Below are 57,294 nucleotides of genomic sequence, written 5' to 3' on the forward strand. Positions count from 1 at the left end.
CACCGCGGCGAGGACGGGGCGCTCGAGAGTGTCGGGGCGTGCGACGAGGGACGGTGTCGATCCGGTGACGACCGCGGCGGTGTCGACGCTGTAGCCGCCGAGCGAGGGGGAGAGCAGCAGGGCCGCCCCGTCGTCGGCGCCCGACCCGGCGTAGTGGAGGGTCATCGACATCCCCTGGGCGCTGAGCGCGTTCACGACGTCCTGCGCGTGCGTCTGCGAGACCTCGAGGAGGGCGATGCCGTCGACCGCGCTCTCCCGGGCGAGCGAGGCGATCGTGTCGACGGGCACGCCGTCGTGCAGCACGTTCCAGGTCGCGAGGCGCACGTCGGCGAGGCGGTGGGCGCGCGGAGCGGCGGAGTCGTAGCCCCGCGCTCCCTGCACTCCCGCGAGCACGAGCGCGAAGACGACGCCGAGCGCCGCGAGGGCCAGCGCGAGGCGCCTGACCGGAGCGACGAGGACCGCGATCACGACCAGGACAGCGGCGAGCCCGACGGCCGCCGCGCCCGTCGCGAGCCGGAACGGCACCAGCTGGGCGAAGGGGGCCTCCCGGGCGATCCCGAAGAAGCCGGGCGCCGCGACCACCAGCAGAGCGATCGCCACGATCACCGCCACCGCGGTCTTCACCAGTCTCGTCCCCATCGCCGCCCAGGCTACTAGGGCATCGGAGGGCTCGCAGGCGGCGCGTCTACGATGAGCGCATGCATGTCGACGGGGGCCGTTACGACCTCCACACCCACTCCGTCGTCTCCGACGGCACCGAGGCTCCGGCCGTCCTGGTGCGGGCCGCGGCCGCGGCCGGGCTCGCCGGAGTGGCGCTCACGGACCACGACACGACCGGCGGCTGGGCCGAGGCGCTCGCCGCGGCCGAGGAGGCGGGCATCGACCTGCTGCCCGGCATGGAGCTCTCCTCCCGCGTCGGCTGGGCCAGCGTCCACGTCCTCGCGTACCTCGTCGATCCGGCGGATCCGGGGCTCGTGGCCGAGACCGCGCGCATCCGCTCGGCCCGCACGCACCGCGCGGAGGCGATCGTCACCGCGATCGCGGCCGACTACGACCTCACCTGGGACGACGTCCTCGCCCAGACCAGCCCGGGCACGACCATCGGGCGTCCGCACATCGCCGACGCGCTCGTCGCCCGCGGCCTGGCCACCGACCGCTCCGCGGCCTTCGCGGGGATCCTCGACTGGCGCGGCGGCTACTACCGCCCGCACTACGCGCCCGACCCGGTCGACGCCGTGCGCCTGGTCCGCGCGGCGGGCGGGGTCCCGGTCATCGCGCACCCGGCCGCGAGCGCCCGCGGGATCGCGGTCGAGTCGATCCTCCCGCAGCTCGTCGACGCCGGCCTGTTCGGCCTCGAGGTCGAGCACCGCGAGAACACGGCCGACGGCAAGCGCCGCCTGCGCGAGCTCGCCGAGCAGTACTCGCTCGTCACCACGGGCTCGAGCGACTACCACGGCACGGGCAAGCCCAACCGCCTGGGCGAGAACACGACCGCGCGCGCGACCGTCGACGCGATCCGCTCCTCCGCCCGCTGAGTCGCGGAGAGCCGCTGACAGGCGGAGAGCCGCCGGATCACCGTGACCGCTGAGGGGCGAGAGCCGCTGAGTCGCGTGGGGACACCGCTGAGTCGCGGGAGAGCCGCTGAGACGCCGGGAGCCCGCCCTCCCGCGACGGATCGCGGGGGGACGGGCTCGGGGCGCGGAGGCTCAGGCCTGCGCGTCGGGGCGCGGCGAGCGGCGGCGCGACCGGGTGCGGCGGCGCGGCTCGCTGTTGCCGTCGTGGTGCTCCTTGCTCTCGCTCGAGGGAGCTGGGCCGGTCTGCTGCGGAGCGGTCGAGTCGGCGGAGTCGGAGCGGGTGCGGCGACGCGGCGGCCGGTCGCCCCGCTCGGAGCGCTCGCCGCGGTCGGAGCGCTCGCCCCGGTCCGGGCGCGCGTCGGCCTTCGCCTCGGCGGGGATCGGGGTCGGCTTCAGCCGTCCCTTGGTCCCCGCGGGGATGTCGAGGTCGGTGTAGAGGTGCGGCGACGACGAGTAGGTCTCGACCGGGTCGGGCTGGCCGAACTCCAGCGCCCGGTTGATGAGGGCCCACTTGTGCAGGTCCTCCCAGTCGACGAAGGTCACCGCGATGCCGGTCTTGCCCGCGCGCCCGGTGCGGCCGACGCGGTGCAGGTAGGTCTGGTCGTCGTCCGGGATCGTGTGGTTGATCACGTGGGTGACGTCGTTCACGTCGATGCCGCGCGCGGCGACGTCGGTGGCGATCAGGATGTCCTTCTTGCCGGCCTTGAACGCCGCCATCGCGCGCTCGCGCTGCTCCTGGTTGAGGTCTCCGTGCACGGCCGCCGCGTTGAAGCCGCGGTCGTTGAGCTCCTCGACGATGCGGGCCGCGGCGCGCTTCGTGCGGGTGAAGATGACGGTCTTGCCGCGGCCCTCGGACTGCAGGATGCGCGCGATGACCTCGTCCTTGTCGAGCGAGTGCGCCCGGTAGACGATGTGCTTGATGTTCGCCTGCGTGATGCCCTCGTCGGGGTCGGTCGCGCGGATGTGGATGGGCTTGTTCATGAAGCGGCGCGCGAGCGCGACGATCGCGCCCGGCATCGTCGCCGAGAAGAGCATGGTGTGGCGGGTGGGCGGCGTCTGCGCGAACAGCTTCTCGATGTCCGAGAGGAAGCCCAGGTCGAGCATCTTGTCGGCCTCGTCGAGGACCATCACCTGCACGTTGGCGAGCGAGAGCAGGCGCTGCCCGGCGAGGTCGAGGAGCCGGCCGGGGGTGCCGACGACGATCTGCGCGCCGGCCTTCAGCTGCTCGATCTGGCCCTCGTAGGCCTTGCCGCCGTAGATCGAGACGATCTTGGTCGGCCGGTTGGAGGCGGCCAGCTCGATGTCCTCGGTGACCTGCACGGCGAGCTCGCGGGTCGGGACGACGATGAGCGCCTTGACGCCCGGCTCCGGGTCGGTGCCGAGGGCCTGGATGAGGGGGAGGCCGAAGCCGAAGGTCTTGCCGGTGCCGGTCTTGGCCTGGCCGATGATGTCCTGCTTCTGCAGGGCCAGGGGGATCGTCTGCTCCTGGATGGGGAACGGCTCGAGGATGCCCTTGGCGGCGAGTGCGGCGACGATGTCGTCGTCGATGTTCAGATCGGAGAAAGTCACGGAGTGAAGCGCCTGTCGTGTCGAACGGTCTACGCCCCTGTACGACTCCGGGCGCAGGGTCACCGATCCAGCGCCGGTGACATCCCGGCGAGTCTACTGCTCCCGGCCCCGCCGGCCCCGGAACCCCGCTCCTCCGGCGCCCTATGCTGAGGAAATGGCTGCCTGGTTCCGACGTCGACGTCCCCTGCTCGAGGTGCCCCGCCTGACGCCCCGCGGGGAGTCGAGCCAGAAGCGCGACCGCGTCGACCTCGCCGACCTCACCCCCGAGGTGCTGCCCTACCTCGGCCAGGTCGCCTACCTCCAGCTCGCGGTGTTCGAGGTGCTGGCGCGCGCCGTCGCCGAGACCGACGACCTCGCGGACAAGGAGGCCATCTCCTCCGCCGCCGGCACGGCGCTCGCGAAGCACCACGCGGTCGTCGCCGAGCTGCGCCGCCGCGACGTGGAGCCCGGCGAGGCCATGACTCCGTTCCGTCCCGCGATCGACACCTTCGAGCGGCTCACCCGCGGTGCGGACCTCCACGAGACGCTGCTCTCGGCGTACATCACGGCGGGCCTGCTCGACGACTTCTTCATCCGCCTCACCGGCGGGCTGCCCACCGACGTGGGGCCGCGCATCGCGCAGACGCTCGGCGCGGACACGGGCGTCGACGGCGTGATCGCGATCCTCCGCCGCGAGATCGCCGCGGACGAGCGCCTGGGCTCGCGCCTGGCCGTCTGGGGCCGCCGCCTGGTGGGCGACACCCTCCTCGTGGCGCGCTCCGCGCTGATGGGGTCGGGCAACCACGACTCCGACGAGTCGCGGATCGAGCCGGTGTTCACCGAGCTCATCGCCTCGCACACGCGCCGGATGGACGCGCTGGGGCTCACGGCCTGACGGTTCCCGGCGTCGCACTGCCCCGGAATCCGGAACGACGGAGGCGCGGAAGTCCGAGGACTCCCGCGCCTCCGGCTCGGATCAGGGGGCGACGCGTCCCGAGAGCATCGCCTGCAGGGAGGCCTCGTCGCGGCGGGCGCGGCTGCGCCCGAGCGAGAGGCCGACCGGGACGACGACCACGGCGGTCGCGACGAGGGACAGGACCCAGATCAGGCCGCCGTCCCACGGCAGGCCCGCCCAGGTCAGCGCGACCCAGACGACTGCGGCGACGAGGCCGCCGATCGCCGGGACCAGCACGGAGCCGTGCAGGTGCCGGTGCGGCAGCCCGTAGCGCGCGGCGAGACCGATCAGGACCCCGAACAGGGTGATGAAGAGGAGCTCCACGACGTGTCCGCCCGGGACGCTCTAGGCGACGAAGCCGACGCGGCGCGACTCCTCGGAGCCGACCTCGACGAAGGCGATGGTGGCGGTAGGGACGATGTAGATCTTGCCCTTCTCGTCGCGGAGGCGGAGGACGGCGGTGCCGGCCTCGAGAGCGGTGGTCACCGTCTTCTCGACCTCGGTCACGGACATCGACGACTCGAAGTTGAGCTCGCGCGGGGTGTTGACCATTCCAATACGGATTTCCACCAGCAGTGCCTTTCGGGAGGGGACGAGGGTGTCAGGATACGGGACCGCGCTCGGACGACCGCGCCGGTTTCGCGGTGAGCGGAGCGGGCGGCCGGGGCTCCCGGCGGGGACGGGCGGGAGTGTCGGACCCGGTGGCTACCGTGGTCGTGTGACCGCTCCCGCGACCCCCGCTCCCTCCACCGCAGCCTCCGTCGGCGAGGCGCTCCCGGGCGAGCCCGCGGTCGTGCTGGACGACTCCCAGCGCGCGGTGCTCGCGCTGCCCGAGGGCCGCAGCGCCGCCGTGCTCGGGGCGCCGGGGACGGGCAAGACCGCGACGGTCGTCGAGCTGGTCGCCGAGCGCGTCCTCGAGCGGGGGTACCCGCCCGAGTCGGTCGTGGTGCTCGCGGCCAGCCGCACCGCCGCCACCGCCCTGCGCGACGTGCTCGCCCTGCGGCTGGGAGTGCCGACCCGGGGCCCGCTCGCCCGGACCGCGACCTCGCTCGCGTTCGAGGCGGTCACCTCCTCCGCCAAGGAGCGCGGCCTCGAGCGGCCGACCCTCCTGACCGGCGGCGAGCAGGACGCCCTCCTCTCGGAGCTCGTCGAGGGCCACCTCGAGGAGGGGACCGGCCCGCGGTGGCCGGAGGAGTTCAGCCCCGAGGTGCTGCGGCTGCGGACCTTCCGGACCGAGCTCCGCGAGTTCGGGATGCGGGCGACCGAGCACGGGCTCGACTCGGACGCGATCCGCGCCCTCGGGGTCGACGCCGAGCGAGGGGAGTGGAGCGCGGCGGCCGACGTGCTCGACGAGCTGCGCGAGGTGGTCGAGTGGATGGCGCCCCAGGCGGGCACCCGCCTGGACGCTGCGGAGTTCGCGGCCTATGCGGCCGAGGCGATCCGCGCGGGCGAGGGCGGCGAGCGGATCGACGCGCTGCGTCTCGTCGTCGTCGACGACCTCCAGGAGGCGAGCGAGTCGACGCTCGTGCTGCTGCGGGCGCTGACGGAGCGCGGGGTGACCGTGATCGCGCTGGGCGATCCGGACGTGGCGACCAGCGCCTACCGCGGCGCGGCCTCCGACACGCTCGGCCGGTTCGCCGCGAGCATCGGCGCGTCCGACGTCGAGACGCTGGTGCTCGCGCGCGTGCACCGCCACTCGGCCGCGCTGCGGGCGGTCGTGTCCGCGGCCACCGAGCGGATCGGCACCGCGGCGGCCGGCCGGCAGCGGGCGGCGGTCGCCGCTCCGGCCCCCGAGGCGGGCCCGGCGCCCGTCCTGGTGCTGCACGCCCCGACGGCGGCGCGGGAGGCGGCGACGGTGGCGCGGCTGCTGCGCGAGCGGCGGCTGCGCGACGGAGTGCCGTGGCGGCGGATGGCGGTCGTCGTCCGCTCCGGAGCCGCGGTCCAGCCGCTGGTGAAGGCGCTCGCGGTGGCGGAGGTGCCGACCCGCTCCGTGCTCGCCGGACGGGCGCTGCGCGACGATCACGCGGCCCGGGCGCTGCTCGTGCTGGTCGGCGTCGCGATCGGCGAGCGGCCCCTCGATGCGGAGCTCGCGGCGGAGCTGCTTCTCGGCCCTTTCGGCGGGGTCGACCGGCTGGGGCTGCGCAGGCTCCGGCTCGCGCTCCGGGCGGAGGAGCTGGCCGGCGGCGGCATCCGCGCGAGCGACCCGCTGCTGGTCGAGGCCCTCGCCGCGCCCGGCCGATTCGCGACCATCGACTCCGCTCCCGCCCGGCAGGCCGAGCGGCTGGCCGTGACGATCGACCGGGTCCGCCGCCTGCACGAGGAGGGGGGCTCGATCGAGGAGCTCCTGTGGTCGGCGTGGGAGTCCAGCCGCGTCGCGTCCTCCTGGCGCGAGCTCGCCCTCGGCACCGGCCTGACCGCCACCGAGGCCAACCGCAACCTCGACGGCGTGGTCGCCCTCTTCAGCGCCGCGCGCCGGTTCGTGGAGCGGGCGACCGGGCACTCCGCGATCGGCTTCGTCACCGAGATCCTCGAGGCGGAGGTCCCCGAGGACACTCTCGCTCCGCGCTCCGTCGAGGACGCGGTCCTCATCGGCACGCCCTCCTCCGTCGTCGGCCTCGAGTTCGACGTCGTGGTGGTGGCGCGGCTGCAGGACGGCGTCTGGCCCAACCTCCGCCAGCGCGGCTCGCTGCTCGATCCGGACGGCCTGCTGCGGCACGCCCGCGGCGAGGGCGGACTGCCGCTCGACGCCCGCAAGGCCACTCTCGACGACGAGCTCCGGATGTTCGTACTGGCCGCCTCGCGCGCTCGACGGCAGCTGGTGCTCAGCGCCGTCGCGGGCGAGGACGAGACGCCCTCCCTCTTCTTCAGGCTCACTCCGCCGGACGCGCCGCGGCTCGATCCGGCCTCCGCGGTGCCGCTCACGCTGCGCGGGGCGGTGGCGGCGCTGCGCCGGACCGCCACCACACCGGACTCGACCGAGGCTCCCGCCGCCATCCGAGGGCTCAGCGCCCTGGCGCTCGCGGAGGTCCCCGGCGCCGACCCCTCCTCCTGGTCGGGGGTGCTCGAGCCCTCGACCACGGAGCCGCTCTTCGACGTCGGCGACCCCGAGCGGCCCGTCTCCGTCTCGCCGAGCCGCCTCGAGGCCTTCGAGCGGTCCCCTCTGGACTGGTTCGTCGACGCCGTCTCCGGCTCCACGACGAGCACGGCGATGGGGGTCGGCACCCTCGTGCACTGGGTCCTCGAGAACGCCGAGCGGCCCGATCCGCAGGAGCTGTGGGCGGCTCTCGAGTCGCGGTGGCCCGAGCTGGTCTTCGAGTCGCCCTGGCTGGGGGAGCGGCAGAAGCGCGTCACACGGCGGCTGATCGACGGCCTCGCGGGCTATCTCGCCGACTTCGAGCGCGGGGGAGGCGTGGTGCTCGGCCGCGAGCAGCAGTTCGAGCTCGACGTCCCGCCCGCCCGGGTGCGGGGCTCGATCGACCGCGTCGAGCGCGCGGCCGACGGCTCCGTCACGATCGTCGATCTCAAGACGGGCCGCAGCACCCCCCGCAAGGACGACATCGCCGAGCACGCGCAGCTGGGCAGCTACCAGCTCGCCGTCGCCGAAGGGGCGATCGAGGCGGCCGACCCGGCCGACGGGGGAGGCGCGAAGCTGCTCTTCGTGGCGACGGGCGTGCGCGGGAAGCCGTACCGCGAGGTGGTCCAGGAGCGCTTCGGCGAGGAGGAGCTGGAGCGGCTGCGCGAGCGCGTCCGCGCCGCGGCCCTGGGCATGGCGGCGGCGGGCTTCTCGGGCCTGCTCGACGCGACCCCGTTCTCCCCCGGCGACGCCCTGCGGTACCGCATCCACGCGGTACCCGAGGTCCCGGGGGACGGCCTCCTGGCGATCGACGAGGTCGACGAGTCAGAGGACCTGGAGGACTCCGAGGAGCCGGGTCCCGATGCGCCGGCCGATCCATCCGGCCCCGCCGACCCCGACCCCTCCGCCGTCTCCGAGGAGGAGCTGCCGTGATCGACGCCCTGACCATCGCCGAGCGCCTCGACCTGCGCCCGCCCACCGCCGAGCAGCGCGCCGTCATCGAGGCGCCGCTCGAGCCTGCCCTGGTGGTCGCCGGTGCCGGCAGCGGCAAGACCGAGACGATGGCGAACCGCGTCCTCTGGCTCCTCGCGAACGGCCACGCGGCGCCGTCGGAGGTGCTCGGCCTCACCTTCACCCGCAAGGCGGCGGCCGAGCTCGGCGAGCGCATCGGGCGGAGGATCGACCAGCTCGGCGCGGCGGGCCTGCTCCCGCTCGCGCCCGGGCAGTCGGCGCCCGACCCGTTCGAGGCCGCCACCGTCTCGACCTACAACGCCTTCGCGAACACGATCTTCCGCGACAACGCGGCCCTGATCGGCCGCGAGGGGGACGCGACCGTGCTCTCCGAGGCCTCCGCCTGGCATCTCGCGCGGGGAGTCGTGGCCGACACGGCCGATCCGCGCATCCTCGAGGTGGAGGCGGGGATCGACCGGCTGACCGACCTCGTCGTCTCGCTCGCGCACGACCTCGCCGACAACCTCGCCGATCCGGCCGCGGTCGCCGCGTTCGCCGAGGACTTCCTCCGCCTGGGCGAGCTGCCGCGCGGAGGCAGCGGCTCGGGGCTCTACCGCGAGCTCGAGAAGGCGCTGCAGGCCGTGGGCGCGCTGCCGGTGCTGACGGCGCTCGCCGAGCGGTTCCAGGAGGCGAAGGCCGAGCGCGGCTTCGTCGAGTTCTCGGACCAGGTGGCCCTCGCGCTGCGGATCGTCGACAGGGTGCCGCGGATCGTGGACGAGCACCGCGCGAGGTACCGGGTGGTGCTCCTCGACGAGTACCAGGACACCTCCGTGCTGCAGACCCGCCTCCTCTCGCGGCTCTTCGCAGGGCAGGGAGTGATGGCGGTGGGCGACCCGCACCAGTCGATCTACGGCTGGCGCGGTGCGAGCGCCGAGGGGCTCGGCCGCTTCGGCACCGATTTCGGGGGAGCGGGCCGCTTCTCCCTCAGCACGAGCTGGCGCAACGGCCGCCGCGTGCTGACCGCCGCGAACGCGATCGTGGAGCCGCTGTCGGCGGGCAGCGCGGTCGCGGTCGACACGCTGAGCGCGGGTCCTCAGGCCTCCGAGCACCCGGTCGAGCTCACCTTCCCCGAGACGATCGAGGAGGAGGCGGACGACGTCGCCGCCTGGTTCGCCGGGCGCCTGCGCGAGAACGCCGAGCCGCCGTCGGCCGCGGTGCTCTTCCGGGTGCGCGCGCACATGGACCGCTTCGCCGCCGCGCTGGCGAAGCACGGCGTCCGGTACCACATCCTCGGCATCGGGGGCCTGCTGCGGCAGCCCGAGATCGCCGACCTCGTCGCCGCGCTCACCGTGGTCGAGGACCCGGCCGCCGGCAGCGAGCTCGTGCGCCTCCTGGCCGGCGCCCGCTGGCGTCTGGGCGTCCGCGACCTCAAGGCGCTGCGCGACCTCGCCTCGTGGCTCGCGGCGCGCGACCACGCGCACCGGCTGCTCCCGGAGGAGGTGCGCGAGCGGATGCGCGCGTCCGTCACCGAGGGCGAGGGCGGCTCGATCGTCGAGGCCCTCGACTTCATCGCGGCGCGCCGCCCCGGCGACGACGGGCGGATCGACCACTCCGCGCTCGGCGGGTTCAGCGCCGAGGGCCTGCGGCGCCTGCACGAGGCGGGCACCCTGTTCGCCCGGCTGCGCGCCCGGGCCGGGCTCGACCTCCTCGACTTCGTCACCCTGGTCGAGCAGGAGCTGGGCCTGGACATCGAGGTCGAGGCGAACGAGTCGCGCGGGGACGGCCGCGCCAACCTCGAGGCCTTCCGGGAGGCGGTGGCCGGGTACCTGCAGACGGACGACCGCGGCGCCGGCACCGGCTCCTCCCTCCGCGGATTCCTCCGCTGGCTCGTCCTCGCGGACAAGCGCGACGGCCTGGCCCCGCGACCGGAGGACCCGGAACCGGGGACGGTGCAGCTGCTGACGATCCACGGCTCCAAGGGTCTGGAGTGGGACCTCGTCGCCGTCCCGCGGATGGTCGACGGCGAGCTCCCCGGCACGCCGGTCGAGGGCTTCCGCGGGTGGGTCAGACTGGGTGCGATGCCCTACGCGTTCCGCGGCGACGCCGCCGAGCTCCCCGATCTCGCCTGGCGCGGCTGCAGCACGCAGAAGGAGGTCGTCGACGCGATCGGAGCGTTCGGCGACACCCTCCGCGAGCGCAACGAGGCGGAGGAGCGGCGTCTCGCCTACGTGGCCGTCACGCGGGCGCGTCACCACCTCCTGCTGAGCGGCTCGTGGTGGGCCGGCCAGGCCAAGCCGCGCGGACCGGGCGTCTTCCTCCGCGACCTCGAGGAGGCCGGCACGATCCCGCCGCTGCCGACCGAGCCCGCGAACGAGGAGAACCCGCTCGAGCGGGCCCCGCGCACGTTCCGCTGGCCCCACGATCCGCTCGGCTCCCGCGGCGACCGGGTCCGCGCCGCCGCCGCCCGGGTCCGCAGCGCCGAGCCCGCTCTGCTCGGAGCGCGCGGCGACGACATCCGCCTGCTGCTCGCCGAGCGGGCGGTGCGGCTGGCCGGGGGCGAGCGCACGCCGCTGCCCACCCGCATCCCCGCCTCCCGGTTCAAGGACATCGTCAGCACGCCGGACGAGGTCGCGGCGCAGCTGCGCCGGCCGATGCCGGAGCGCCCCTATCGGCAGACCCGGCTCGGCACGACCTTCCACTCCTGGGTCGAGAACCGCTTCGGCGTCCAGGGCGGGGCGGAGGCGGTCGACACCTTCCCCGACGAGCTCGACGACGCCGGCCCCGCGTCCGTCGAGCAGGAGCGGCTCGACGCCCTGATCGCCACGTTCGAGCGCTCGGAGTGGGCCGACCGGCGCCCGGAGGCGGTCGAGATCGAGATCCACCTCCAGCTCGCCGGCCACGTCGTCGTCTGCAAGCTCGACGCGGTGTACCCGACGGAGGACGGCGTGCAGATCGTCGACTGGAAGACCGGGCGAGCGCCGAAGGACGCTGCCGACCTCGAGCTCAAGCAGTTCCAGCTCGCGCTGTACCGGCTCGCCTACTCGCGCTGGCGGGGGGTGCCGCTCGAGAGCGTCGACGCCGTGTTCTACTTCGTCGCCGACGACCTCGTGCTGCGGCCCGAGCGGTTCTACTCCGAGCGCGAGCTCGCGGAGTCGCTCTCCTCGGCGACGGGAGCGAGCCCGCGGCCGTGAGCGGAGGAGCTCGTGCGGGCTCCCGGCGTGCGGTTGAGCAGCTCCTCGACCTCCGAGACCTCCAGCACCGGGCCGGTGTCGGTCGAGAGGGGCGCGGAGAGGTCGCCGAGCACGCTGTCGACCAGCGTGTCGAGCATGGCGACCGCGTCGTCCACGATGGCGGAGTCGTCGGTCTCGGTGCCGTGCAGCAGCCAGCGGGCGAGCTCGAGCTCGGCGTAGAGCTGGGCGCGCTGGCGGATCGTGCGGTCCACTGCTCCCGCGCGCATCCGGGAGTAGGCGGAGAGCGCCGTCTCCGAGCCCGGGGCGCTCAGCAGCCAGTGCAGGTCGCGCGCCGGGTCGCCGACCCGCAGCGCCGCCCAGCCGAGCACGGCCGCGACGACGTCGCCCGAGCGGAGGAAGGAGTCGGCGGTCATCGAGCCGTTCACCACGGTCGGGTCGAACTGCCAGAGCGCCTCGTCGGAGGAGGCCGACTCCCAGCGCGCGACGAGCGCCGCCGGGACGTGGCCGGTGTCGGCCGCGCGCTCGATCACCGCGACCGTCTCGTTCACGCTGTCGCGCGCGGTCGCGATCGGCAGGCCCGCCTCCTGGACGAACGACACCGGGAGCGAGTGGATCGCCCCGATGGCCCGGCCGATCGAGTCCGCGAGCCCGCTCTGCGCGGCCACGTCGTCGATGAGGACGCGATCTCCCTCGAGGTACTCGTAGACGACCGCGCGGGTGCCGTCGAACGGCGTCTGCCCGACGCTCTCCTGCAGATCGAAGGGCAGGCGGCTGCGGATGCCGGCGGTCAGCGCTCGGAGCGCGACGAGGTCGCCGAGCTGCTCCTGCTCCGCGAGCGCGGACGTGGGAACGCGCACGACGAGGCGGGCGCTCTCGCGCGTCGTCAGCAGGGCGGAGTCGAAGTCGCCGTGCGTCGAGGACGTGAAGGGGCGCGCGGAGCGGACGTCGAGGCCCTCGACGGCCGAGGTGGCCAGCGCGGCTAGAGTGAGATGGGATCTGGCCATGGTTTCCAGGGTAGGCGGCTCGTGCCCGGCCGGCCCGCCGCCACGCGCTGTCCCGCCGATGCCGTCGAAGGCCCGCGACAGCGGTCCTCGCGGCCCCCGTCACGAAATGAGCCCCGGATGTCACTGCCCTTCGCCGATCGCCTCCCGCTCTCGCGACAGGCGGCCGACCGCGACGGCGTCGGACGCTCACGGCCCGCGCTCTTCGACGAGCTGCTCGCCGATCCCGCCACCCGCGTGCTCGTCCTGCACCACGACCGGACTCTGGTCGAGGCCGACCGCCTCCTCCTGCGCCGCCCCGAGGACGTGACCGCCGGAACCCTCCGGATCTACCTCGGCCGCACGCTCGCCGAGGCCCCCGGCGAGCCGGTCGGAACCCCCGTCATCGCGACCGTCCTCACCGACGCGGCCGCCGCCGAGCTCGAGCCCGACGAGGAGCGGTGGAGCGGCCTGCGCCCGATCGCCGAGCGCCTGAGCGACCGCGACGCGGGCCTGTTCACCGAGGCTCTCGCCATCGCGAACTGGCACGCCTCGCACGGCTACTCGCCCCGCAACGGCGACCCGACCGTCGTCGAGCAGGGCGGCTGGGTCCGCCGCTCGCCCACCGACGGCAGCCAGGTCTTCCCGCGCACGGATCCGGCGATCATCGTCTGCGTCCTCGACGCGGACGACCGCCTCCTCCTCGGCTCGAACGCGATGTGGGGCACCGGCCGCTTCTCCCTGCTCGCCGGCTTCGTCGAGCCGGGCGAGTCGCTCGAGGCCGCCGTGATCCGCGAGATCGGCGAGGAGTCGGGCATGCGCGTCGTCGACCCGCAGTACCTCGGCTCGCAGCCCTGGCCCTTCCCCGCCTCCCTCATGGTCGGCTTCACCGCCCGCCTCGCCGAGGACCAGTCCCCGGAGGATCTGCTCCCGGACGGCGAGGAGATCGTCGAGCTGCGCTGGTTCACCCGGCAGCAGCTGCACGACTCGCTCGAGTCCGTGCTGCTGCCCGGCCGCTCGTCGATCGCCCGCGCGATGATCGAGGACTGGTACGGAGGCGAGCTGGAGAACGGCCCGATCGCGTGACCCTGCTCGACGGACTCGACGAGGGGCAGCGCGAGGCGGCGGAGGCGCTGCTGGGGCCGGTCTGCGTCCTCGCGGGAGCGGGCACGGGCAAGACCCGGACGATCACGCACCGCATCGCGCACGGAGTGGCGACCGGCGTCTACACGCCCGGTCGCGTCATGGCCCTGACCTTCACCAGCCGCGCCGCGGCCGAGCTGCGCTCGCGCCTGCGGGTGCTCGGCGCCGGGGGCGTCCAGGCCCGCACGTTCCACGCAGCGGCTCTCTCGCAGCTCGGCTACTTCTGGCCGCAGCTGGTGGGGGGCACGATGCCCCAGCTGCTCGACGGCAAGGCCCGCCTGCTCGGGCACGCGGCCGAGCGGCTCCGCCTGAAGCTCGACACGGCGACGCTCCGCGACCTCTCGGCCGAGATCGAGTGGCGGAAGGTGTCCGCCCTCTCCCTCGAGCAGTACGCCGTCGCCGCCCGCACGCGCCCCCTGCCCGGACGGCTCACCCTGGAGCAGACGGTCGCGCTCGTGGACGAGTACGAGGGGCTGAAGGACCAGCGCCGCCAGATCGACTTCGAGGACGTCCTGCTCGTGACCGCCGGGATGCTCGAGTCCGAGCCCGCGATGGCGATGCAGGTGCGCGAGCAGTACCGCTTCTTCGTCGTCGACGAGTACCAGGACGTCTCGCCGCTGCAGCAGCGGCTCCTGGAGCTCTGGCTCGGCGACCGGAGCGACCTCTGCGTCGTCGGCGACGCCAGCCAGACCATTTACTCCTTCGCGGGTGCGCGGGCCGACTACCTCCTCGACTTCCCGTCCCGCTGGCCGGCCGCCACCGTGGTGCGCCTGGAGGAGAACTACCGCTCGGCCGTGCCGATCGTGCAGACCGCGAACCGCCTCATGCGGGGCAGGCCCGGCGCCCTCTCGCTCCACGCCGTCGCCGCCGCCGAGGCGCCAGAGCCCGCGATCGACGCCTACCCGGACGACATCGCGGAGGCGCGCGGGATCGCGGCGCGGGTCGCGGCCGACATCGAGGCGGGGGTGCGCCCCTCCGACATCGCGGTCCTCTTCCGCACCAACAGCCAGTCGGCGGTCATCGAGCACGCCCTGCACGAGCGGGGAGTGAGCGCGCACATGCGCGGCGGCAAGCGCTTCTTCGACCTCCCCGAGGTCAAGCAGGCCGTGATGCAGCTGCGCGCGGCGTCCGTGTCGATCAGCGGCGAGCCGCTGTTCAAGTCGGTGAGCGACGTCCTCCGCTCGCTCGGCTGGAGCGCCGAGCCCCCGTCGGCGCCCGGTGCGGTGCGCGACCGGTGGGAGTCGCTGGACACGCTGGCCCGCCTCGTCGACGAGGCCCCTGCCGGATGGACCTTCCGCCAGTTCACCGACGACCTGATCGCACGCCAGCAGGTGCACCACGAGCCGGACCGCGGCGCGGTCACCCTCGCCACGCTGCACTCGGCGAAGGGCCTCGAGTGGGAGTCGGTGCACCTGATGGGGCTCGCCGAGGGCCTGCTGCCGATCTCGTACGCCGCCGGCCTCGAGGCGATCGACGAGGAGCGGCGCCTCCTCTACGTCGGCATCACCCGGGCCCGCCGGCGCCTGCGCCTCTCGTGGGCGCGCTCGACGGTCGGCCGCGTCACGCGGAGGGAGCCGTCGCGCTTCCTCGAAGAGCTCGGCACGCGCACTCGGGGTGCGGCTCCCGCTCCCGCACGGTGAACGCTCCGGAGGCGTCGCTGTAGACCCGCTCGGCCGCGCGGAGCCCTCGCCAGCCCGCGAGGAGCCGCCGCAGCACGGCGTCGGCGGCCGCCACGGCGATCGCCGCGCTCGCGAGCGGCGTGCGGGTGGGGGCTGAGCGGCCGAGCACCTGGATCACGAGGCGCGCGCGATCCGGGTCGAGGTCCATCCGGTCCCGCTCGGCGCAGTGCAGGCACGGTCCGGACCCCGGCTCCACCAGGGGTCCGAGGCGCACCGATTCGTCGCCGAACACCACCGCCAGGTGCGGCACATCGGCCGCGAGCCAGTGCGCGGCGCGGGCGGGGGCGACCGCGAAGTCGGCGATCAGCACGGCGAGGTCCGGCGTCCCGTCGTCGGCGAGCAGCGAGCAGCCCTCGCTCCGGAGCAGCGTGCGCAGTGCGTCCGGTGCCGCGCCCGTCCCCTCGACGACGACCCGCGGTGCGGGGGGAGGGCCGGGCTCGACGCTGCGCAGCAGGACCGGCCGGAGCGCCTCGAGCACCTCGTCGACCCGCGCCTCGCTCGCTCCGGCGCGCGCCGCGATCAGGCGGACGGTGCCGGCGCTGGTGCCCACGCGGAGGGCGTCGAGCAGCAGCTCCTCCGGGTAGCCGATGCCGTCCAGCACCGCGTGCGGCCGGTCGAGGCCGAGCTGCACCGCGGTCGCGGAGCGCCAGAGCAGGGGAAGTCGAGGATCGAGCCGGAGCACCATCCGGCGATCATGGCCGAGACCGGCCCGGCGCCGCGCGAGTTGTCCACAGGCGGGCGCCGGACGGGGGGGGGTCAGACGGGGCGGTCGCCCGTGGGGGAGGAGCCGCGGTCGTCGTCGTCCGGCGAGCCGGCGTCGTCGGTCGTGTCCGGAGCGTCTCCGGAGGCGCCGTCGCCCTCGCGCGGCATCGTGCCGTTCAGCAGGTCCTCCAGCGCGCGGTCCATCTCGTCGGGCTCCGGGGTCTCGCCGCGGGCCTCGGCCGTGAGCCGGGCGACGAGCGCGCTCGGGTCGTCCAGGTCCTCTGAGCCGGGGAGCAGGTCGGGGTGCGACCAGAGGGAGTCGCGGGCCTCGGGCCCGACGGCGTCGGTCACGGCCTGCCACATCGCGGCGGCCTCGCGGAGGCGGCGCGGGCGCAGCTCCAGGCCGACGAGGGTCGCGAAGGCGGATTCGGCCGGCCCGCCGGAGGCGCGGCGGCGGCGGACCGTCTCGGCGATCGCCCCGGCGCTGGGCAGGCGGGTGGTCGCCGCCGCGGTGACGACGTCGACCCACCCCTCGATGAGGGCGAGGACGGTCTCGAGGCGGCCGTGCGCGGCGAGCTGCTCCTCCGTCTTCGGCGGGATGAGCGCGCCGGAGGTCATCGCGTCGCGGAGCTCCTCGGGGTTCGACGGGTCGAAGCCCTCGGCCAGCTCCTCGAGGCGGGTGGTGTCGATGCTGATCCCGCGCGCGAAGTCGGTGATCTGCGAGATGAGGGCGAGACGGAGCCACTTGCCGTGCCGGAAGAGGCGGGCGTGCGCGAGCTCGCGGACCGCCAGGTACAGCTGCACCTGGTCTAGCGGGATGTCGAGGCCCTCGCCGAACGCGGCGACGTTCTGCGGCAGGATCGCCGCGTCGTTCTCCTCCAGCAGCGGGATGCCGATGTCGCCGCCCGAGACGACCTCGGCGGCGAGCTGCCCGACGACCTGGCCCAGCTGCAGGGCGAACAGGGTGCCGCCGATCCCGCGCATCATGCCCTCGGCACCGGCGATCATCGCCTGCATCTCCTCCGGGGCCTGCTCGCGGAGCACGCGGGTCAGCGCGTCCGAGATGCTCAGCGCCACCGGCTCGGCGAGCTGGGTCCAGACCGGCATCGTCAGGGAGATCCACTCGAGGCGGCTGATCGAGCGCGGCGTGCGGCTCAGCTCGGAGACGTACGCGACCTCGTCGAGCCAGAGCGCGGCGACGCCGAAGGCCGCGTCGATCGGAGCCCGCACGGCGTCGGACACCGGCGCGGACTCGGCGCGCGCGAGCTGCTTCGCCTGCTCGAGCGAGAGCGTCCAGTCGACGCCGCCGTCGCCGTTCTGCTGCATCGCGCTCTGCAGCTGCGAGAGCAGGTTCTGCAGGGCCACCGGGTCGTTCGGCAGTCCCGCCGCTCCGGCGAGCTGCGAGGGGTCGACCGGGCCGTTCCCCGAGAGGAACTGCCGCAGCATCTCCCGGAACTCGTCCTCGGAGCCGCCGCCCGCTCGGTCCGCACTGTCGCCATCGGCCATCGGGATCAGCCCTCCGTCGCTCACGTGAATCCGGTCGCCGCACCGCCTCCGCGGCCCTGCACAGGGCGCCGGTTCCGGCGCGACTCCCAGTCGTGCAAGCTACGTTAGCCCGAGCGCCCGGGGCCTCGGCGTGCAGAGCACCGCTCGGGCCCAGCCCGCTTCCGCCCGCCGCGAACATCCCGGCGGAGCCGCTCCACCCGTTGCCAGAAAGGCCCCCGTGTCGCTGTTCTCCGACGACCCGCGCCCCTCCTCCTCCCCGCGCCGCCCGTGGGTCGGACCGGTCGTCCTCCTCTCGGGTGTCGCCGTCGTGGTCGGTCTGGGCGTCGCGCCCGCCCCCTACGTGATCGAGCAGCCCGGCCCCGTGTTCGACACCCTGGGCAGCAGCAAGGACGTGCCCCTCATCTCGATCCCGGACCGCACCACCTATCCCACGGCCGGCACGCTCGACATGCTCACCGTGTCGGTCGTCGGCAACCCGCAGAGCCTGCCCACCTGGGTCGAGGTCGCGAGCGCCTGGTTCGACAGGACCAAGGCGGTCGTCCCGGTCGACGCGATCTTCCCTCCCTCCTCCACGGTCGAGGAGCGCGACGAGGCGAACCAGGCCGAGATGACCGACTCCCAGCAGGAGGCGATCGCCGCCGCGCTCACCGAGCTCGGCTACCCCGTCGAGCAGCGCGTCTCGGTCGTGCAGGTGCCCGAGGGCTCCCCGGCCGAGGGCGTCCTGGAGGCGGGGGACGAGATCCTCGCGGTCGCGGGCACCCCTGTCGCCGACGCGACCGCCCTGCGCGCGACCCTGCAGACCCTCGGCACCGGCTCCCCGGTGCAGGTCAGCATCGAGCGCGAGGGCGTCCGGCAGGAGGTGGAGGTCACGCCGCGCGACTCGAACGGCGCCGCCGTCATCGGCGTCCTCCCCGGAGCGGCCTTCGACTTCCCGTTCGAGGTCGACATCCAGCTGGACGACGTGGGCGGGCCGAGCGCGGGCATGATGTTCGCCCTCGGGATCATCGACAAGCTCACCGAGGGCGAGCTCAACGGCGGGCGGAGCGTCGCCGGGACCGGCACGATCGACGCGGCCGGCGAGGTCGGCGCCATCGGCGGGATCCGCCAGAAGCTCTACGGGGCGGACGGCGCCGGAGCCGAGTACTTCCTCGCCCCCGCGACCAACTGCAACGAGGTCGTCGGCCACGTCCCCGACGGGCTCGACGTGCTCGCGGTCTCGACCCTCGACGACGCCCTCGCCGCACTGAAGGGCATCGCCGCGGGCGACACCTCCGGGCTGCCGGACTGCAGCACCGCCGCTCCCCTCGACTGATCCCGCCCGCCGACCCCGGGTCGACGCCCAGGTGAGCCGGACAGCCGTCGCATAGCATGGGTGGCCTCCCCTCACATCTCGACAGCAAGAGGCCCTCACGTGAGTTCCACAGCAACCGAAACCCCGCCGCGGAAGAGACGGAGCGTCCTCGCCGTCACTGTCGTGGTGGTGGCCGTCCTGGTGGTGGCGTTCTTCGTCTTCGCCGGTCTGTACACCGACATCCTCTGGTACGACCAGCTCGGCTTCCTCTCCGTGCTCACGACGCAGTGGGCGGCGGCGGGCGGTCTCTTCGTCATCGGCTTCGTCGCCATGGCGGTGCCGGTGTTCATCAGCCTGATGCTGGCGTACCGCCTCCGGCCGGTCTACGCGAAGCTCAACTCGCAGATCGACCGCTACCAGCAGGTCGTGGAGCCGCTGCGGCGCCTGGCCACCTTCGGGATCCCCGCGGTGCTCGGCCTCTTCGCCGGCGTCTCCTCCGCCACCCGCTGGCAGACGAGCCTCACCTTCTGGAACCGCACGCCCTCGGGCACCACGGATCCGCAGTTCGGCCTCGACACGTCGTTCTACCTCTTCGAGCTGCCCTTCTACCAGAGCATCGTCGGCTTCGCGTCGGCGGTCCTGCTGATCTCGGCGTTCGCGACCCTCGCCACCGGCTACCTCTACGGAGCGATCCGGGTGAACGGCCGCGAGATCCGCATCTCGAAGGCCTCGCGCATCCAGCTGGCGGTCATCGCCGCCCTCTACCTCGCCGTGCAGGCGGTCAGCCTCTGGCTCGACCAGTACGCGACGCTCGCGCAGCAGGGGCCCCGCATCACCGGCGCCACCTACTCCACCGTCAACGCGACGATCCCGGGCCTGCAGATCCTGGCCGGCATCGCGGCGCTGGTCGCGATCCTCTTCGTCGTCACCGCCTTCATCGGCCGCTGGCGCTTCCCGGTCATCGGCACCGCGCTGCTGATCGTGTCGAGCCTGCTCGTCGGCTCCCTCTACCCGTGGATCGTGCAGAAGTTCCAGGTCGAGCCCAACGAGCGCACGCTCGAGCAGCCCTTCATCCAGAACAACATCGACATGACGCGCCAGGCCTACGGTGTCAGCGACGTCGACGTCATCCCCTACGACGCGACCACCGACGCGGAGCCGGGCGCCCTGCGCTCGGACGCCGAGACCACCGCGAACATCCGCATCCTCGACCCCGCCGTCGTCACCGACGCGTTCTCGCAGCTGCAGCAGTTCCGCCAGTACTACAAGTTCGGCGACACGCAGAACGCGCTCGACGTCGACCGCTACTCCATCGACGGATCGACGCAGGACGCCGTGGTCGGCGTCCGCGAGCTGAACCTCAACGGCCTCGGCACCAACCAGACCTGGTACAACCAGACGCTGGTCTACACCCACGGCTACGGCCTGGTCGCCGCGTACGGCAACCAGCGATCGGCCGACGGCGAGCCGGTGTTCATCGAGTCCGGCGTCCCGACGACGGGCGACCTCGGCGACTACGAGCCGCGGATCTACTTCGGCGAGAACTCCCCGCCGTACTCGATCGTGGGCGGCAACGACTCGCGCGACATCGAGCTCGACTACCCCTCGGGCACCGACGGCGCGCAGCAGACCTACACGACCTTCGACGGCGAGGGCGGCCCCGCTCTCGACAACGTCTTCAAGAAGCTCGTCTACGCGATCAAGTTCCAGTCCGAGCAGATCTTCCTCTCGGACGGCGTGAACGACGACTCGCAGATCCTCTACGACCGCGATCCCGTGCAGCGCGTCCAGAAGGTCGCGCCGTACCTCAAGCTCGACTCCGACGCCTACCCGACCGTCGTCGACGGCCGCGTGAAGTGGGTCGTCGACGGGTACACCACCTCGGCCGACTACCCGTACTCGGAGGTGCAGAGCCTCTCGCAGGCGATCGCCGACACGAACACGCAGCAGCAGTTCCCGACCGACGACGTCAACTACATCCGCAACTCGGTGAAGGCGACCGTCGACGCGTACGACGGCAGCGTCACGCTCTACGCGTGGGACACCGAGGACCCGATCCTGCAGACCTGGCAGAAGATCTTCCCGACCACGGTGAAGCCCGTGAGCGACATGTCGGGCGAGCTGCTCAGCCACGTCCGGTACCCGGAGGACCTCTTCAAGGTCCAGCGCGCGGTCCTCGGCACCTACCACGTCACCGACGCGGGCTCCTTCTACTCCCGCGAGGACGCCTGGGCGACGCCGAACGACCCGACGAGCGGAGCCGCGACCACGGCCGCCGCGACCGGCACCAGCCTGCAGCCTCCGTACTACCTGACGCTGCAGACGCCGGATCAGGACGTGCCGTCGTACTCGCTCTACTCGACGTACATCCCGGCGAGCGTCCAGGGCGCGCAGGCCAGCCGCAACGTGCTGACCGGCTACCTCGTGGCCGACTCCGACGCCGGCTCGACGGCGGGCTCCGTGGCCGACGGCTACGGCACGCTCCGCCTGCTCGAGCTGCCGAAGGACGACACGGTGCCCGGCCCCGGCCAGGTGCAGAACGCGTTCACCACCGACCCGACGGTCGCGAACGAGCTGAACATCCTCTCCCGCGGCGACACCACCGTCACGAGGGGCAACCTGCTCACGCTGCCGGTCGGCGGCGGCCTGCTCTACGTCCAGCCGATCTACGTGCGCTCCAACGGAGACACGAGCTTCCCGCTCCTGCAGAAGGTGCTGGTCGCGTTCGGTGACGACATCGCCTTCGAGGACACCCTCGACGCGGCCCTCGACAGCCTCTTCGGCGGCGACTCGGGAGCCGACGCGGGCGACACCGGCACGCCGACGACTCCGGACGCCGGCACCGGCACCTCGGGCGGCGACACCGGAGGCGACGCGGGCGGCACGACCGGCGGCACCGGCTCCACGCCGGCCACGGGCGACCAGACGGCGCTGCAGCAGGCGCTGAACGACGCGCGGGACGCACTCACGGCTCGCGAGAACGCCCTCAAGGCGGGCGACCTCACCGCCTTCGCGGCGGCGGACGAGCAGCTGACCGAGGCGCTCTCGCGGGCGCTGCAGGCCGAGGGCGGCCAGTAGCCCGCATGGTGCAGGTCGACCGCGGCGAGCACCTCCGCTCGGGGGAGTGGCTCGAGCTGAACCGCACGTACTGGGAGGAGCGCACCGGCGAGGGTGCGCTCCACCCGGAGCTCGTCACCGCGGCGCTCCTCGACCCCGGGCCGAGGATCCTCCAGCTCGGCTCGGGCGACGGGCTCGACGCGCTCGAGCTCGCCGAGCGCGGCGCCCGCGTGGTGGGCGTCGACTTCTCGATGCCCGCGGTGCGCCGAGCACGCGCCGCCGCCGCGGACAGGGACCTCGCCGGCTCCGCCCGCTTCGTCTGCGCGAACCTCTACGAGCTGCGGCACATGCTGCCGGAGCCCGACTCGTTCGACGTCGTGCTCTGCAGCGCCGGCGTCGTCTCGTGGCTCCCCGACCTGGAGGAGTGGGCGCGGCTGGTGGAGTGGTTCGTCGCCCCCGGCGGAGCGGTGCTCGTGGCCCCGTCGTCGTCCGCTCCCGTCGGCGCCGACGTCCGCACCTGGTCGCGCACCTCGTCCGAGCTCGCAGCCGCCCTGACGGCGGTCGGGCTGAGCGTGGACGGGAGCGCCGTGCTGCGCGCCGCCAAGCCCGCCTGAGACCGGAGCCCGCTCCCACCGCCGCGTCGATTTGCATCGGCGCCGGAACGCGTGTAACGTCTCTTCTTGTGCCGCGGGGTGGAGCAGTTCGGTAGCTCGCTGGGCTCATAACCCAGAGGTCGTAGGTTCAAATCCTGCCCCCGCAACAAGAAAGCGAAAGCCGGTCCTGAGAAGGGCCGGCTTTCGTCGTTAACACAGGTCGCGGACGTGCTGCCGGCGGCTGACGGTGTTCGGGCCGAGACCTAGTCGCCCTCGATCACGCTCAGCACGTTGCCCGCCGGATCGCGGAACCAGCAGATCGTCGGCCCGTGGCCGCGCATCACTCCGTCCGCATCGGTCGGCAGCGACGGGTCGTCGTAGATCGCCGTGGTGACGCCTGCCGCGTGCAGCTCGGCGACCGCCGCGTCGACGTCCTCCACCGAGAAGTTCAGGATCGTGAACGACGCCGGCTCGTGGTCCGGCTTCGGGTACGCGATCGCGCGGCCTCCGCCCGGCAGCCGGATGTCGAGGATCCCCGTCGCGTTCAGCTCGACCTCGAGCCCGAGCACTCCGCCGTAGAAGGCCCGCGCCGCTTCCACGTCGTCCACGCTGAAGCCGCTGAAGGCCCTCTCGCTCCGGATCATCGCCGTCCTCCGTCCCGCGGCCGCACCGTCGCGCCCGCTCCGCTCCGGACGCTACTCCGGTCGCCCGTCCGCGTCACCGTCGGATCCGCCCGCGGCGCCGCCGACCGCGAGGCGGTCTCGCGAGACCCGCATCCGCGGACCGGCCTCCCGACGCTCCGCGCCGACGCGTGTGCCGGACCGGCCCGCACGTTAGGCTCGACCCCGATGCGAGGGGTGCTGCTGTGAGGGACGAACGCGGGGACGACGGCTCGAACGAGGGGCTCGGCGACCGCCCGACCCGGCGGAGCCCGCGGCAGGCGCCGCACGCGCTGCCCGCAGCACGCGTCACCACTCCGGTCCTCACGCCCGTCCGCCCCGTGCGGCGCCGCCGGGGCCGTGTCTTCCGCGCGACCGTCAGCACGGTCGCCCTCGCCGCCATCGCGGGCCTCGTGGCGGTCTCCGCGCTCCCCGCCTACTCCTTCGACCCGGCACCCGATTCGCAGGCCGCCGTCGAGGCCGCCGCCCGCGTGCAGGCGCTCGGCAACCAGAAGCTCACCGTCGCGCCGACCGCGGTCCAGGAGCAGGTCATCCGCGACTCCTTCACCGCACCGACCCAGGCCCAGCTCGACGAGGCGGCCGCCCAGGCGCGCGCGCTCGCCGCCGCCGAGCAGGCCGCCCGCGACGCCGAGACCGCCCGCCTCGCCCAGGAGGCGCAGGCCGCGGCAGGCACGACCGGCGCGGACGGCGCCGCCGCGGGCAGCGGCGGCACCAGCACCTCGGTCACGCCCCGCGAGGAGGGCGACGACTACCCCTGGCGCGACCAGCTCACCGACGACCAGGGCGGCGGCCTCTCGCCGCTGCGGTACTACTACCGCGAGTGCGTCGACTTCGTCGCCTGGCGGATCAATCGCGACCAGGGCTCGACCAGCGCCCCCTTCAAGTGGACCTGGGGCAACATGACCCCGGGCGGTGGCAGCGCCTACGCGTGGGCCGGCCAGTGGGCGTCCCACGGCTGGGTGACCAGCAGCACGCCCGTGCCCGGCGCGGTCGCCTGGTTCACCGGCAACCACGTCGCCTACGTGCAGGCCGTCAACTCCGACGGCACGGTCTCGCTCGAGGAGTACAACTGGGGCAACGACCACGCGTACCACAAGCGCACCATCCCGGCCTCCCAGGTCGCCCTCTTCCTCTACCCGCCGAGCTGATGACCGGCGCCGTCGGCATGGCCGTGGCGCAGTTCGCCCCCTCGACGGACCGGGAGGCGAACATCGCGACGATCGGGCGCCTGGCCCGGATCGCCGCCGAGCGCGGCGCGAGCCTGGTGGTGCTGCCGGAGTACAGCTCCGCCTTCACCGATCCGCTCGGGCCCGAGCTGGTCGCGGCGGGCGAGGCGCTCGACGGCCCGTTCGTCACGGCTCTCGCGGCGCTCGCGCGCGAGCTCCGGATCCACCTCGTGGCGGGCATGGTCGAGGCGGTGGACGGGCGCCGCATCGCGAACACGCTCGTCGCGCTCGACCCCGAGGGCGCGCTCGTGGCCCGCTACCGCAAGCTGCACCTGTACGACGCCTTCGGCCAGACCGAGTCGGAGTGGGTCGCCGCGGGGGAGATCGCCGCACCCGAGACGTTCGAGGTCGGCGGCCTCGTCGTCGGGCTGCAGACCTGCTACGACCTGCGCTTCCCGGAGGTCAGCCGCTGGCTGGTCGACGCCGGGGTCGACGTCATCGCGGCACCGGCCGAGTGGGTGCGCGGCCCGCTCAAGGAGGCGCACTGGCGGACGCTGGTCACCGCCCGCGCGCTCGAGAACACGGTGTACCTCGTCGCAGCCGACCAGACCCCGCCGATCGGGGTCGGCACGAGCATGATCGTCGATCCGATGGGCGTCGAGACCGTCACCCTCGGCGAGGTCGAGGATGTCGCCGTCGCCTGGGTCTCGCGCGAGCGGATCGACGCGGCGCGCGCGAAGAACCCCGCTCTGGCGCTGCGGCGCTTCCGGGTGCTGCCGCTCTGACCGCCGCCCCCGGCCCGACGGCGCCGGGCATCCGACCGAATCCGCTGAGGCCGGCTCCTCAGCGCGCCATGCGGGCGAGGCCCGCGACCGCGGTCTCCAGCACCTCGAACCGCTTGCAGAAGGCGAAGCGGACGAGCGAGCGGTAGGGAGCGGCGTCCTCGGGGCGGCAGAACGCCGACACGGGCACCGCCACCACTCCCGCGAGATCCGGGAGCGCCCGGCAGAGCTCGACCCCGTCGTCGTAGCCGAGCGGTGCCGCGTCCGCGACGACGAAGTAGCCGCCCGAGGAGGGCGCGACGCCGAAGCCCGCAGCAGCCAGGCCCGCCGACAGCAGGTCCTTCTTGGCCGCAAGAGTCTGCGCCGCGCCGGTGAAGAAGGCGTCCGGGAGCCCGAGCCCGAGGGCGACGGCCCCCTGGAACGGCGAGCCGCTGACGTAGGTGAGGAACTGCTTCACGGCGAGGACGGCCGTGATCAGCTCGCGCGGGCCCGTCACCCAGCCGATCTTCCAGCCCGTGGTGCTGAAGGTCTTGCCCGCCGAGGAGACGGACAGCGTCCGCTCGAAGGCTCCGGGAAGGGATGCCAGCGGGACGTGCGGGGTGTCGAAGCGCAGGTGCTCGTAGACCTCGTCCGTCAGGATCACGGCGTCGTGCCGCTCGGCGAGCCGCACGATCAGCTCGCGGGTCTCGGCCGGGAGGACGGCACCGGTCGGGTTGTGCGGGTCGTTCACCAGGATGACGCGCGTGCGGTCGCTCACTGCGGCGGTCAGCTCGTCGTGGTCGACCGCGAAGGAGGGGCCGCGCAGGAGCACGGTGCGATGGACCCCTCCGGCGAGGGCGATCAGGGCTCCGTAGGCGTCGTAGTGGGGAGTGAAGGTGACGACCTCGTCGCCCGGCTCGAGCAGGCCCAGCAGAGCCGCGGCCAGGGCCTCGGTGGCGCCCGTGGTGACGAGGACCTCGCCGTCGGGGTCGAGGGAGATCCCGGAGAAGCGCAGCCGGTGCGCGGCGATCGCCTCGCGCAGGACGGGGAAGCCGGGACCCGGCGGGTACTGGTTGAGCCCGGACGCGATGGCGTCGCGCGCGGCGTCGAGGATCTCGCGCGGGCCGTCCTCGTCCGGGAAGCCCTGGCCGAGGTTCACCGCTCCGGTGCGCAGGGCGAGCGCGCTCATCTCGCTGAAGACGGTGGCGGCGACCTCGCCACCGGGGCCGAGGAGGCCGGCGCCCGCCGCGGCGCGGGACCAGGATCCGGGAATGCTCACGTGCCCAGTGTGCCCGCTCGAGCAGTCCGGCCGGTTTCATTTCCCGCTCGCAGGCCCGTCATAAGAAACCCCCAGGTACGATCGCCAAGCTATCCCCGCTTGGAAGGAGCAGCACCCATGACCGAGAGTCACGAGGGTCCTCGTCAGCCGGAGGAACCCACCACGCCGACGGAGTCCGGCGCCCGAGAGGCGACCGAGCGCACCCCCGGCGAGAGCTCCGGAGCGTCGTCCTCGACCACCGGGCCCACCGAGCCGATCCACCGGGGCGGAGCGCACCGCGAGAGCGAGAACCCGACCGTCCCCTACCCCTCCTCCTCGGCCCCCCAGCCGCCGTACACGCCGAACGCGACGGCCGGCAACGAGGCGCAGCCCGTCTCCCAGCCGGCCCGCTACGGGCAGTACGCGCCGCCCGCGGCGAACACCCTGCACGGCTCCGAGGAGCCGCCCTCCTCGAGCCCCTTCGGCCCGGGCGCCGAGTACACCCCCGCCCCCACCGCCACGAAGCGCCGAGCCGGAGTGGGCGTCGTCGCGGCGCTCGCCATCGGCGCGGTCGTGGGCGGAGTCGCGGGAGCCGGCGTGTTCGGCCTCTGGTCCGCCTCCAACGGCGGCGGGACCCGCGTGGTCTCCGCCGGCGGCTCGCAGACGATCACGGTCAACAACGCCGAGGACGCGACGACCGCCACCGCGGTCGCCGCCAAGGCCACTCCGAGCGTCGTCACCATCGCGGTGAGCGGCAGCTCGTCCGCCGGCACCGGCTCCGGCATCGTGCTCTCGAAGGACGGCTACGTCCTGACCAACACCCACGTGGTCACCCTCGACGGCGAGATCGCGAACGGCACCGTCTCGGTCACGACCAGCGACGGCCGGATCTTCGACGCGACCGTCGTCGGCACCGACCCGACCCTCGACCTCGCCGTCATCAAGCTGACCGGCGCGACCGACCTCAGCCCGATGACGTTCGCGGACTCCACCAAGATCAACGTCGGCGACACGGCGGTCGCCATCGGCGCCCCGCTCGGCCTCTCCGGAACCGTGACCGACGGCATCGTCAGCGCGCTCAACCGCAGCATCCAGGTCGCCTCCTCGGCGGCTCCGGACGACTCGGGCGACAGCTCGAGCGGCGGCACCGAGAGCCCGTTCAACTTCGACATCCCGGGCCAGCAGGCGCCGACCCAGGCGAAGAGCACCATCTCGCTGCCCGTCATCCAGACCGACGCGGCGATCAACCCGGGCAACTCCGGCGGCGCGCTGCTCGACAGCGACGGCGAGCTGATCGGCGTGAACGTCGCGATCGCGAGCGCCGGCCAGTCCTCCTCGAGCGGCCAGTCCGGCAACATCGGAGTCGGATTCGCGATCCCCAGCGCTATCGCCGAGCGCATCGCGAAGGAGATCATCGCGAACGGCTCCGCCTCGCACGGCCTGCTCGGCGCGAGCGTCTCCGACTCGACCGCGGACGTCCTCGGCGCCCGCATCGAGGAGGTCTCCGGAGGCGGTGCCGCGCAGGCGGCCGGTCTCGCCAAGGGCGACATCATCACCGCGATCGACAGCACTCCGATCACGAGCGCGTCCGACCTCACCGCGCAGGTCCGCGCGCAGGCCGCGAACGCCGCGGTCGAGCTGACCTACGTCCGCAACGGCCAGAGCTACCAGGCGAAGGCGACGCTCGGCCAGATGGCCGCAGGCTGACCCTCCGCCGCCGCGCACAGCCCCTCGAGGATCCGTCCCCGGGGGGCTGTGCTCCGCCGCCGCGCTCAGCCCCTCGAGGATCCGTCCCCGGGGGGCTTCTCCGCGTCCGGGCCCGGCCCGGGGCGCGGCGCTCCCCGCTGGTAGGGTGGTGGATCCCTGCGCCCGCGCTCCTCCCGCACGAACTGGACCCATGCAGCACGAGATCCCGGAAGACGACCTCTCCGACCTGCCCGGCGTCTCCTACGTCATGCCCGTCCTCAACGAGGTCGCCCACGTGCGCGCCGCGGTCGACTCGCTGCTGCATCAGGACTACACCGGCCCCTTCGACGTCGTCCTCGCCGTCGCCCCGAGCATCGACGGCACGGAGCAGCTCGTCGCCGAGCTGAGCGCGGCCGACCCGCGGATCCGCGTCGTGCCGAACGAGGTCGGCTCCACTCCTGCGGGCCTCAACGCCGCGATCCGCGCCTCGCGCCACCCGGTCGTCGTCCGGGTCGACGCGCACTCCGTCCTGCCGCCCGAGTACGCGCGCACGGCGGTCGAGGCGCTGCAGCGCTCCGGAGCGGCGAACGTCGGCGGAGTGATGGCGGCGGAGGGCCTCACCCCGTTCCAGCGCGCTGTCGCCCGGGCCTACGGCTCCCGCATCGGGCTGGGCGGCACGCCCCACCACGTGGGAGGCGAGGAGGGCCCGGCCGACACGGTGTACCTCGGCGTCTTCCGCCGCTCCGCCCTCGAGCGCGCCGGCCTGTTCGACGAGCGCTTCAAGCGCGGGCAGGACTGGGAGCTGAACCGGCGGCTGCGCGAGCGCGGCGAGGTCGTCTGGTTCACTCCGCGCCTCACCGTCACCTACCGGCCGCGGCCCTCGATGCGCGCGCTGCTCCGGCAGTTCCTCTCGACCGGGATGTGGCGCGGCGAGCTCACCCGGATGTTCCCGGCCTCGCGGTCGCTGCGCTACTTCGCTCCGCCCGTGCTCGTCGCGATGCTCGCGATCGGGCTGCTCGTCGGGCTGGCGGGAGTCGTCCAGGCGCTCGCCGGAGCCGCGCCCTGGCTCCTGCTCGGGTTCGCGGTGCCCGCCGGCTACCTCCTCCTGGTGGCGGCGGCCACTCTCGTGGTCGCGCGGCCGGACGGCGCGCGTGCGATGCTGTGGTTCGCCGTGGTCATCCCGGCGGTCCACGTGGCCTGGGGGACCGGCTTCGTGCTCGGCTTCGCCGGGCTGACCAGCAACATCTCCGCCCACCGCCACCAGCCGCGGTCCGACTCGCCGAGGGGCGCATGACCACGACGACGAGACCCCGCTCCATCGCCGAGCTGCGCGCCGTCGCGCAGCCCCCGGAGGTGCGCGGGCGCCGCAACGCCGAGCACTGGACGGCGTCGCTCTACCTGCGCCGCTTCTCGCCCTACCTGACCTGGCTGCTGCTGAAGACCTCGATCTCGGCGAACGGCGTCACCGGGCTGATGATCCTGGTCGGCTGGAGCGCGGCGGCAGCCCTCCTGATCCCGGGGATCGCCGGAGCGGCGCTGGCGCTGCTCCTCGGCCAGCTGCAGATGCTGGTGGACTGCTGCGATGGCGAGGTCGCGCGCTGGCGCCGCACGTCCTCGCCGGCGGGCGTGTTCCTCGACAAGGTCGGGCACTACACGACCGAGGCGCTGATCCCGATCGCGCTCGGACTGCGGGCGGCGGGCGTCCCGTTCGAGGCGCCGGCGGACTTCCTCTGGACGACGATCGGCTTCGCCCTGGCCCTGGTGATCGTCCTCAACAAGGCGCTCAACGACATGGTGCACGTGGCGCGCGCGAACGCCGGTCTCACGAAGCTGGCGGACACGAAGGGCGAGGCGGTGCCGTCCTCGTCCGGACTGGCGGGGCTCCGCCGCGCGGCCCGCTTCCTGCCCTTCCACCGCCTCTACCACTCCGTCGAGCTGACGATGCTGGCCTTCGCGACCGCCCTCGTGGGCCTCGTCGTCGGAGCGGGCACGGCCGACCGGGTCCTCGTCGGGGCGCTGCTGCCGCTCGCCCTCCTCGCCCTGGTCGGCCACTTCGTCGCGATCATGGCGTCCAAGCGTGTCCGCTCCTGAGCCGCGGGTCGGCGTCGTCGTCCTGACGCAGGGGACCCGGCCCGACGACCTCGCCGCGGGGCTGGCCGGCGTCCTCGCGCAGGAGGGCGTCGAGCTGGACGTCGTCTGCGTCGGCAACGGCTGGGAGCCCGACGGCCTGCCCGAGGGAGTGCGCGCCCTGGCGCTGCCCGAGAACCTCGGCATCCCCGCGGGCCGGAACGCCGGAGTCGACGCCGTCGCGGGGGAGTACCTCTTCTTCCTCGACGACGACGCCCGGATCCCGTCTCCCCGCTTCCTCGTCGACGCGATCGCGCTGCTCGCCTCGAACCGCCGCATCGGCCTGGTGCAGCCCCGCGTCGACAGCACGGACGGCACGCCGAGCCCGCGGCGCTGGATCCCGCGGATCCTCAAGGGCGACCCCCGCCGCTCCGGCCCCGTCTTATCGGTCTGGGAGGGAGCGGTCGTGCTGCGGCGCGACGTGTTCGCCCGGACGGGCGGCTGGGCGGGTCCGTTCTTCTACGCCCACGAGGGCATCGAGCTGGCCTGGCGGGTCTGGGACACGGGTCGCACCGCCTGGTACGCGGGAGAGCTCGTCGCCCAGCACCCGGTCATCCAGCCGACCCGTCACGCCGACTACTACCGGCTGAACGCGCGCAACCGCGTCTGGCTCGCCCGCCGCAACCTCGCCGCACCTCTGGCGCTCGTCTACGTGGCGTCCTGGACCGCGATCCAGTGCGTCCGCTGGCGTCGCGACCCGGCCGCCCTGCGCGCCTGGTTCGCCGGCTGGCGGGAGGGATGGCGCTCGGATCCGGGCGGCCGGCGCGTCCTCTCGGCCCGCACGGTGCTCCGGATGGCGTTCGCCGGGCGTCCGCCGATCGTCTAGCATCGGGGAATCCGCCCCCGCCGGGGCCCCCGAAAGGACGACGGTGTTCGATTCGACCCAGCTCTCCCCGCCCGAGCGCGCCGAGGCGGAGGCGACCCCTGCCGGACCGGACCTCCTGACGGCGGTCCGCGAGCGCCTCGGCGCCGTCGACGACGAGTTCTCCGGCCGCCTCGACGAGCACCTCCCGCGCCTGCTCGATCTGCTCGCCACGGTGTACGCCGGCCGCGACGACCTCGAGGACCAGTTGGTCGCGATCGTCGAGCTCGCCGCCGCCTCCTGGGAGGAGCGGCCCGAGGAGCTCCGCGCGCTCGACCGCGCCCGCGAGCAGCACCCGACCTGGTTCCTCTCGAACAAGGCTCTGGGCGGGGTCTGCTACGTCGACCGCTACGCGGGCGACCTCGAGGGGCTGCGCGCCGAGATCCCGTACCTCCGCGAGATCGGCCTGAACTACCTGCACCTGATGCCGCTCTTCGATGCGCCCGAGGGCGAGTCGGACGGGGGCTACGCGGTCTCGAGCTACCGGCGCGTGCGGCCGGACCTCGGCGACATGGAGCAGCTCCGCGGGCTGGCCTCCGAGCTGCGTGAGCAGGGCATCGCACTCGTGGTCGACTTCGTCTTCAACCACACCTCGAACGAGCACGAGTGGGCGCAGCGCGCGCTCGCCGGCGAGCAGCGCTTCGAGGACTACTACTGGATCTACCCGGACCGGGAGCAGCCCGACGCCTTCGAGCGCACGACGCGCGAGATCTTCCCGGACGACCATCCCGGCTCCTTCGTTCAGCTGGAGGACGGGCGCTGGGTCTGGGCCACGTTCCACCGCTACCAGTGGGACCTCAACTACTCCAACCCCGAGGTGTTCCGGGCGATGGCGGGAGAGATGCTCTTCCTCGCCAATCAGGGCGTCGACGCCCTGAGGATGGACGCGGTCGCGTTCATCTGGAAGGAGCTCGGCACCACCTGCGAGTCGCAGCCGCAGGCGCACCTGCTGCTGCGCGCGTTCAACGAGGTCTGCCGCCTGGCCGCTCCGGCGCTGCTGTTCAAGTCCGAGGCGATCGTGCACCCCGACGAGGTGATCGAGTACATCGACGTCGAGGAGTGCCAGCTCTCGTACAACCCGCTGCAGATGGCGCTCACCTGGGAGGCGCTCGCCACCCGCGACGTCCGTCTCCTCTCGCAGTCCCTCGAGCGCCGGCACGCCCTCCCCGAGGGCACGGCCTGGGTCAACTACGTGCGCGGGCACGACGACATCGGCTGGACCTTCGCCGACGAGGACGCCGCCGAGCTCGGGATCGACGCGGCCGGCCACCGCCGGTTCCTCAACGACTTCTACACCGACCGGTTCGACGGCACGTTCGCCCGCGGAGTGCCGTTCCAGGAGAATCCGCGCACCGGCGACCGCCGCGTCTCGGGCACCACCGCGTCCCTCGCCGGAGTGGAGGCGGGCGACGCCTACGGGATCGACCGCGTGCTGCTCGCGCACTCGATCGCCCTGAGCACCGGCGGGCTGCCGCTGCTCTACCTCGGCGACGAGGTCGGCCAGCTCAACGACCACGGCTACCTCGACGACCCGACGACGGCCGGCGACTCTCGCTGGGTGAACCGGCCGCGCCGCCCCGCGGAGCGCTACGACGAGCGCGAGGTCCCGGGGACGGCCGCGAGCGAGGTCTTCGGCGGGCTGCTGCACCTCATCGCCGTGCGCAAGGCCGTGCCGATGTTCGCGGGCACCGAGCTGAGCGTCTTCGACCCGGTCAACGACCACGTGCTCGGCTACCAGCGCCCCGGCGACGGGGAGTCGGTGCTCGTGCTCGCGAACGTGTCGGACGAGGTCCAGGAGGTCGCGGCCGAGCGGTTCGGCGGGTTCGCCGCGGAGGCGGTCGACCTGGTCACCGAGATCGCGGTCGACCTGCGCGAGGGCTTCCGTCTCGCTCCGCTGCAGTTCGTCTGGCTGAGGGTGACCCCGGCCTGATCGGACCGTGCGAGGCCCCCGGCGCGGGGGCCGTCGCCGGTACCCTGGGGCGGATGACTCCCGCTCCCCGTGCCTTGATCGCCCGCCTCCGCACCGACGCGCGACTCGCGCGCAAGGTGGGCGGCGAGCTGCTCGCGGCTCGCCGGGCCCGCCACGCGGTGACCCGGCTGCTCGCGGAGCGCGGGCCGCTGCCCGAGGGCCGGTTCGAGATCGGCGTCTACTTCGCCGACGGCGACATCAACCTGTACCAGCTGCGGCAGTGGTACCGGCCGCTGGCCGAGCTGGCGGAGACGCACCCGGTCGTGCTGCTCAGCCGCAACGCCGGCGCCGCGGAGGTGCTGCTGCGCGAGAGCCCGGTCCCCGTCGCCTACGTCCGCTCCGTCGCCGACCTCGAGAGCACCATCGCGAGCCAGCCGCTGCGGATCGTGCTCTACGTCAACCAGAACGCCCGCAACTTCCAGATGATGCGCTACGGACGCCGCTGGCACGTCTTCGTCAACCACGGCGAGAGCGACAAGATGTACATGACGACGAACCAGTTCAAGGCGTACGACTACAGCATGATCGCCGGGGACGCCGCACTCGCCCGGCTGCGCCGCGTGCTCTGGGACTACGACTTCGACAGGCGCGCCCTCGCCATCGGCCGTCCTCAGGCGGACCACTTCGCCGGCGCCGTGCCGTTCACGCCCGACGAGCGCCGCGTGGTGCTCTACGCGCCGACCTGGGAGGGCGACCGCCCCGCCGCGGGCTACGGCTCGATCCGGAGCCACGGCACGGCCCTCGTGCGCGGGCTCCTGGCCGACCCGCGATTCCGGCTCGTCTACCGCCCGCATCCCCGCAGCGGCGCGGTCGACTCCGACTACGCCGCGGCCGACCGGGCGATCGTCGCGATGATCGCCGCCGCCAACGCGGCCGATCCGCGCGCCGGTCACGTGCACGACACCGGTGCCGAGCTCGGCTGGCAGCTCGCCGCCGCCGACCTCGCGATCCTCGACGTGTCGGCGATGGTCTACGACCGGCTGGCCACGGGGCGCCCGCTGCTGGTCACCCGGCCCGTCAGCGCCGAGGCCGAGGTCGACGAGAGCGGCTACCTCGGCGACGCGGAGTGGCTGCACGCCGAGGACGCCTCCGCGATCATCGCGCGGATCGACAGCGCCGAGCACGATCCGGAGTCGGTCGAGCGGCTGGAGCGCTGGGTGCACCGCTACTTCGGCGACACGTCGCCCGGAGCGGCCACGCGGCGCTTCCACGAGGCGATCGAGCACCTGCTCACCGAGTGGGAGCGGCACGCCGCTCTGCACCGGGGCGACGGCGCGGTCGACGACCACGATCCGGAGGGCTGAGCGGGCGGGAGCACCGCTCGAACGGCCGCGTCAAGGGTGGGCCGGTCGCCGGGCGGCCTCCCGGTGCCCCGCTACGCTCGTCCCATGATGACCCCGCGCGCCTTCGCCCGCTCCCGCCGGCGCCGGTCGGCACCCGCCCAGCCCGCGGTCGAGCCGGACATCGTGGTCTCCGCCGACCCGGAGAAGCCGGTCTTCACGATCCGCTCCTTCCGCATCGGCCTGTTCGGCGCGCTCGGCGTGCTGGTGGCGCTCGTCCTGGGCGGCCTCGTCGTGCAGCTGGGCACGGTGCTGACCTACATCTTCGTGGCGCTGTTCTTCGCGCTCGGCCTCGATCCGCTGGTCTCCTGGCTCGAGAGCAAGCGCCTGCCGAGGCCGCTCGCGATCACAGCGGTCTTCGCCGCGGTGGTGCTGATCTTCGCCGGCCTGCTGGTCTACATCATCCCGATCCTGGTCGAGCAGCTGACGATGTTCGTCACGAGCGCCCCGCAGATCGTCACCGACATCGCCTCGCAGCAGTGGGTGCTCGACCTCGAGCAGCAGCTGCGCGGCGTGATCGACATCGACGAGCTGATCGAGAGCGTCCAGAGCTTCATCGGCAACCCCAACAACCTGCTCTCGCTCGGCGGCGGACTGATCGCGGTCGGGACCGGGATCGCCAGCGGCGTGACCGGCGCCGTCATCGTGCTGATCCTGACGCTGTACTTCCTCGCGTCGCTGCGCTCGATGAAGGCCGTCGCCTACCGCTTCGCCCCCGCCTCGCACCGCGCGAAGGCGCACGAGGTCGGCGACGAGATCACCGGCGCCGTGGGCCGCTACGTGGTCGGCCAGGTCTCGCTCGCCGGCGTGAACGGCGTGCTCACGTTCATCCTGCTGCTCTCGATCGGCGCCCCGGTGCCGGCGCTGCTGGCCTGCGTCGCGTTCCTCGGCTCCCTGATCCCGCTGGTCGGCACGCTCTCGGGCGCCGTGATCATCTCGCTCGCCTGCCTCCTGGCCTCGCCGCTGACCGCGCTGGTCGCCGCGATCTACTACCTCGTCTACATGCAGGTCGAGGCGTACCTCCTCAGCCCCCGCATCATGAACAAGGCCGTCTCGGTCCCCGGTGCGGTCGTCGTGATCGCGGCGGTGGCGGGCGGCACCATCGCGGGCGTGCTCGGCGCCCTGGTCGCGATCCCGGTCGCGGCCTCGGTGATCATCGTCGTGCAGAAGGTCGTCTTCCCCCGTCAGGACGCCAAGTAGCGGACCGCACCGCGACGGCCGGTCCGCTCAGCGCCAGGGCGGCACCGCGCCGTCGACCGCGGCGCTGAAGCGGCGGACCGACTCCGGGACCGCGACGCCCTCCTCCGCCGGCACCGGCGCGAGCGTGCGGGTGACCAGCGGCACGACGCCCGCCCAGACCCCGGCCTCCGGCTCGTCGCCGGCTCCGTGCGCGCGCACCTTCAGGCTCGCCTCGGCCAGGGGGAGGCGCAGCACCAGCGTGGCCGCGATCTCGCGGGCGGTGCTCGCTCGCACCTCCTCGTCGCGCCCCGGGAGGAGGCGTGCCACCAGCAGATCGAGGGCCCGCGCCTTCTCCTCGCCCTCCAGCGCCTCGGCCCGGCCGATCACCATCACCGAGCGGTAGTTCATCGAGCTGTCGAAGGTGGAGCGGGCGACGACCAGTCCGTCGACCAGCGTGACCGAGGCGGTGAGGAGCGAGTGCCGCGCCGCCTCCCGCAGCAGTCCTCCGCCGCTCGACCCGTGCAGCAGGAGGGAGTCGCCGTCGCGGGCGAAGAGGATCGGCAGCACGATCGCGGCGCCGTCCCGCACGACGGCGACGTGGGCGACGAGCGCCTCGTCGAGCAGGGCGTGCAGCTCGGCGGGATCGGTGCGCTGGCGGTCGCGGAGACGGGAGACGCGGGTGCGGTCGGTGACGGGGAGGCTGTCCATGTCGGAATCGTCCCGCGCCGACTGGATCTGCCAGGATGCCACTGGGCCGCGATCGGAGTGGTCCAGAGCGGAGCGGTCGATGGCGTCGGGCGATCTGGAGATCCCGCTCCTCCTCGGGCCGTCGCCGCGCGGCTCGGTCCGCGCCGGGCTCGCCGAGGCGCTGCGCCAGGCGGTGCTGGACGGGCGCTACCGGGCGGGCGATCCGATCCCGTCGAGCCGCGTGCTCGCCGAGCGGCTCGGCGTCTCGCGGGGCTCCGTCGTCGCCGCGGTGGATCAGCTGTTGGGGGAGGGCTACCTCGTCGCCCACCCGCGCGCAGCGGTGACGGTCGCCTCCGACGGACTGCTGGCGTCGGCGCCGCAGGAGCCGCGGCCGGAGTCCCGGGAGACCGTCGTCCCGCCCGCCGCGGCGGACCTGAGGCCGGGCCGGCCGGACACCCGCGCCCTCGACACCCCGGAGTGGCGGGCCGCCTGGCGCCTGGCGCTCGCCTCGCCGCCCTCGGCGCCTCCTCGGGGTTCCGGGGACCCGGCCCTGCGGGAGCAGATCGCCGAGCAGCTGCGCCGGTCCCGCGGCGTCGACGTGCAGGCGTCGGACGTAGTGGTGACCAGCGGCACCGCGGGCGCCGTCGCGCTCCTGGCCCGCGCCGCCTCGGCCTCGCTCGGACGCGAGGTGCGCGTGGCCGTCGAGGACCCCGGCTACCCGGCCGTCCGGCGCCGCCTGCGCGCCGACGGGCACGAGGTCGTCGGCGTCCCTGTGCGCGGCGACGGCATCGACCTCGACGCTCTCGCGAGCTCCGGCGCGGACGTGGTCGTCGTGACTCCGTCGCACCAGTACCCGACCGGAGGCAGGCTCGCCCTCGCCGAGCGCCTGGAGCTGGTGCGCCGCGCGTCGGCCGGCCCCCTGCTCGTGGTGGAGGACGACTACGACAGCGAGTTCCGCTACGTCGGCGCCCCGCTGCCCGCGCTCGCCTCGCTCGACTCCGGCGGCGGAGTCGCCCATGTCGGGTCGTTCTCGAAGACCGTCTCGCCGTGGCTCCGCATCGCCTACCTGGCCGTTCCGCCGGCGTCCTGGCTCCGCGGGGCGCTGGCCGGCCTCGACGACGAGAAGGACGCCTCCGCCTCGGGTCCGACGCAGGCGGCGCTCGCGCAGTTCATGGCGAGCGGGGCGTTCCGGAGGCATCTCACGCGCTCGAGACGGCGCTACGCCCACCGCCGTGAGCTGGTCCACGCATTCGCGGAGGCGGTGCCCTGGGGGCGCGCGAGCGGACTCGACGGGGGTCTGCACGTCGTCCTCTCCCTGCCCGCGCCTCTGGACGCGCACGCCGTCGCGGCCGCGCTGCTCCGGGAGGGACTGCTCGTCGCCACTCTGCACGAGTACGCCCTGTCGGGACGGGCTGCGACCGAGGCGCTGGTCCTCGGCTACGGCCATGTCGGCGACCTCGAGCTCGCTGCGGCGCTGGACCTCGTCGACCGGACCGTCCGCGCGCTCGCCGCCGGGGCCGTCCGTGGTATCCCTGGAGGATGACCCGCGACTCCGCCCTGCACATCACCGACGATCCCGACGCCGACGCGCTGCTCAGCCGCGACCCGCTGGCGCTGCTGATCGGGATGCTCCTCGACCAGCAGGTCGCGATGGAGACGGCCTTCTCCGGGCCCCGCAAGATCGAGGAGCGCCTCGAGGCGGAGGGCGCCTCCTTCGACGCCGCGTCGATCGCGGGCTTCGACGAGGACGCGTTCTCGGAGCTCTGCCGGACTCCGCCCGCGATCCACCGCTACCCGGCGAGCATGGCGGGGCGCGTGCAGGTCCTCTGCCGCGCTCTGGTCGACGACTGGGACGGCGACGCCGCGGCCGTCTGGACGCGGGACGAGCCCGACGGCCGCACGGTCCTCGCGCGTCTGAAGGCGCTGCCCGGCTTCGGCGAGCAGAAGGCGCGGATCTTCCTCGCCCTGCTCGGCAAGCAGCGCGGGTTCTCGGGGGAGGGCTGGCGCTCGGCCGCGGGCGCCTACGGAGAGGAGGGCGCCTTCCGCTCGGTCGCCGACATCGTCTCTCCGGAGTCGCTGACGAAGGTCCGCGCCACCAAGCAGGCCGCGAAGGCCGCCGCCAAGGCGGAGAAGTAGGGCGCGGGGCAGCGCCGGAGTCTACCGGGCGCGATTCCGCGAAGTGACGGTGCGAGCTGGGATCAGGGGAGCCGTGAGGATGTTTCTGGATGGTGCGAGAAGCACTGTCCGGGCTCTCTTCTGATCGCTCGTCGACGGGGTGTCGGCGCAATGCTGCGGAGCGCTGTCGATGCAGAGAGCAGGTGATTCGTCTTCGCCGCTGAGCACAGGTGTATCCGCTTCTTCTTCAGCGTCGGCGTCATCAGTGCGCGAGTGAACCGAGCTCTGTGCTCATGGTTGACGAGGGAGGGAGATTCGCAGCTCTCGACACTTGGCGCGTCGAGCGTGAATGTCGCCGATCGAGAACGTCCTCACCTCCTCGAAGCGGTCGGTCCGGTTCCCGGTCCATTGACCTCCCACGATCCGCCTGAAAGTCTGTCGTGATAAGCGCGCCATTTCTCGTCCTCTTTCGCGCCGCACCTCCGGCGCCTGATCGCACGCAGCCTGAAGGAGTCCGCATCGCGCCGCTCCGTCGCCTCACTGCGACAGTGCACGTACGAAGAATGCCTGGTCGGCGCCATCTTCGCCGGCGTCGCTCTCCCGCTGCCAGCCGCCGACTTCGATCGGGTCGACTGGAGAGGAAGTGACCGAGCGGAGAGGGCGTCGATGGATCGGGGATGGACGAACAGCAGTCGATCTCGAATGATCGAGGCAGTCCATCGACCCTGACCAGGAGGAGACCGATATGAACAGCGTGACGAGAGGAGTCGTGTCGATCGCACTGTCGGCGGTGCTCGTCGCCTCACCCGCGATCGCCTCGGCGAATCCGACGCGTAGCCTGGATATCACGGATCCTGCTGCACTGATCGCACACATCGCGCCGGAGATATCCGGTGAAACAGTCCCTCTTGTCCGTCATTCCGTGAAATACGCTTCCAATCCCGATGAGCAGGAACCTCGCGTGGTCCTGCCGGTGGTAGCGAGCGACAGCGTGCGGATCCTTCCTCCCGCCCTCGGCCCTGGAGCGGGTAGCGGTCTGGACGTGAGCGTCGTGGGTGCGATCGATGGCCCTGAGCTGTCCGACGGCATCGGAGTCATGCGCAGTTCGGCGGGTCCAGCACGACGTACGTCCAGCAGACCGCTAGGGGCGCCAGGTTCTTGACTGCCATCAGTGATGCCACGGCCGGTAGTGAGTTCTCCTACATCGTCAACCCGGAGAGCGACGTTGCTCTCGTCACCCTGCCGGGTGGGGTGACGAACCTCGTGGACGAGAGAAGTCGATACATCGCCACTCTTGCTCCGGCTTGGGCGCGCGACACATCGGGAAGAGAATTGGCGACGAGATACGAGCTCGAGGGGAACACCCTCACTCAGCACGTCGACTTCCCGTCAGGTACTCACTTCCCAGTGCTCATCGATCCGGCGTGGAACTATGGTTTCGACTTCGCCGCCAACAGCGATCCCGGAAATCCCGTGCTGAACGTCAAGAACCCGAAAGCCCCGAGTCGGGAGGTGCAACCGTTGCTCGAGACCTGCTTCAACTGCTCCTTCCCCATCTCGGGAGCACCGGCTCACTATCCCAGGGACGGTGAGATCCTTCCATTGAACGCCAGTCCCTTCTCCTTCGTCCGCGTCGATGCGACGGTGAGGAAGACGACCGCTGCTCAAGGCGCCATGCTCTTCACGGCCGAGCCCGGCCATTTCGATGGAGAGGGGTCAACGATCTCGTTCTCCTGGTACAACGATCAGGACGGCTATCTGCACCTGTTCGTCTATGCCAATGTGCTCGGAGATGCCGGCGGTCCGGTCAACGCGGCCAATGCGACGGTCGCCGGAACCAACTGGTTAAACTTCTGGGCGAATGTCTGCAACAAGGTGCAGAAGTCGGGCGGGGGCGGCGGGGGCGGCGGTGTGTGGTGAGCTGTCCCGGTCCGGCAGGACGCTCGTGCTGTTCTCCGCTGCCGGCCCGCTCGTCGGCGGCCTCGCCGGCGTCGTCTACTCCCTCCTGGCCACGGTTCCGCAACTCCTGTGGTCGCCCTCGTCGGCCGGGGGGACCGGTTCGCCCGGCCTCACGATCGTCGGGGCACTGATCGGCGCGATCGTCGGCTTCGTCTTCGGAACCGCAGTGAGCGCTGTGGCCGTGACCGTCTTCGCCGCCGCAGGGTGGGCGCGGGTGCCGTGGTCCATCCGCGTGCTCATCGCCGCGGTCGGGGCGGCCGGGTGCTCGTTCGTCCTGGTCGGCGCACTCGGAGGATGGCGCGACGTGTCCGTGACTCTGCAGGCGCTCGTCTTCGCGATCGGGACCTTCGGGACCTTCGAGGTGGCCGGCATCGGCGGGCGCGAGCGCCCTCACGACGAAGGCTGAGCGCCCCCGTCCGCGTCCGAGCGCCGTGGATCGACCGATCAGCCGTCGCTGTGGGGGTCTCGGCCTAGAGCCGGTCCTCCAGAGCCGCGATCAGCGCCGCGCGGTCCTCGCGGAGGATCGACGCCCCGCCACCCGGGACGGTCCGCACCTCGACGCCCCGGCCTGCGAGGACGCCGCCCAGCGAGCCGTGGCCCAGCGGGTCCTCCGGCAGCACGGCGAGCGTCGGCACGGGGAACGTCTCGGGGGCAGCGGCCGCACCCCGCGCCGTCAGTCCGTCGGCGGAGTCCTGCTCCCAGAGGGCCTGGGCCGATACGTCGAGCTCGATCTGCTCGTCCGTCCAGATCGGGTGGCGGTGGCGGAGGGAGTCGGCGTCGCCCTTCTCGACCTGCGCGACCGAGCTGCCCCGATGCAGGGCGCTCGTCAGGCCGCGGGCGTCGGAGAACGCAGGGTCGAGCAGGATCAGCCGCTCGGCGCGGTAGTCGGGAGCGAGACGCGCGGCGACGACGGCGCCGAGGCCGTGGCCCACGATGAGATCGGGTGCCTGGAGCACCGAGGCCCGCACATCGGCGGCCCACCGCTCCGGCGAGTACACGGGCGACGTCGGCGAGCCTCCGTGACCGGCGAGATCGGGCGCCACCACGCGGTAGCCGTGCTCGTGCAGTGTGGGAACCAGGGCGTACCAGATCCGGGAGTCGGAGCCGAGGCCGTGGAGGAGGAGAGCGGTCCGGTCGCCCGTTCCGCCGTAGTCGCGGACGAACAGCGCCAGCGGCTCGGTCGGCGCGGCGGCCAGCGCCTTCCGCTCGGCGCGGGTCGGCTCGAGCACGAGGGTGTTGCCGAAGGCCTGCGGTGCCGGCCCGAACGCGTCGCGCGCGCTCTGGATCACCTTCCGGCCGAGCATCGCGTTGCCGACGCCGCCCAGTGCCGCTCCGATCCCGAACGGCATCGCCCGGCCGACCAGCCCCGCGCCCTGCTGGGCGAGGAAGTGGCGGGTGAACGACTTCTTGGCCCGGTCGGCGAGCTCGCCGACGAGGAACGACGGCAGCCCCTTCGTCACGACCGATCCCCAGTACTGGTTGAGGCCGCTGCCCCCGCCGACGGCCTGACCGGCCACCTGGCGCACCATCTCGCTGCCGGAGGAACCCATCATCAGCGTGAGCACGAGGGCCCGCGCGCGCTCGGGGTCCTCGAGGGGGATGCCGTGCACCTCGGTCACCGACTGCGCGAAGAGGGCGCTCGCCTCCAGGAAGCCCGCCGCTCCCGCGCCCGAGAGCGCGACCGAGGCCGCGGTACCCAGGCCAGGGACGACCGCGGTCGCGCCGATCGCGGCACCGCCCGCGGCCACGCTCGAGAGGTACTGCCGCTCGAGCGACGTGATGATCTGCTCGGGGGACGCTCCGGGGCGTCGGCGGCGCAGGGCTCGGATGTTCGCGAGCACCGCGGGCCGCTGGACTGCGAGAAGCCGGTCGAGCATCTTCGCGAGCTGGGCGTTCTCGCCGGCGCCGTCGGCCTGCTCGATCCCGCCGGCCTTCTCGACGGCGCGCTCGCGCTTGCGGTCCTTCTGGGCCATGTCGTGCACTCCTGCGTCCTCGGGTTCCGGGCGCGGGAGCGGTCAGTCGTCTGCGCCGGGGCCGTCGACGGGCGTTCCCGGAGCGGACGAGCCGTGCGCGGGCGGTGCCGTGCTGCTCCGCGGTGCCGGTGCGTAGTCCTCAGCGTAACGCGCGAGCACCTGCTCGATCGGCCCGTCCAGCACCAGTCGGCCCTTGTCCAGGTAGAGCCCGCGGGTGCAGAAGCGGCGGAGGTCGCGCTCGTTGTGCGAGACGAAGAAGAGGGTGCGGCCGGAGGCGAGCAGCTCCTCGATCCGCGCGTAGCACTTCTCGCGGAACGCCCTGTCGCCGACCGCGAGCACTTCGTCCACCAGGATGATCGGCTCCTCGAGCCGGGAGACGACGGAGAAGGCGATGCGCACCTTCATCCCGCTCGAGAGGTGCTTGTAGGGGGTGTCGAGGAAGTCGCCGATCTCGGCGAACTCGATGATCGAGTCGAAGCGGGCGTCGACCTCGCGCCGGGACATCCCGTGGAGGCCCGCGGTCAGGTAGACGTTCTCCCGGACGCTCAGATCGGCCACGAAGCCGCCGGTGATCTCGATGAGCGGAGCGACGCCCCCGCGCACCTCCACGGCGCCCTCGTCCGGCAGAACCACCCCGGCGACGAGCTTGAGCAGCGTCGACTTGCCCTGCCCGTTCCGGCCGACGACGCCGATCGCCTCGCCCGCCCGCACCTGCACGTCGAGCCCGCGCAGCGCCCAGAACTCGCCGGGCCGCGAGCGGCGGGAGCGGCCGGCGAAGAGGTCCTTGAAGGAGCGGCGGCCCCGCCGGTTGCGGCGGAAGCGGATCCCGAGGCCGCGGCACTCGATGACCACCGGGGCGTCGGCCATCACAGCTCCTTCAGCACCGCGCGCTCGGAGCGGCGGAAGACGACGAGGCCCAGCGCCAGGACGAGCACCGAGATGCCCGCGGAGGCGAGGATGAGCGGAGCGTCGAGCTCGCTCTCGAAGAAGGCGGAGCGGTAGAGGGCGAAGATCCCGCTGAGCGGGTTGAGCGCCGCGAGCGGCCGGATCTGCTCCGGCAGGTTGGCCGTGGAGTAGATGATCGGCGACGCGTAGAAGAGGAACCGGAGCACGAGCTTCACGGCCCGCTCCAGATCGCGGAAGAACACCACGAGCGGAGCCACCAGCAGGCCCACGCCGAGCGTGAGCACCGCCTGCAGGAGGATCGCCACGGGGAACAGCAGCGCCGCCCAGGTCAGGTGCGCGCCGGCGATCACGGCGAAGAGCACCAGCACCGGCAGGCTCGCTACGAACTCGATGCCCTTCGAGAGCACGATCCGCCCGACCCAGATGGTCCGCGGGATCGACGTCGACCGCACCAGCTTCGCCTCGCGGAGGAACGCGCGGGTCGCGTCGGAGGTCGCCTGGTTGAACCACATCCACGGCAGCAGGCCCGCGAGCAGGAAGACGATGTACGGGTCCTCGCCGACGGTCCGCTGGAAGACGACGGTGAAGACGAAGAAGTAGATGCCCGACATCACGAGCGGGTCGAGCACCGACCAGACGTAGCCGAGAGCGCTCGTGGCGTACCGGACGGTGAGGTCGCGCTTCGTGAGCAGCCAGAGGGAGTGGCGGTAGCGCCAGGCCCGGGAGCGCCGGTGGCGCAGCGCCGTCTCGGTCGCGAGGGTGTCGGCCGTGCTCACTGCGCGACTCCTCCCGTCGGCTCCGCTCGAGCCGGGGGAGGAGCCGGGAGCGTCAGACGAAGAGGTTCGCGCGCTCGAGGTCCTCGGCGAAGTCCACCTCGACGGCGTAGAGGTCGGAGATGTCCATCGGCTCGACGAGCAGGCGGTCCTGCTCGATCGCCAACTCTATGCCACGCTCGAAGTAGTCCTGGGCGTCGACCCGGGCGAGCTGGCGCACCAGCGCGGCCTTGTCGGAGGCGGACACGTAGTTGATCCCGACCGCCTCGCCGAGGCCGCCGCGCACCGTCTTGGAGAGCTCCTGGATGAAGCCCTCGGCGCTCGTCGTGTACTTGACCTCCTCGTCCGACACCTTCGAGGTGTTGACGGTGACGAAGGAGACGTCCTTCGCGATGAGCGCGGCCGCCCGATCGAGGATGCGCGGGTCGAAGACGACGTCGCCGTTCATCCACAGCACGCCGCCCTGCCCGCTCGCCTGCAGCGCGCGGAGGAGGCTCTTGGAGGTGTTGGTCTGGTCGTACTGCTCGTTGTAGACGAACGTCGCCGAGGGGAAGGCCTCGATGATGTGCTCGAGCTTGTAGCCGACGACGATGCTCACCGGGACCTTCGTGCCGAAGGCGTGGTGGATGTTGTCGAACTGCTGCTGCATGATCGTGCGCCCGTCGCTGAGCGGCGTGAGCGGCTTGGGGAGGGAGCGGCCGAGCCGGCTGCCCATCCCTGCGGCGAGGATGACGACGGTGGCGGGGCTGCTGCTCGTCGAACCTGTGTGCATCATCGTGTGTTCTCCTCGAATTAACCGCTGCGTCTCGATCTGATCGACTTCGCGGCCAGGGACCTAGTGTACAGTTCACGCCCCCCGGGGCCAGGGTGGTTGACCTCCCGCCGTGTCGCCGGGTGTCGGCGCGGGCGCCGGGGGCCCGCGGGCGAGTTGGTACCGTAGCCGGATGACGTCCGCGACGAACGCCGAGCCCGCTGAGGGCGCCGCGGATCCGGACGGCGCCTCGCCCGTCGTCTTCGAGCTGCACCAGCTGACCCGGACCTTCGGGAGGACGGTGGCGGTCGACCGCATCGACCTGGCCGTCCGCGCCGGGACCTTCTACGGGATCATCGGCCCGAACGGCGCGGGCAAGACCACCACGCTCTCGATGATGACGGGCCTTCTGCGCCCCGACACCGGTCGCGTCCTCGTGCACGGCGTCGACGTCTGGAAGGACCCGTCGGCCGCGAAACCGCTGATCGGCGTCCTGCCCGACCGCCTCCGGCTGTTCGACCGGCTCACCGGCGCCCAGTTCCTCGCCTACTCCGCCGCGCTGCGCGGCATCGACCTCGCCACGGCGAAGCAGCGCACGATCGAGCTGGCCGAGGCGCTCGGCCTCTCCGACGCGCTGGAGCGCCTGATCTCGGACTACTCCGCGGGGATGGCGAAGAAGGTCGCCCTCGCGGCGGCGATGATCCACGCCCCGCGCGTACTGGTCCTCGACGAGCCGTTCGAGTCGGTGGACCCGGTCTCCTCGGCCGCCGTCATCACCGTGCTGCGCCGCTTCGTCGAGGGCGGCGGCACCGTCGTCCTCTCCAGCCACGGGCTCGACTTCATCGAGCGCGTCTGCGACGACGTGGCCGTGATCGTCGGCGGGCGCGTGCTCGCCTCCGGAACGGTCGCGGAGGTCGCCGGCACCGCGACGCTGGAGGAGCGCTTCCTCGAGCTCGCGGGCGGCAAGCAGATCGCCGAGGGGCTGCAGTGGCTGCACGACTTCTCCGGCTGAGGATCGACGTCCTCCTGGGCGCGTTCCGCTCCGGGCCCGCGCGCTCGGCCGGCGCCGTCCTGGGCGTGCTCGTGGTCGTCGCGGTGACGGCCCTGCTGATCGGAGCGATCGGCGCGCTGCGCTCCTCGGACGCGGCGGCGGGCGCCCTCGTGACCGCCGGCGGGCTCGTCTCCGTCGGCTTCCTGGTGCTGCCCTTCCTGCTCGGCCCGCTCGACCCGATGGATCCGCGCGCGTTCCGCCTCTTCGGCCTGCCGCCGCTCCGCCTGGCCGGGGCGCTCGCCCTGGCCGGCCTCGTCTCGGTCCCCACGCTCGCCCTGCTGGTGGTCGGGCTCGCGAGCGCGCCGCTCGTCCCCGGCGCCGGCGCCTTCGCCGTGGTCGGCCCGCTCCTCGCGGTGGCGACGGCCTCGCTCTTCGCGCGGATCGGCCTCGCCGCCTCCGCAGCCCTCGTCCCTTCCAGGACCGCCCGCGAGCTGCTGGCCGTCCTCGGCCTGGTGCTGATGCTCGGCGGTCCCGCCGCCCTCGGTGCCGCGGCGCTGGTCGACACGGGGGACACCCCGGTGCTCGAGCGCTGGGGTGCGGCGGTGGGGGCCACTCCGTTCGGTGCGGCGTGGATGATCGCCCCGGCCGCCCGGACCGGCGACGCGCTCGGCCCGCTCCTGCTGGCCCTGGCGACGCTCGTCGCGGCGGGCGCGCTCTGGTGGCTCGTCGTCCGCCTGCTGACGGAGCGCCCCGAGCGCACGCACCGGCCGCCGCGCGGCCTCCGGCTGGGCTGGTTCGACGTCCTCGGCTCGACCCGGACCGGCGCGATCGCGGCGCGCAGCATCACCTACTGGCTCCGGGATCCGCGCTATCAGGCGTCGCTCGTCGCCGTGCCGGTGCTGCCGGTCGCGGCCCTGCTGCTGCTCGCGGTCGTCGGCGTCCCCTTCCCGCTGCTCTCGCTGCTCCCGGTCCCGCTGATCGCGCTGTTCCTCGGCTGGTTCCTGCACAACGACGTCGCCTACGACGGCTCGGCGTTCTGGCTCCACGTGGCCGCGGGCGTCCGCGGCTGGTCGGACCGGCTCGGCCGCGCCTTCCCGACCCTCCTGCTCGGCGTGCCGGTCGTCGTGCTCGGCTCGCTGATCAGCAGCGCGACCTCGGGGCTCCGCGATGCGCTGCCCGTCGTGCTCGCGGTGAACACCTGCCTCCTGCTCGTCCCCGCCGGCGTCGCCAGCGCCGTCTCGGCACGGCTCGCCTATCCGGCTCCGCGCCCGGGCGACAGCGCGTTCACGCAGCCCCAGGCCCCCGGAGCCAGTGGCGCCGGTCCGCAGTCCCTCGCGTTCGGCCTGGGGCTGCTCCTCTCGGCTCCGGCCGTGGTGCTCGGCGTCCGGGCCCTGTTCGTCGACCCGGAGGCGGCGGGCGACGCCGTGCTCGTCGGCTTCGGCAGCGCCGTGGTCGTCTTCGCCCTCGGCGTGCTCCTCGGCGGCCGGCTGTTCGAGCGCCGCGCGACCGAGCTGGTCGCGTTCACCAGCCGCTACTAGCGCCGCCCGATCCGGAGCGCACGGCCGCGGGCCCGGGCTCCGCGCGTAGGATCGTCGGCATGATTCCGCGCGTCCAGAACAGCAGCACCGACCCCCTCGAGGGAGGCGGAGGAACCGCCACGCTCGACCGCGAGCTCGAGGAGCTCCTCAACCAGGAGTCCATCGAGCCGGGCGACCACGAGCGCTTCTCCCACTACGTGCCGAAGGACAAGATCCTCGAGAGCGCCATCACCGGCAAGCCGGTCCGCGCGCTCTGCGGCAAGAAGTGGCTCCCGGGCCGCGACCCGGAGAAGTTCCCGGTGTGCCCGGCCTGCAAGGAGATCTACGCGAAGATGAAGTGAGCGCCCGCCCGCTCACTCGTAGCGGGTCGGGATGACGGGCTCGCCGCGGCCGAGCCGGAGCGCGTCGATCGGCAGCTCGAGGACCGCGTTGGCGTGGTGCGCGCGGGCTGCCGCCACTCCCTCGATGCCGAGGTGCTCGGGACGGATCGTCCCGTCCTCGATCAGGGGGACGAGCAGCGCCCGCTCGCCCTCGCCGACGGCGCCCTCGGGGCCGGCGCCCACGTGCACGACCTCGGCCTCGGCGATCCCGTCGTCGGAGAGCAGACGGCCGGCGGCCTTCCGTCCGCCGATCGACGCCTTCGAGACCGACTTCTTCGCCACCGCGACCCACTCGCCCGCGTCGTCCTCGTGCGCGACCAGCTTGTAGACCATGCCCGCCGTCGGGTGGCCCGAGCCCGTCGCCACCGAGGTGCCGACGCCGTAGGAGTCGACCGGTGAGGCCGCGAGCGCGGCGATCCCGTACTCGTCGAGGTCGTTGGTGACGGTGATGCGCGTGCCGGTCGCGCCGAGCGCGTCCAGCTGCTGCCGGACGGCGGCCACCTGCTGGGGGAGGTCGCCGGAGTCGATGCGCACAGCGCCGAGGCCGGTGCCGGCGACGCGGACCGCCAGGTCGACGGCGGCTGTCACGTCGTAGGTGTCCACCAGGAGGGTCGTGCCGGGGCCGAGCGCGGCGACCTGCGCGCGGAACGCCTCTTCCTCCGAGTCGTGGAGGAGGGTGAAGGAGTGCGCGGAGGTGCCCATCGTGGGCACGCCGAAGCTGCGGCCCGCCTCCAGGTTCGAGGAGGCGCCGAATCCGGCGATGTAGGCGGCGCGAGCGGCCGCGACGGCGGACCGCTCACCGGCGCGGCGCGAGCCCATCTCGGCGAGCGGTCGCCCGTCGGCGGCCGAGACCATCCGCGCGGCGGCGCTCGCCACGGCGCTGTCGTGGTTGAGGACGCTGAGCACCAGGGTCTCCAGCAGCACGCCGTCGGCGAAGGGCGCCTCGACGATGAGCACGGGGGAGCCCGGGAGGTAGACCTCACCCTCGCGGTAGCCCCAGACGTCGCCGCGGAAGCGGTAGTCGGCGAGCCAGTCCAGCGTGCGGGAGTCGACCACGCGGTTCTCGCGGAGCCAGGACAGCTCGTCGTCGCCGAAGCGGAAGCGGGAGATCAGCTCGAGGAGCCGGCCGGTCCCGGCGAGCACGCCGTAGCGGCGTCCGGGCGGCAGGCTCCGGGCGAACACCTCGAACATGCAGCGGCGGTCGGCGGTGCCGCTGCCGAGGGCGCCCTCGACCATCGTGAGCTCGTACCGGTCGGTGAGGAAGGCCGTGGAGTCCATCCGCTCAGTGTTCCACGGCCGCCCCCGAGCAGCCCAGGCGCGGGCGCCGGGGCTTGCGCACGCCGCCCGGCCCCGGAACGGCGTGCGGCCGGGACCGGGCCGCAGGGCGCGGGTAGGCTGTTCCCCCGTGACGGACGCACCGCTGGGCATCTTCGACTCCGGAGTCGGCGGGCTCACCGTCGCCCGCTCCGTGATCGACCAGCTGCAGAACGAGTCGATCGTCTACCTGGGCGACACCGCGCACTCGCCCTACGGGCCCAAGCCGCTCGCCGACGTCCGCGCCTACGCCCTCGACACCCTCGACACGCTGGTCGACCAGGGCGCCAAGCTGCTCGTCATCGCCTGCAACACCGCCTCGGCCGCGATGATGCGCGACGCCCGCGAGCGCTACACGCTCGGCCGCGGCATCCCGGTGATCGAGGTCATCCAGCCCGCCGTCCGCAGCGCTGTCCGCGACACCCGCAACCGCCGCGTCGGCGTGATCGGCACGGTCGGGACGATCCGCTCCCGCGCCTACGACGACGCCTTCGTCGCCGCGCCCGACCTGCAGCTGTTCACCGCCGCCTGCCCGCGCTTCGTCGAGTTCGTCGAGGCGGGCGTCACCTGGAGCGACGAGCTTCTCGCGGTGGCGGAGGAGTACCTCGCGCCGCTCAAGGCCGCGGGGGTCGACACGCTCGTCCTGGGCTGCACCCACTACCCGCTGCTGCGCGGTGCGATCGCGTATGTGATGGGGCCGGACGTCCGCCTCGTCTCGAGCGCCGAGGAGACCGCGCTCGACGTCTACCGGACCCTCGTGGCGCACGGCCTGCAGCGCACCTCCGCCGCGCCGCCGACCTACCGGTGGGAGGAGACGGGCTCGAGCGACTTCGTCCGCCTCGCCCGCCGCTTCCTCGGACCGGAGGTCTCGAGCGTCGACCTCGTCGAGACCGGCACCATCAACCTGCGCGAGCTCGACCGGGCCGCGCTCCCGCACGACCGAGGGAGACCCGAGTGACCGACAGCACCGCATCGAAGGCCGCGCGCAAGGACGGGCGTGCGCCCGACGAGCTGCGCACCGTGACGATCGAGCGCGGCTGGAGCACCCAGGCCGAGGGATCCGCGCTCGTCTCGTTCGGGAACACCAAGGTGCTCTGCACCGCCTCCTTCACCAACGGCGTGCCGCGCTGGCTGCAGGGCAAGGGCAAGGGCTGGGTCACCGCCGAGTACGCGATGCTGCCCCGCTCCACCAACTCCCGCATGGATCGCGAGTCGGTCAAGGGGAAGGTCGGCGGGCGCACGCACGAGATCTCCCGGCTGATCGGCCGGAGCCTGCGCGCGGTGGTCGACACGAAGGCGCTCGGCGAGAACACCCTCGTCATCGACTGCGACGTCCTCCAGGCCGACGGCGGCACCCGCACTGCGGCGATCACCGGCGCGTACGTGGCGATGGCCGACGCGATCGAGTGGGCGCGCGGCAAGAAGTACGTGGGGCAGAAGGCGCAGCCGCTGATCGACAGCCTCACGGCGGTGTCGGTCGGCATCATCGACGGCGTGCCGATGCTCGACCTGGCCTATGTCGAGGACGTGCGCGCCGAGACCGACATGAACGTCGTCGTCACTGGACGCGGCCTGTTCGTCGAGGTGCAGGGCACCGCCGAGGGGGCCCCGTTCGACCGCCGCGAGCTCGACGCTCTGCTCGACCTCGCGGTCGCCGGCGCCTCCGACCTCGCGCGCATCCAGGCCGAGGCGCTCGCCGGGGAGCCCGGCGCGTGAGCCTGGACCTCGTCCTCGCCACGCACAACGCGGGCAAGGTGGAGGAGTTCCGCGCCATGCTGGCCGGCGCCCTCCCCGGGGTCGGCGTCCGCGCCTACGACGGACCCGAGCCCGTCGAGGACGGCGTGAGCTTCGCCGAGAACGCGCTGATCAAGGCGCGCGCGGCGTCGGCGCACACCGGCCTCGTGGCGCTCGCGGACGACTCCGGGATCTGCGTCGACGTCCTCGGCGGCGCCCCCGGCATCTTCTCGGCCCGCTGGTCGGGACGCGCGCACGACGCGACGGCCAACCTCGAGCTCCTCCTGGCGCAGCTGCACGACGTGAAGGCGGAGCACCGCGGTGCGCATTTCAGCTGCACCATCGCCCTCGTGGTGCCGGACTCCGTGCTCCCCGGCGGGCAGGAGACGGTGGTCGAGGGCCGCTGGGACGGCGCGATCGCGACGGCGCCGCGCGGTGCGAACGGCCACGGCTACGACCCGGTGTTCGTCCCCGAGGCCGGGGCGCTCACGGCGGCCGAGCTCGCTCCCGAGCAGAAGAACGCCCGGAGCCACCGCGCCCGCGCCTTCACCGCGCTGCGCGCCGAGCTCGCCGCCCTGTCCGCCCGGCTCTGACCCGGCGGGTTCCCACCGCGGGATGCCACTCCGGTGCACGCCTGTCGGCGTGTCGCGTACGCGAGTGGCATCTCGCGGAGGCGGAGGTCAGGACTTCGGGTGCTTGTCGTCCAGCGTGTCGGCGTCGAGCACGTAGGCGGCCGACTCGCTCGAGTCGGTCTCGGGGTCCGCGGCGAGCTTCGCCTTGCGCTGCTGCTGGAAGAAGTGGAACAGCGTCGGCACCAGCGCGAGCACGACCGCGCCGATCAGGATCACGTCGATGTAGTGCGAGACGAAGTCGGCGACCGGCGGGATGAAGGCGAGCAGCCACCCGATCAGGGTGACCCCGCTGCCCCAGATCAGGGCGCCGATGAGGTTGTAGAGGCTGTACTTGCGGTAGTTCATGTGGGCCACGCCGGCCGCGATCGGCGCGAAGGTGCGGACGATCGGCACGAAGCGCGCGAGGATCACGGCGAGGCCGCCGAAGCGCTCGAAGAACGCGTTGGTCCGCTTCACGTTCTCGATGCTGAAGAAGCCGGACTCCTTGCGCTCGAAGATGCGCGGGCCGGCCTTGTGCCCGATCAGGTAGCCGACCTCGCCGCCGACGAAGGCCGAGAACCCGACAGCCAGGCAGATGAGCCAGATCGGGACGCCGAGGCCGCCGTTCGAGGCGTTCTCGTGCGCCAGCAGGCCCGTGATGATCAGCAGCGTGTCGCCCGGGAAGAGGAAGCCGATCAGGAGCCCGGTCTCGGCGAACACGATCAGGCAGACCACGAGCACGCCCCAGGGGCCGAACGAGGTCAGGATCGTCTCCGGATCGAGCCAGGGGACGAGGGCGGCGTGGTTCAACGGATCTCCAGTCGACGGGGGCCGGTGGCCGGTCGGCGGTCACGCGAGCGCGCTCAGCGTACCGGCCGATCCCGTGCGGAAGGAGGGACTCGAACCCTCACGCCTCTCGGCACAGGAACCTAAATCCTGCGTGTCTGCCATTCCACCACTCCCGCGTGCGGGCTCCAGTGTAGGAGGAGGGCCCCGCGCCTCAGCCGCGGGAGGCCGCCCGGGGGAGGTACCGCGGGATCCAGCGGGCGAGCGCCCCCGCTCCGCCCAGACCGAGCGCCCCCATCACGACGGCGGCGAAGGGGAGGGAGATCAGGGCGGTGAGCGCCGACACGACGATCGGGGCGGCGGCGTTGCCCGCGTCGCCGGTGAAGCGGAACGCGCCGAGGAACGGGGCCGGATCGGCGGGGGGCGCGAGATCGGCGCCGATGGTCATCAGGATCCCGGAGCCGATGCCGTTCGCGGCCGCGAGCACGCAGGCCACGGCGACGAACCAGGGCACCGGATCGAGGGCGAGCACCGAGGCGGCGAGGGCGAGGTGGCCGAGCCCGAGGCCGATCATCGAGGGGATCGCGGTGGCGCCCCGGCCGAAGCGGTCCATCAGCTGGCCGCCGGCGTAGAAGAGGGCGAAGTCGAGCGCGCCGGCGATGCCGATGATGATCGCGGTGTCGGTCTCGGCGAGCCCGATGCTCACCGCCCAGAGGGGGAGGATCAGCGTCCGGCTCGCCCGCAGCGCCCCGATCACGGCGGCGCCGATCCCCATCCGAGCGAGGACCCCGCGGTGCTCGCGCAGCGTCCCGAGCAGCGACTGCGGCGACTCCGGGACGGTCGCCGACGCCTCCGCGGCGACCACGTCCTCCGGAGCGGCGCGGTCGGCCGCGGCCTGCGCCCGCCGCAGCACCGTCGCGGGGTCGGGCACGAGCAGCAGGACCACGACCGCCGCCACGCAGCAGACGATGTGCACCCAGAAGACGGACTCGACGGAGCCGGTGAGGTGCACCACCCCGGCCGCCAGGAACGGGCCGATCAGCCAGCCGGCGCGGAACGCCCCGGCGAGGGCGCTGAGCGCGCGGGCGCGGTGCGTGATCGGGACGAACGACGTCATGAACGCGTGCCGCGCCAGCGCGAAGACCGCGGTCGCGAGGCCGATCACGAAGACGCCGATCGTCAGCCCGACCCATGACGTCGAGAGCAGGCACACCACGAGCCCGAGGATCGACGCGGCCGAGGCTCCGAGCATCGCGCCGCGCTCGCCGATCCGGGAGACGATCCAGCCGCTGGGGATGTCGCCCGCCAGCTCGCCGATCATGATCATCCCCGCCACGAGGCCCGCCAGGGCCAGCGTCGCGCCGAGGTCGCCGGCCGCGGCCGGCAGGAGGGGGATGATCGCCCCCTCGCCGATGGAGAAGAGGAGGGTGGGGAGGAAGGTCGACAGCAGCAGCGGCCCGACGGGGAAGGGGCGCGGAGCGGTGCTGGTCACCGTCCCCAGGGTACGCCCGGGCCGGAGGGCGGCCCCCGGCCCCCGGTAGTCTGGACGCACCATGCTGGACAACGACTTCACCGAGCAGATCACTGCTCTCCGCTCCACCTTCGCCGACATCCGCGCCGTCATCGACGTGGACGGTCTCCGCTCGAAGATCGCCGAGCTCAGCGAGCAGGCCGGCGCCCCCGACCTGTGGGACGACACGGCCAACGCGCAGAAGGTGACCAGCGCCCTCAGCCACCGCCAGTCCGAGCTCGCGCGGATCACCGCGATCGACCGGCGCCTGGACGACCTCGAGGTGCTCGTCGAGATGGCGAACGAGGCCGAGGACGCCGAGTCCGAGCAGGAGGCGATCGCCGAGCTCTCCTCCCTCCAGAAGGTCATGGGCGAGCTCGAGGTGCAGACCCTGCTCGACGGCGAGTACGACGACCGCCCCGCCGTGGTCACCATCCGCGCGGGCGCGGGCGGCGTCGACGCCTCCGACTTCGCCGAGATGCTCATGCGCATGTACCTCCGCTGGGCCGAGAAGCACAAGTACGCGGCGACCGTCATGGACGCCAGCTACGCGGAGGAGGCGGGCATCAAGTCGGCCACCTTCCAGATCGACGCCCCCTACGCCTTCGGCACGCTCTCGGTCGAGGCCGGCACCCACCGCCTCGTGCGGATGAGCCCCTTCGGCGCCGCGGGCAAGCGCCAGACCTCCTTCGCCGCGGTCGAGGTCATCCCGCTGATGGAGGAGGCCGGGGCGATCGAGATCCCGGACAACGACATCCGCGTGGACGTCTTCCGCTCCTCCGGCCCGGGCGGCCAGTCGGTGAACACCACCGACTCCGCGGTGCGCCTCACCCACCTGCCCACCGGCACCGTGGTGTCGATGCAGAACGAGAAGAGCCAGATCCAGAACCGCGCCGCGGCGATGCGCGTGCTCCAGTCGCGGCTCCTGCTGCTGCAGAAGGAGCAGGAGGCGGCCACCAAGAAGGAGCTCGCCGGCACCATCACCGCGAGCTGGGGCGACCAGATGCGCAGCTACGTCCTCGCTCCGTACCAGATGGTGAAGGACCTGCGCACCGACCACGAGGTCGGCAACCCCTCGCACGTGTTCGACGGCGATCTGGACGGCTTCATCGCCGCCGGGATCCGCTGGCGGAAGTCCTCCTAGCGCGGCTCGGGCGCGTCCCCACCGACGCGCCGCGCGCCCCCTCGGCGGACTCTTCGGGATCGTCGCTTACCCTCGTACCGACATGATTCGCTTCGACAACGTCTCCAAGCAGTATCGGGGCGGCACGAGACCCGCCCTCAACGCCATCGATCTCGAGATCCTCCGGGGCGAGTTCGTCTTCCTCGTCGGCGCCTCCGGCTCCGGCAAGTCCAGCTGCCTCCGCCTGATCCTCAAGGAGGAGCGCCCCTCCTCCGGGTCGATCCACGTGCTCGGGCAGAACCTCGGCAAGATCTCGAGCCGCAAGGTCCCGTACTTCCGTCGCAACATGGGCGTCGTGTTCCAGGACTTCCGGCTGCTGCCGAACAAGTCCGTCTTCGACAATGTCGCGTTCAGCCTCCAGGTGATCGGCAAGTCGAAGGGCTACATCCAGGAGGCCGTCCCGGACACGCTCAAGATGGTGGGCCTCGCGGGCAAGGCGTCGCGCCTGCCCCACGAGCTCTCCGGCGGCGAGCAGCAGCGCGTGGCGATCGCCCGTGCCGTCGTCAACAAGCCGGCCGTCCTGCTGGCCGACGAGCCCACGGGCAACCTCGACCCGACCACGAGCGCCGGCATCATGGCACTGCTCGAGCGGATCAACGCGGGCGGCACGACCGTGATCATGGCGACCCACGAGGCCGGCATCGTCGACCAGATGAAGCGCCGCGTCATCGAGCTCTCGGCCGGCAGCATCGTCCGCGACGAGAGCCAGGGCGGCTACGGCCAGACCGAGAGCATCACCGTCGTCCACGACGGCGTCGTGGTCGTGGCGGCCGACGACCACGCGGTCGCCGAGCAGCCGGCGCCCCCGGCGATCATCGACAGCGAGCTCGCGCCCGCCGAGGTCCCCGAGGTCGACCTGCGCCAGGAGGCCCCGGCCCCGCCGATCGAGCCGGCCCGCCTCTCGCAGACCGCCGCCCAGCCCCGCGTCCCCGAGGGCCGCCGCTCCGCCGCCGTCGAGCCGGAGCGCGAGCCGGAGCCGGCCGCCGAGCCCGCCGCCGCCCCGCGCGTCGTCGAGCTGCAGAGCCAGACCGGTCCGATCTTCCTCCCCGCCGACACCGGCGCCCTGCCCGAGGAGTCGCTCGCCGCGCGCCTCGGCCTCCGCGCCCACGCGGGCGAGGGCGACGAGACCGGCGACGACCAGCAGAACGTAGGACCCGTCAAGTGAGATTCGCACTGATCTGGTCGGAGGTCGCCAGCGGCCTCCGGCGCAACGTCTCCATGGTCGTCTCGGTGATCCTGGTGACCTTCATCTCCCTCACCTTCGTCGGCACGGCGATCCTGCTCCAGATGCAGATCGGCCAGATGAAGAACTTCTGGTACGACAAGGCGCAGGTCGCGGTGTACATGTGCACCGCCACCTCCGGTGGCTCGAACTGCAGCGGCTCCGACGCCACCGCCGAGCAGATCGACGCGGTGCAGGGCCAGCTCGAGGGCGCCACGCTCGCGCCGTACATCGACCGCTCCTACTTCGAGGACCACGACCAGGCCTACGCGAACTTCCAGGAGCAGTTCGCGGGCAACCCGGTCGCCGAGTACGTCACTCCCGACCTGCTCAACCAGACCTTCTGGATCAACCTGAAGGACCCGACCCAGTCGGACGTCATCGTGGAGAGCCTGTCGAGCGTCTCGGGAGTCGAGAGCGTCACCGACCAGCGGCAGTACCTCGACCAGATCTTCTCGATCCTCAACGCGGCGAGCTACACGGCGATCGGCATCGCCGTCCTGATGCTCGTCGCAGCCGTGCTGCTCATCGCCACCACGATCCGCCTCTCGGCGTTCTCGCGGAGACGGGAGCTGGGCATCATGCGGCTGGTGGGGGCCTCGAACAGGTTCATCCAGACCCCGTTCATCCTCGAGGGGGTCTTCGCCGCGCTGGTCGGCTCGATCCTCGCGGGAGTCGCGGTGGTCGCCATCGTGCAGGTCTTCGTGCAGGGGTTCCTGGCGTACCGGATCCCGCTGACCTCCTTCGTGGGACTCGACGACGCTCTGATCGTCGTGCCGATCCTGATCGTGGTCGGCATCGTCCTGGCCGCCGTCTCGGCGAACGTCGCGATCGCGCGGTACCTGCGGGTCTGATCCCGGACCGGACGTATACTGGTGGGCTGTCCCGTTCGGGGCGGCCCACCGGTGCATCGCCCCGACGATGCCCGCCCCCTTCATCCGCTCGCGACCCGAGGAGCAGCCGTGCCCAGAGAACAGGGACAGAAGGTCGTCGCGACCAACCGCAAGGCGCGCCACGACTACCTCATCGAGGACACCTACGAGGCGGGCCTCGTGCTCACCGGCACCGAGGTGAAGTCCCTCCGGGCCGGCCGAGCCTCGCTGGTCGACGGCTACGCCTTCGTCGACGGGGGAGAGGCGTGGCTCGACGCCGTCCACATCAACGAGTGGGCGCAGGGCACCTGGACGAACCACCCGCCGCGCCGCAAGCGCAAGCTGCTGCTGCACAAGGCGCAGATCCTCAAGATCCACAACAAGGTGAAGGAGGGCGGGTACACGCTGATCCCGCTCTCGCTGTACTTCAGCGACGGCAAGGCCAAGGTCGAGCTGGCCGTGGCCAAGGGCAAGAAGGACTACGACAAGCGCCAGGTCCTCCGCGAGCGCCAGGACCGCCGCGAGGCGGACCGCGCGATGTCGACCCGCCGCCGCCTCGGCGAGTAGGCCCCGGCGGGCGATGTCCGACGGGTGCCGCGCAAGCCTCTTCTTCGCGCGCCGTGCTTTGGGAGACTGGGGCGCGTGACCTCCCCCGAGAACAGCGCCCCCGCCGCCCTGAGCGCCGCCGACGAGAAGACGCGGTGGCGCGCTTTCGCGG

51 protein-coding genes and 2 tRNA genes (2 of these 53 cut by a window edge) are annotated in these 57,294 nt (G+C 72.9%); 35 read left to right on the forward strand and 18 right to left on the reverse strand.

All coding sequences use genetic code 11. The features are described from left to right. Positions 1-639 carry the 5' portion of an endonuclease/exonuclease/phosphatase family protein gene (locus GSU40_RS05490; RefSeq protein WP_160034014.1) on the reverse strand. The gene continues 381 nt to the left of window position 1, outside the view, so 639 of the gene's 1,020 nt are visible here — the first part of the coding sequence; its start codon is at positions 637-639; its stop codon lies off the left edge, out of view. Positions 640-698: 59 nt separating this feature from the next. Between GSU40_RS05490 and GSU40_RS05495 the strand changes: the two genes are divergently transcribed. Next, complete coding sequence (locus GSU40_RS05495) at positions 699-1,535, forward strand: PHP domain-containing protein (protein ID WP_104224845.1); 837 nt, start codon at positions 699-701, stop codon at positions 1,533-1,535. 171 nt (positions 1,536-1,706) lie between these two features. Here the strand turns inward: GSU40_RS05495 and GSU40_RS05500 are convergent, their stop codons facing one another. Then, complete coding sequence (locus GSU40_RS05500) at positions 1,707-3,143, reverse strand: DEAD/DEAH box helicase (RefSeq protein WP_104224844.1); 1,437 nt, start codon at positions 3,141-3,143, stop codon at positions 1,707-1,709. Positions 3,144-3,297: 154 nt separating this feature from the next. Between GSU40_RS05500 and GSU40_RS05505 the strand changes: the two genes are divergently transcribed. Further along, positions 3,298-4,017 (forward strand): ferritin-like fold-containing protein, encoded by a 720-nt coding sequence (locus GSU40_RS05505; protein WP_104224843.1) that lies wholly within the window; start codon positions 3,298-3,300, stop codon positions 4,015-4,017. 81 nt (positions 4,018-4,098) lie between these two features. On the opposite strand, the gene GSU40_RS05510 is transcribed toward GSU40_RS05505, so the two are convergent. Next, positions 4,099-4,401 (reverse strand): hypothetical protein, encoded by a 303-nt coding sequence (locus tag GSU40_RS05510; RefSeq protein WP_104226942.1) that lies wholly within the window; start codon positions 4,399-4,401, stop codon positions 4,099-4,101. Positions 4,402-4,422: 21 nt separating this feature from the next. Then, positions 4,423-4,647 (reverse strand): DUF3107 domain-containing protein, encoded by a 225-nt coding sequence (locus GSU40_RS05515; RefSeq protein ID WP_104224841.1) that lies wholly within the window; start codon positions 4,645-4,647, stop codon positions 4,423-4,425. A gap of 148 nt (positions 4,648-4,795) precedes the next feature. Between GSU40_RS05515 and GSU40_RS05520 the strand changes: the two genes are divergently transcribed. Together GSU40_RS05520 and GSU40_RS05525 are read left to right on the forward strand one after the other, a co-directional pair. After that, positions 4,796-8,083, forward strand: a complete 3,288-nt coding sequence (locus tag GSU40_RS05520; RefSeq protein WP_160034016.1) for an ATP-dependent DNA helicase — start codon at positions 4,796-4,798, stop codon at positions 8,081-8,083. After that, positions 8,080-11,292, forward strand: a complete 3,213-nt coding sequence (locus tag GSU40_RS05525) for an ATP-dependent DNA helicase (RefSeq protein ID WP_104283840.1) — start codon at positions 8,080-8,082, stop codon at positions 11,290-11,292. Before GSU40_RS05520 ends, GSU40_RS05525 begins: the two co-directional genes overlap by 4 nt. On the opposite strand, the gene GSU40_RS05530 is transcribed toward GSU40_RS05525, so the two are convergent. After that, a complete protein-coding gene (locus tag GSU40_RS05530; RefSeq protein ID WP_160034018.1) occupies positions 11,229-12,296 on the reverse strand; it encodes a phosphotransferase in 1,068 nt (355 codons plus the stop codon). The two genes, GSU40_RS05525 and GSU40_RS05530, sit on opposite strands and share 64 nt — an antisense overlap. Positions 12,297-12,413: 117 nt before the next feature. Between GSU40_RS05530 and nudC the strand changes: the two genes are divergently transcribed. Together nudC and GSU40_RS05540 are read left to right on the forward strand one after the other, a co-directional pair. After that, entirely contained in the window at positions 12,414-13,358 is a 945-nt protein-coding gene (nudC, locus tag GSU40_RS05535) for an NAD(+) diphosphatase (protein WP_104233180.1), read from the forward strand. Then, positions 13,355-15,055, forward strand: a complete 1,701-nt coding sequence (locus GSU40_RS05540) for an ATP-dependent helicase (protein WP_104224836.1) — start codon at positions 13,355-13,357, stop codon at positions 15,053-15,055. Before nudC ends, GSU40_RS05540 begins: the two co-directional genes overlap by 4 nt. On the opposite strand, the gene GSU40_RS05545 is transcribed toward GSU40_RS05540, so the two are convergent. Together GSU40_RS05545 and GSU40_RS05550 are read right to left on the reverse strand one after the other, a co-directional pair. After that, positions 14,976-15,779, reverse strand: a complete 804-nt coding sequence (locus GSU40_RS05545) for a hypothetical protein (protein WP_104309458.1) — start codon at positions 15,777-15,779, stop codon at positions 14,976-14,978. The two genes, GSU40_RS05540 and GSU40_RS05545, sit on opposite strands and share 80 nt — an antisense overlap. 71 nt (positions 15,780-15,850) lie before the next feature. Next, positions 15,851-17,302, reverse strand: coding sequence for a zinc-dependent metalloprotease (locus GSU40_RS05550; protein ID WP_160036149.1), 1,452 nt, complete (start codon positions 17,300-17,302; stop codon positions 15,851-15,853). A 217-nt stretch (positions 17,303-17,519) separates the two neighbouring features. Between GSU40_RS05550 and GSU40_RS05555 the strand changes: the two genes are divergently transcribed. From GSU40_RS05555 to GSU40_RS05570, 4 genes are all read left to right on the forward strand, one after another. Beyond that, on the forward strand, positions 17,520-18,614 hold the full coding sequence (locus tag GSU40_RS05555) for a PDZ domain-containing protein (RefSeq protein ID WP_160034020.1): 1,095 nt from the start codon (positions 17,520-17,522) through the stop codon (positions 18,612-18,614). A 99-nt stretch (positions 18,615-18,713) separates the two neighbouring features. After that, a complete protein-coding gene (locus GSU40_RS05560; RefSeq protein ID WP_181027225.1) occupies positions 18,714-21,671 on the forward strand; it encodes a UPF0182 family protein in 2,958 nt (985 codons plus the stop codon). 5 nt (positions 21,672-21,676) lie between these two features. Beyond that, positions 21,677-22,264, forward strand: a complete 588-nt coding sequence (locus tag GSU40_RS05565; protein ID WP_104257275.1) for a methyltransferase domain-containing protein — start codon at positions 21,677-21,679, stop codon at positions 22,262-22,264. A 72-nt stretch (positions 22,265-22,336) separates the two neighbouring features. After that, positions 22,337-22,410 (forward strand) — tRNA-Met (locus tag GSU40_RS05570). A 96-nt stretch (positions 22,411-22,506) separates the two neighbouring features. Here GSU40_RS05570 and GSU40_RS05575 read toward each other — a convergent pair. Then, positions 22,507-22,887 carry a VOC family protein gene (locus tag GSU40_RS05575; protein ID WP_160034022.1) on the reverse strand — a complete coding sequence of 127 codons (381 nt, stop codon included), beginning with the start codon at positions 22,885-22,887 and terminating at the stop codon, positions 22,507-22,509. A gap of 221 nt (positions 22,888-23,108) precedes the next feature. On the opposite strand from GSU40_RS05575, the gene GSU40_RS05580 reads away from it, so the two are divergent. Continuing rightward, positions 23,109-24,071 (forward strand): CHAP domain-containing protein, encoded by a 963-nt coding sequence (locus tag GSU40_RS05580; RefSeq protein WP_104313675.1) that lies wholly within the window; start codon positions 23,109-23,111, stop codon positions 24,069-24,071. Continuing rightward, positions 24,071-24,874 carry a carbon-nitrogen hydrolase family protein gene (locus tag GSU40_RS05585; protein ID WP_104247828.1) on the forward strand — a complete coding sequence of 268 codons (804 nt, stop codon included), beginning with the start codon at positions 24,071-24,073 and terminating at the stop codon, positions 24,872-24,874. Before GSU40_RS05580 ends, GSU40_RS05585 begins: the two co-directional genes overlap by 1 nt. 58 nt (positions 24,875-24,932) lie before the next feature. Here GSU40_RS05585 and GSU40_RS05590 read toward each other — a convergent pair whose 3' ends face one another. After that, on the reverse strand, positions 24,933-26,129 hold the full coding sequence (locus tag GSU40_RS05590) for an aminotransferase class I/II-fold pyridoxal phosphate-dependent enzyme (protein WP_160034024.1): 1,197 nt from the start codon (positions 26,127-26,129) through the stop codon (positions 24,933-24,935). A gap of 117 nt (positions 26,130-26,246) precedes the next feature. On the opposite strand from GSU40_RS05590, the gene GSU40_RS05595 reads away from it, so the two are divergent. The 7 genes from GSU40_RS05595 to GSU40_RS05625 all read left to right on the forward strand — a co-directional run bounded on the left by GSU40_RS05595 (position 26,247) and on the right by GSU40_RS05625 (position 35,292). Then, the gene (locus tag GSU40_RS05595) at positions 26,247-27,815 is read left to right on the forward strand and encodes a trypsin-like peptidase domain-containing protein (protein ID WP_104250126.1); all 1,569 of its coding nucleotides are present in this window, start codon (positions 26,247-26,249) and stop codon (positions 27,813-27,815) included. Positions 27,816-28,005: 190 nt separating this feature from the next. Then, positions 28,006-29,088 (forward strand): glycosyltransferase family 2 protein, encoded by a 1,083-nt coding sequence (locus GSU40_RS05600; protein WP_208543363.1) that lies wholly within the window; start codon positions 28,006-28,008, stop codon positions 29,086-29,088. Then, positions 29,085-29,885, forward strand: coding sequence for a CDP-alcohol phosphatidyltransferase family protein (locus GSU40_RS05605; RefSeq protein ID WP_104223579.1), 801 nt, complete (start codon positions 29,085-29,087; stop codon positions 29,883-29,885). The genes GSU40_RS05600 and GSU40_RS05605 overlap by 4 nt, the downstream gene beginning before the upstream one ends. Further along, the gene (locus GSU40_RS05610) at positions 29,872-30,747 is read left to right on the forward strand and encodes a glycosyltransferase (RefSeq protein WP_160034026.1); all 876 of its coding nucleotides are present in this window, start codon (positions 29,872-29,874) and stop codon (positions 30,745-30,747) included. Before GSU40_RS05605 ends, GSU40_RS05610 begins: the two co-directional genes overlap by 14 nt. A 115-nt stretch (positions 30,748-30,862) precedes the next feature. Beyond that, entirely contained in the window at positions 30,863-32,713 is a 1,851-nt protein-coding gene (locus GSU40_RS05615) for an amylosucrase (RefSeq protein ID WP_160036153.1), read from the forward strand. Positions 32,714-32,766: 53 nt separating this feature from the next. Then, positions 32,767-34,056, forward strand: a complete 1,290-nt coding sequence (locus tag GSU40_RS05620; protein ID WP_244229610.1) for a hypothetical protein — start codon at positions 32,767-32,769, stop codon at positions 34,054-34,056. An 84-nt stretch (positions 34,057-34,140) separates the two neighbouring features. Continuing rightward, positions 34,141-35,292 carry an AI-2E family transporter gene (locus GSU40_RS05625; RefSeq protein ID WP_244229611.1) on the forward strand — a complete coding sequence of 384 codons (1,152 nt, stop codon included), beginning with the start codon at positions 34,141-34,143 and terminating at the stop codon, positions 35,290-35,292. Between the two features lie 27 nt (positions 35,293-35,319). On the opposite strand, the gene GSU40_RS05630 is transcribed toward GSU40_RS05625, so the two are convergent. After that, positions 35,320-35,979, reverse strand: a complete 660-nt coding sequence (locus GSU40_RS05630) for a pyridoxamine 5'-phosphate oxidase family protein (protein ID WP_160034028.1) — start codon at positions 35,977-35,979, stop codon at positions 35,320-35,322. A 79-nt stretch (positions 35,980-36,058) separates the two neighbouring features. Between GSU40_RS05630 and GSU40_RS05635 the strand changes: the two genes are divergently transcribed. The 5 genes from GSU40_RS05635 to GSU40_RS05655 all read left to right on the forward strand — a co-directional run bounded on the left by GSU40_RS05635 (position 36,059) and on the right by GSU40_RS05655 (position 40,438). Next, positions 36,059-37,501: a PLP-dependent aminotransferase family protein gene (locus tag GSU40_RS05635; RefSeq protein ID WP_160034030.1), complete on the forward strand. Its 1,443-nt coding sequence runs from the start codon at positions 36,059-36,061 to the stop codon at positions 37,499-37,501. Then, complete coding sequence (locus GSU40_RS05640) at positions 37,498-38,094, forward strand: HhH-GPD-type base excision DNA repair protein (protein WP_104223574.1); 597 nt, start codon at positions 37,498-37,500, stop codon at positions 38,092-38,094. The genes GSU40_RS05635 and GSU40_RS05640 overlap by 4 nt, the downstream gene beginning before the upstream one ends. 748 nt (positions 38,095-38,842) lie before the next feature. Beyond that, positions 38,843-39,235: a hypothetical protein gene (locus tag GSU40_RS05645; protein ID WP_160034032.1), complete on the forward strand. Its 393-nt coding sequence runs from the start codon at positions 38,843-38,845 to the stop codon at positions 39,233-39,235. Beyond that, positions 39,232-39,993, forward strand: coding sequence for a hypothetical protein (locus GSU40_RS05650; RefSeq protein WP_160034034.1), 762 nt, complete (start codon positions 39,232-39,234; stop codon positions 39,991-39,993). The genes GSU40_RS05645 and GSU40_RS05650 overlap by 4 nt, the downstream gene beginning before the upstream one ends. 25 nt (positions 39,994-40,018) lie before the next feature. After that, entirely contained in the window at positions 40,019-40,438 is a 420-nt protein-coding gene (locus tag GSU40_RS05655) for a hypothetical protein (RefSeq protein ID WP_160034036.1), read from the forward strand. A 64-nt stretch (positions 40,439-40,502) separates the two neighbouring features. Here GSU40_RS05655 and GSU40_RS05660 read toward each other — a convergent pair whose 3' ends face one another. From GSU40_RS05660 to GSU40_RS05675, 4 genes are all read right to left on the reverse strand, one after another. Further along, entirely contained in the window at positions 40,503-42,005 is a 1,503-nt protein-coding gene (locus GSU40_RS05660) for an alpha/beta hydrolase family protein (protein WP_160034038.1), read from the reverse strand. Positions 42,006-42,047: 42 nt separating this feature from the next. Beyond that, positions 42,048-42,872 carry an ABC transporter ATP-binding protein gene (locus GSU40_RS05665; protein ID WP_159913424.1) on the reverse strand — a complete coding sequence of 275 codons (825 nt, stop codon included), beginning with the start codon at positions 42,870-42,872 and terminating at the stop codon, positions 42,048-42,050. Then, positions 42,872-43,651, reverse strand: coding sequence for an ABC transporter permease (locus tag GSU40_RS05670; RefSeq protein ID WP_160036155.1), 780 nt, complete (start codon positions 43,649-43,651; stop codon positions 42,872-42,874). The genes GSU40_RS05665 and GSU40_RS05670 overlap by 1 nt, the downstream gene beginning before the upstream one ends. An 88-nt stretch (positions 43,652-43,739) precedes the next feature. Then, positions 43,740-44,456 carry a phosphocholine cytidylyltransferase family protein gene (locus GSU40_RS05675; protein WP_104226983.1) on the reverse strand — a complete coding sequence of 239 codons (717 nt, stop codon included), beginning with the start codon at positions 44,454-44,456 and terminating at the stop codon, positions 43,740-43,742. Positions 44,457-44,628: 172 nt separating this feature from the next. Between GSU40_RS05675 and GSU40_RS05680 the strand changes: the two genes are divergently transcribed. The 3 genes from GSU40_RS05680 to GSU40_RS05690 are packed head-to-tail and all read left to right on the forward strand — an operon-like array spanning position 44,629 to position 47,305. Continuing rightward, positions 44,629-45,447, forward strand: a complete 819-nt coding sequence (locus GSU40_RS05680) for an ABC transporter ATP-binding protein (RefSeq protein WP_159913426.1) — start codon at positions 44,629-44,631, stop codon at positions 45,445-45,447. After that, positions 45,423-46,964, forward strand: coding sequence for an ABC transporter permease (locus GSU40_RS05685; RefSeq protein ID WP_160034039.1), 1,542 nt, complete (start codon positions 45,423-45,425; stop codon positions 46,962-46,964). Before GSU40_RS05680 ends, GSU40_RS05685 begins: the two co-directional genes overlap by 25 nt. A gap of 59 nt (positions 46,965-47,023) precedes the next feature. After that, on the forward strand, positions 47,024-47,305 hold the full coding sequence (locus GSU40_RS05690; protein ID WP_104223568.1) for a DUF3039 domain-containing protein: 282 nt from the start codon (positions 47,024-47,026) through the stop codon (positions 47,303-47,305). Between the two features lie 12 nt (positions 47,306-47,317). Here the strand turns inward: GSU40_RS05690 and GSU40_RS05695 are convergent, their stop codons facing one another. Beyond that, entirely contained in the window at positions 47,318-48,622 is a 1,305-nt protein-coding gene (locus tag GSU40_RS05695; RefSeq protein ID WP_104262681.1) for a nicotinate phosphoribosyltransferase, read from the reverse strand. 127 nt (positions 48,623-48,749) lie between these two features. Between GSU40_RS05695 and murI the strand changes: the two genes are divergently transcribed. The 3 genes from murI to rdgB are packed head-to-tail and all read left to right on the forward strand — an operon-like array spanning position 48,750 to position 50,985. Then, a complete protein-coding gene (gene murI / locus GSU40_RS05700) occupies positions 48,750-49,616 on the forward strand; it encodes a glutamate racemase (RefSeq protein WP_104223566.1) in 867 nt (288 codons plus the stop codon). After that, on the forward strand, positions 49,613-50,374 hold the full coding sequence (gene rph, locus GSU40_RS05705) for a ribonuclease PH (RefSeq protein WP_160034041.1): 762 nt from the start codon (positions 49,613-49,615) through the stop codon (positions 50,372-50,374). The genes murI and rph overlap by 4 nt, the downstream gene beginning before the upstream one ends. Further along, complete coding sequence (rdgB, locus tag GSU40_RS05710) at positions 50,371-50,985, forward strand: RdgB/HAM1 family non-canonical purine NTP pyrophosphatase (RefSeq protein WP_160034043.1); 615 nt, start codon at positions 50,371-50,373, stop codon at positions 50,983-50,985. Before rph ends, rdgB begins: the two co-directional genes overlap by 4 nt. Positions 50,986-51,072: 87 nt before the next feature. Here the strand turns inward: rdgB and GSU40_RS05715 are convergent, their stop codons facing one another. From GSU40_RS05715 to GSU40_RS05725, 3 genes are all read right to left on the reverse strand, one after another. Next, the gene (locus GSU40_RS05715; RefSeq protein WP_160034045.1) at positions 51,073-51,813 is read right to left on the reverse strand and encodes a VTT domain-containing protein; all 741 of its coding nucleotides are present in this window, start codon (positions 51,811-51,813) and stop codon (positions 51,073-51,075) included. Between the two features lie 74 nt (positions 51,814-51,887). Further along, a tRNA-Leu gene (locus tag GSU40_RS05720) sits at positions 51,888-51,968 on the reverse strand. Between the two features lie 35 nt (positions 51,969-52,003). Further along, a complete protein-coding gene (locus GSU40_RS05725; protein ID WP_244229612.1) occupies positions 52,004-53,281 on the reverse strand; it encodes an MFS transporter in 1,278 nt (425 codons plus the stop codon). A gap of 61 nt (positions 53,282-53,342) precedes the next feature. Here GSU40_RS05725 and prfB point away from each other — a divergent pair, with 61 nt between their 5' ends. From prfB to GSU40_RS05750, 5 genes are all read left to right on the forward strand, one after another. Continuing rightward, positions 53,343-54,443 (forward strand): peptide chain release factor 2, encoded by a 1,101-nt coding sequence (gene prfB / locus GSU40_RS05730; RefSeq protein ID WP_104226967.1) that lies wholly within the window; start codon positions 53,343-53,345, stop codon positions 54,441-54,443. An 82-nt stretch (positions 54,444-54,525) separates the two neighbouring features. Continuing rightward, the gene (gene ftsE / locus GSU40_RS05735; RefSeq protein WP_160034049.1) at positions 54,526-55,647 is read left to right on the forward strand and encodes a cell division ATP-binding protein FtsE; all 1,122 of its coding nucleotides are present in this window, start codon (positions 54,526-54,528) and stop codon (positions 55,645-55,647) included. After that, a complete protein-coding gene (ftsX, locus tag GSU40_RS05740; RefSeq protein ID WP_104223559.1) occupies positions 55,644-56,558 on the forward strand; it encodes a permease-like cell division protein FtsX in 915 nt (304 codons plus the stop codon). The genes ftsE and ftsX overlap by 4 nt, the downstream gene beginning before the upstream one ends. A gap of 108 nt (positions 56,559-56,666) precedes the next feature. After that, complete coding sequence (smpB, locus tag GSU40_RS05745; protein WP_104223558.1) at positions 56,667-57,143, forward strand: SsrA-binding protein SmpB; 477 nt, start codon at positions 56,667-56,669, stop codon at positions 57,141-57,143. A 75-nt stretch (positions 57,144-57,218) separates the two neighbouring features. Then, positions 57,219-57,294 carry the 5' end (the start) of an MFS transporter gene (locus tag GSU40_RS05750; RefSeq protein WP_160034051.1) on the forward strand. The gene runs 1,412 nt beyond the window's last position, so the window shows 76 of its 1,488 coding nt (coding positions 1-76); it begins with the start codon at positions 57,219-57,221; the stop codon falls past the right edge of the window.

Origin of the sequence: Rathayibacter sp. VKM Ac-2805 (assembly GCF_009834265.1) — a bacterium.
Taxonomy (GTDB): Bacteria; Actinomycetota; Actinomycetes; order Actinomycetales; family Microbacteriaceae; genus Rathayibacter.

Excerpts from the sequence above, each read along its gene's own strand:
- GSU40_RS05690 (WP_104223568.1), top strand. The coding sequence starts at position 47,024 with ATGATTCCGCGCGTCCAGAACAGCAGCACCGACCCCCTCGAGGGAGGC.
- nudC (WP_104233180.1), top strand. The coding sequence starts at position 12,414 with ATGTCACTGCCCTTCGCCGATCGCCTCCCGCTCTCGCGACAGGCGGCC.
- GSU40_RS05530 (WP_160034018.1), bottom strand. The coding sequence starts at position 12,296 with ATGGCCAGATCCCATCTCACTCTAGCCGCGCTGGCCACCTCGGCCGTC.
- GSU40_RS05665 (WP_159913424.1), bottom strand. The coding sequence starts at position 42,872 with ATGGCCGACGCCCCGGTGGTCATCGAGTGCCGCGGCCTCGGGATCCGC.
- GSU40_RS05680 (WP_159913426.1), top strand. The coding sequence starts at position 44,629 with ATGACGTCCGCGACGAACGCCGAGCCCGCTGAGGGCGCCGCGGATCCG.
- GSU40_RS05545 (WP_104309458.1), bottom strand. The coding sequence starts at position 15,779 with ATGGTGCTCCGGCTCGATCCTCGACTTCCCCTGCTCTGGCGCTCCGCG.
- GSU40_RS05675 (WP_104226983.1), bottom strand. The coding sequence starts at position 44,456 with ATGCACACAGGTTCGACGAGCAGCAGCCCCGCCACCGTCGTCATCCTC.
- GSU40_RS05600 (WP_208543363.1), top strand. The coding sequence starts at position 28,006 with ATGCAGCACGAGATCCCGGAAGACGACCTCTCCGACCTGCCCGGCGTC.
- GSU40_RS05635 (WP_160034030.1), top strand. The coding sequence starts at position 36,059 with ATGGCGTCGGGCGATCTGGAGATCCCGCTCCTCCTCGGGCCGTCGCCG.
- GSU40_RS05695 (WP_104262681.1), bottom strand. The coding sequence starts at position 48,622 with ATGGACTCCACGGCCTTCCTCACCGACCGGTACGAGCTCACGATGGTC.
- GSU40_RS05595 (WP_104250126.1), top strand. The coding sequence starts at position 26,247 with ATGACCGAGAGTCACGAGGGTCCTCGTCAGCCGGAGGAACCCACCACG.
- GSU40_RS05660 (WP_160034038.1), bottom strand. The coding sequence starts at position 42,005 with ATGGCCCAGAAGGACCGCAAGCGCGAGCGCGCCGTCGAGAAGGCCGGC.
- GSU40_RS05625 (WP_244229611.1), top strand. The coding sequence starts at position 34,141 with ATGATGACCCCGCGCGCCTTCGCCCGCTCCCGCCGGCGCCGGTCGGCA.
- GSU40_RS05640 (WP_104223574.1), top strand. The coding sequence starts at position 37,498 with ATGACCCGCGACTCCGCCCTGCACATCACCGACGATCCCGACGCCGAC.
- GSU40_RS05575 (WP_160034022.1), bottom strand. The coding sequence starts at position 22,887 with ATGATCCGGAGCGAGAGGGCCTTCAGCGGCTTCAGCGTGGACGACGTG.
- GSU40_RS05495 (WP_104224845.1), top strand. The coding sequence starts at position 699 with ATGCATGTCGACGGGGGCCGTTACGACCTCCACACCCACTCCGTCGTC.
- prfB (WP_104226967.1), top strand. The coding sequence starts at position 53,343 with ATGCTGGACAACGACTTCACCGAGCAGATCACTGCTCTCCGCTCCACC.
- GSU40_RS05550 (WP_160036149.1), bottom strand. The coding sequence starts at position 17,302 with ATGGCCGATGGCGACAGTGCGGACCGAGCGGGCGGCGGCTCCGAGGAC.
- ftsE (WP_160034049.1), top strand. The coding sequence starts at position 54,526 with ATGATTCGCTTCGACAACGTCTCCAAGCAGTATCGGGGCGGCACGAGA.
- GSU40_RS05565 (WP_104257275.1), top strand. The coding sequence starts at position 21,677 with ATGGTGCAGGTCGACCGCGGCGAGCACCTCCGCTCGGGGGAGTGGCTC.
- GSU40_RS05585 (WP_104247828.1), top strand. The coding sequence starts at position 24,071 with ATGACCGGCGCCGTCGGCATGGCCGTGGCGCAGTTCGCCCCCTCGACG.
- GSU40_RS05505 (WP_104224843.1), top strand. The coding sequence starts at position 3,298 with ATGGCTGCCTGGTTCCGACGTCGACGTCCCCTGCTCGAGGTGCCCCGC.
- GSU40_RS05620 (WP_244229610.1), top strand. The coding sequence starts at position 32,767 with ATGACTCCCGCTCCCCGTGCCTTGATCGCCCGCCTCCGCACCGACGCG.
- GSU40_RS05605 (WP_104223579.1), top strand. The coding sequence starts at position 29,085 with ATGACCACGACGACGAGACCCCGCTCCATCGCCGAGCTGCGCGCCGTC.
- GSU40_RS05630 (WP_160034028.1), bottom strand. The coding sequence starts at position 35,979 with ATGGACAGCCTCCCCGTCACCGACCGCACCCGCGTCTCCCGTCTCCGC.